Origin of the sequence: Shewanella psychropiezotolerans (assembly GCF_007197555.1) — a bacterium.
In the GTDB taxonomy this organism is placed as follows: Bacteria; Pseudomonadota; Gammaproteobacteria; order Enterobacterales; family Shewanellaceae; genus Shewanella; species Shewanella psychropiezotolerans.
The window spans coordinates 3,050,997-3,108,667 of sequence record NZ_CP041614.1 but is presented as its reverse complement, the minus strand read 5'-3'; the positions used below and the strand labels follow the sequence as shown (position 1 = coordinate 3,108,667).

42 protein-coding genes and 4 pseudogenes (2 of these 46 cut by a window edge) are annotated in these 57,671 nt (G+C 44.6%); 11 read left to right on the top strand and 35 right to left on the bottom strand.

The features are described 5' to 3' along the window. From FM037_RS13770 to aroA, 9 genes and pseudogenes are all read right to left on the bottom strand, one after another. Positions 1 to 84, bottom strand: the start of a protein-coding gene (locus FM037_RS13770; protein WP_144046471.1) for a DUF2058 domain-containing protein. 459 nt of this gene lie to the left of the window's left edge; 84 of the gene's 543 nt are visible here — the first part of the coding sequence; it begins with the start codon at positions 82 to 84; the stop codon falls past the left edge of the window. Positions 85 to 140: 56 nt separating this feature from the next. Then, positions 141 to 955, bottom strand: a pseudogene (locus FM037_RS13765) (SDR family oxidoreductase). A 59-nt stretch (positions 956 to 1,014) separates the two neighbouring features. Beyond that, positions 1,015 to 1,710, bottom strand: coding sequence for an orotidine-5'-phosphate decarboxylase (gene pyrF / locus FM037_RS13760; protein WP_144046470.1), 696 nt, complete (start codon positions 1,708 to 1,710; stop codon positions 1,015 to 1,017). Positions 1,711 to 1,864: 154 nt separating this feature from the next. Further along, positions 1,865 to 3,025, bottom strand: a complete 1,161-nt coding sequence (gene lapB, locus FM037_RS13755; RefSeq protein ID WP_144046469.1) for a lipopolysaccharide assembly protein LapB — start codon at positions 3,023 to 3,025, stop codon at positions 1,865 to 1,867. Between the two features lies 1 nt (position 3,026). Further along, positions 3,027 to 3,317: a LapA family protein gene (locus tag FM037_RS13750; protein WP_144046468.1), complete on the bottom strand. Its 291-nt coding sequence runs from the start codon at positions 3,315 to 3,317 to the stop codon at positions 3,027 to 3,029. Positions 3,318 to 3,439: 122 nt separating this feature from the next. After that, positions 3,440 to 3,727 (bottom strand): integration host factor subunit beta, encoded by a 288-nt coding sequence (gene ihfB, locus FM037_RS13745; protein ID WP_077751352.1) that lies wholly within the window; start codon positions 3,725 to 3,727, stop codon positions 3,440 to 3,442. Positions 3,728 to 3,799: 72 nt separating this feature from the next. Beyond that, complete coding sequence (gene rpsA, locus FM037_RS13740; RefSeq protein ID WP_144046467.1) at positions 3,800 to 5,467, bottom strand: 30S ribosomal protein S1; 1,668 nt, start codon at positions 5,465 to 5,467, stop codon at positions 3,800 to 3,802. 102 nt (positions 5,468 to 5,569) lie between these two features. Continuing rightward, positions 5,570 to 6,262, bottom strand: a complete 693-nt coding sequence (gene cmk / locus FM037_RS13735; protein WP_144046466.1) for a (d)CMP kinase — start codon at positions 6,260 to 6,262, stop codon at positions 5,570 to 5,572. Between the two features lie 272 nt (positions 6,263 to 6,534). Beyond that, complete coding sequence (gene aroA, locus FM037_RS13730; RefSeq protein ID WP_144046465.1) at positions 6,535 to 7,815, bottom strand: 3-phosphoshikimate 1-carboxyvinyltransferase; 1,281 nt, start codon at positions 7,813 to 7,815, stop codon at positions 6,535 to 6,537. A gap of 443 nt (positions 7,816 to 8,258) precedes the next feature. Between aroA and FM037_RS13725 the strand changes: the two genes are divergently transcribed. Next, positions 8,259 to 9,464: an amino acid aminotransferase gene (locus FM037_RS13725; RefSeq protein WP_144046464.1), complete on the top strand. Its 1,206-nt coding sequence runs from the start codon at positions 8,259 to 8,261 to the stop codon at positions 9,462 to 9,464. Between the two features lie 47 nt (positions 9,465 to 9,511). On the opposite strand, the gene serC is transcribed toward FM037_RS13725, so the two are convergent. Next, positions 9,512 to 10,606 carry a 3-phosphoserine/phosphohydroxythreonine transaminase gene (gene serC, locus FM037_RS13720; protein WP_144046463.1) on the bottom strand — a complete coding sequence of 365 codons (1,095 nt, stop codon included), beginning with the start codon at positions 10,604 to 10,606 and terminating at the stop codon, positions 9,512 to 9,514. A gap of 154 nt (positions 10,607 to 10,760) precedes the next feature. Next, on the bottom strand, positions 10,761 to 13,484 hold the full coding sequence (gene gyrA / locus FM037_RS13715; protein WP_144046462.1) for a DNA gyrase subunit A: 2,724 nt from the start codon (positions 13,482 to 13,484) through the stop codon (positions 10,761 to 10,763). A gap of 306 nt (positions 13,485 to 13,790) precedes the next feature. Between gyrA and ubiG the strand changes: the two genes are divergently transcribed. From ubiG to yfaE, 5 genes are all read left to right on the top strand, one after another. Further along, a complete protein-coding gene (gene ubiG, locus FM037_RS13710; RefSeq protein ID WP_144048950.1) occupies positions 13,791 to 14,504 on the top strand; it encodes a bifunctional 2-polyprenyl-6-hydroxyphenol methylase/3-demethylubiquinol 3-O-methyltransferase UbiG in 714 nt (237 codons plus the stop codon). Then, positions 14,504 to 15,184 (top strand): HAD family hydrolase, encoded by a 681-nt coding sequence (locus FM037_RS13705; RefSeq protein ID WP_144046461.1) that lies wholly within the window; start codon positions 14,504 to 14,506, stop codon positions 15,182 to 15,184. Before ubiG ends, FM037_RS13705 begins: the two co-directional genes overlap by 1 nt. Before the next feature lie 425 nt (positions 15,185 to 15,609). Then, a complete protein-coding gene (gene nrdA, locus FM037_RS13700; protein ID WP_144046460.1) occupies positions 15,610 to 17,898 on the top strand; it encodes a class 1a ribonucleoside-diphosphate reductase subunit alpha in 2,289 nt (762 codons plus the stop codon). Between the two features lie 112 nt (positions 17,899 to 18,010). Further along, on the top strand, positions 18,011 to 19,141 hold the full coding sequence (nrdB, locus tag FM037_RS13695; RefSeq protein WP_144046459.1) for a class Ia ribonucleoside-diphosphate reductase subunit beta: 1,131 nt from the start codon (positions 18,011 to 18,013) through the stop codon (positions 19,139 to 19,141). Next, complete coding sequence (gene yfaE, locus FM037_RS13690) at positions 19,110 to 19,484, top strand: class I ribonucleotide reductase maintenance protein YfaE (protein ID WP_144046458.1); 375 nt, start codon at positions 19,110 to 19,112, stop codon at positions 19,482 to 19,484. Before nrdB ends, yfaE begins: the two co-directional genes overlap by 32 nt. 387 nt (positions 19,485 to 19,871) lie before the next feature. Here the strand turns inward: yfaE and FM037_RS13685 are convergent, their stop codons facing one another. Both FM037_RS13685 and FM037_RS13680 read right to left on the bottom strand, forming a co-directional pair. After that, positions 19,872 to 20,114, bottom strand: coding sequence for a HEPN domain-containing protein (locus FM037_RS13685; RefSeq protein WP_144046457.1), 243 nt, complete (start codon positions 20,112 to 20,114; stop codon positions 19,872 to 19,874). Positions 20,115 to 20,334: 220 nt separating this feature from the next. Continuing rightward, positions 20,335 to 21,489 (bottom strand): esterase/lipase family protein, encoded by a 1,155-nt coding sequence (locus FM037_RS13680; RefSeq protein WP_144046456.1) that lies wholly within the window; start codon positions 21,487 to 21,489, stop codon positions 20,335 to 20,337. 350 nt (positions 21,490 to 21,839) lie between these two features. Between FM037_RS13680 and FM037_RS13675 the strand changes: the two genes are divergently transcribed. After that, the gene (locus FM037_RS13675) at positions 21,840 to 22,151 is read left to right on the top strand and encodes a hypothetical protein (RefSeq protein WP_144046455.1); all 312 of its coding nucleotides are present in this window, start codon (positions 21,840 to 21,842) and stop codon (positions 22,149 to 22,151) included. 142 nt (positions 22,152 to 22,293) lie between these two features. Continuing rightward, a pseudogene (locus tag FM037_RS13670) lies at positions 22,294 to 22,707 on the top strand (transposase); the annotation flags it as partial. A gap of 350 nt (positions 22,708 to 23,057) precedes the next feature. On the opposite strand, the gene FM037_RS13665 reads toward FM037_RS13670, so the two are convergent. From FM037_RS13665 to FM037_RS30440, 12 genes are all read right to left on the bottom strand, one after another. Next, entirely contained in the window at positions 23,058 to 23,759 is a 702-nt protein-coding gene (locus FM037_RS13665) for a 4'-phosphopantetheinyl transferase family protein (RefSeq protein ID WP_144046453.1), read from the bottom strand. Between the two features lie 66 nt (positions 23,760 to 23,825). Continuing rightward, on the bottom strand, positions 23,826 to 24,080 hold the full coding sequence (locus tag FM037_RS28825; protein WP_221937508.1) for a hypothetical protein: 255 nt from the start codon (positions 24,078 to 24,080) through the stop codon (positions 23,826 to 23,828). A 131-nt stretch (positions 24,081 to 24,211) separates the two neighbouring features. Beyond that, positions 24,212 to 25,057 (bottom strand): MFS transporter, encoded by an 846-nt coding sequence (locus FM037_RS13660; protein WP_221937507.1) that lies wholly within the window; start codon positions 25,055 to 25,057, stop codon positions 24,212 to 24,214. 158 nt (positions 25,058 to 25,215) lie between these two features. Further along, positions 25,216 to 27,180, bottom strand: coding sequence for a condensation domain-containing protein (locus tag FM037_RS13655; protein ID WP_144046452.1), 1,965 nt, complete (start codon positions 27,178 to 27,180; stop codon positions 25,216 to 25,218). Beyond that, positions 27,078 to 31,442: a non-ribosomal peptide synthetase gene (locus FM037_RS13650; RefSeq protein ID WP_144046451.1), complete on the bottom strand. Its 4,365-nt coding sequence runs from the start codon at positions 31,440 to 31,442 to the stop codon at positions 27,078 to 27,080. The genes FM037_RS13655 and FM037_RS13650 overlap by 103 nt, the downstream gene beginning before the upstream one ends. After that, positions 31,439 to 38,428, bottom strand: coding sequence for a non-ribosomal peptide synthetase/type I polyketide synthase (locus FM037_RS13645; protein WP_144046450.1), 6,990 nt, complete (start codon positions 38,426 to 38,428; stop codon positions 31,439 to 31,441). Before FM037_RS13645 ends, FM037_RS13650 begins: the two co-directional genes overlap by 4 nt. Beyond that, positions 38,428 to 38,832, bottom strand: a complete 405-nt coding sequence (locus tag FM037_RS13640; protein ID WP_144046449.1) for a phosphopantetheine-binding protein — start codon at positions 38,830 to 38,832, stop codon at positions 38,428 to 38,430. Before FM037_RS13640 ends, FM037_RS13645 begins: the two co-directional genes overlap by 1 nt. Continuing rightward, positions 38,814 to 41,624, bottom strand: a complete 2,811-nt coding sequence (locus tag FM037_RS13635; RefSeq protein ID WP_267874896.1) for a non-ribosomal peptide synthetase — start codon at positions 41,622 to 41,624, stop codon at positions 38,814 to 38,816. The genes FM037_RS13640 and FM037_RS13635 overlap by 19 nt, the downstream gene beginning before the upstream one ends. Before the next feature lie 158 nt (positions 41,625 to 41,782). Further along, positions 41,783 to 45,427 (bottom strand): non-ribosomal peptide synthetase, encoded by a 3,645-nt coding sequence (locus tag FM037_RS13630; protein WP_267874895.1) that lies wholly within the window; start codon positions 45,425 to 45,427, stop codon positions 41,783 to 41,785. 206 nt (positions 45,428 to 45,633) lie between these two features. Then, on the bottom strand, positions 45,634 to 46,812 hold the full coding sequence (locus tag FM037_RS13620; protein ID WP_144046446.1) for an AMP-binding protein: 1,179 nt from the start codon (positions 46,810 to 46,812) through the stop codon (positions 45,634 to 45,636). Positions 46,813 to 47,131: 319 nt separating this feature from the next. Beyond that, positions 47,132 to 47,257, bottom strand: a complete 126-nt coding sequence (locus FM037_RS30445) for a hypothetical protein (protein ID WP_407695645.1) — start codon at positions 47,255 to 47,257, stop codon at positions 47,132 to 47,134. Between the two features lie 411 nt (positions 47,258 to 47,668). Further along, positions 47,669 to 47,827 (bottom strand): hypothetical protein, encoded by a 159-nt coding sequence (locus tag FM037_RS30440; protein WP_407695644.1) that lies wholly within the window; start codon positions 47,825 to 47,827, stop codon positions 47,669 to 47,671. Positions 47,828 to 48,240: 413 nt separating this feature from the next. Here FM037_RS30440 and FM037_RS29460 point away from each other — a divergent pair. Further along, positions 48,241 to 48,347 (top strand): annotated as a pseudogene (locus FM037_RS29460) (GNAT family N-acetyltransferase); the annotation flags it as partial. 149 nt (positions 48,348 to 48,496) lie between these two features. Here FM037_RS29460 and FM037_RS30435 read toward each other — a convergent pair. The 3 genes from FM037_RS30435 to FM037_RS13595 form a co-directional block, all read right to left on the bottom strand. Beyond that, positions 48,497 to 48,595 carry a JAB domain-containing protein gene (locus FM037_RS30435; protein ID WP_144048949.1) on the bottom strand — a complete coding sequence of 33 codons (99 nt, stop codon included), beginning with the start codon at positions 48,593 to 48,595 and terminating at the stop codon, positions 48,497 to 48,499. Positions 48,596 to 48,945: 350 nt separating this feature from the next. Next, complete coding sequence (locus FM037_RS13600) at positions 48,946 to 49,233, bottom strand: HEPN domain-containing protein (protein ID WP_144046445.1); 288 nt, start codon at positions 49,231 to 49,233, stop codon at positions 48,946 to 48,948. Between the two features lie 85 nt (positions 49,234 to 49,318). Continuing rightward, positions 49,319 to 49,531 (bottom strand): hypothetical protein, encoded by a 213-nt coding sequence (locus tag FM037_RS13595; protein ID WP_144046444.1) that lies wholly within the window; start codon positions 49,529 to 49,531, stop codon positions 49,319 to 49,321. Between the two features lie 374 nt (positions 49,532 to 49,905). Between FM037_RS13595 and FM037_RS13590 the strand changes: the two genes are divergently transcribed. Beyond that, positions 49,906 to 50,505 carry a DUF2913 family protein gene (locus FM037_RS13590; protein WP_227992832.1) on the top strand — a complete coding sequence of 200 codons (600 nt, stop codon included), beginning with the start codon at positions 49,906 to 49,908 and terminating at the stop codon, positions 50,503 to 50,505. Positions 50,506 to 50,700: 195 nt separating this feature from the next. Here FM037_RS13590 and FM037_RS13585 read toward each other — a convergent pair whose 3' ends face one another. The 4 genes and pseudogenes from FM037_RS13585 to FM037_RS13570 form a co-directional block, all read right to left on the bottom strand. Then, positions 50,701 to 51,840, bottom strand: coding sequence for a hypothetical protein (locus tag FM037_RS13585; RefSeq protein ID WP_144046442.1), 1,140 nt, complete (start codon positions 51,838 to 51,840; stop codon positions 50,701 to 50,703). A gap of 343 nt (positions 51,841 to 52,183) precedes the next feature. Then, a complete protein-coding gene (locus FM037_RS13580; RefSeq protein ID WP_144046441.1) occupies positions 52,184 to 53,125 on the bottom strand; it encodes an NAD(P)/FAD-dependent oxidoreductase in 942 nt (313 codons plus the stop codon). Then, positions 53,116 to 53,241, bottom strand: a pseudogene (locus FM037_RS30430) (FAD-dependent oxidoreductase); the annotation flags it as partial. The gene FM037_RS13580 and the pseudogene FM037_RS30430, both read right to left, overlap by 10 nt. A 14-nt stretch (positions 53,242 to 53,255) precedes the next feature. Continuing rightward, positions 53,256 to 55,520 (bottom strand): LodA/GoxA family CTQ-dependent oxidase, encoded by a 2,265-nt coding sequence (locus tag FM037_RS13570; RefSeq protein ID WP_144046439.1) that lies wholly within the window; start codon positions 55,518 to 55,520, stop codon positions 53,256 to 53,258. 136 nt (positions 55,521 to 55,656) lie between these two features. On the opposite strand from FM037_RS13570, the gene FM037_RS28555 reads away from it, so the two are divergent. Continuing rightward, the gene (locus tag FM037_RS28555; protein ID WP_185977029.1) at positions 55,657 to 55,977 is read left to right on the top strand and encodes a hypothetical protein; all 321 of its coding nucleotides are present in this window, start codon (positions 55,657 to 55,659) and stop codon (positions 55,975 to 55,977) included. Between the two features lie 425 nt (positions 55,978 to 56,402). On the opposite strand, the gene FM037_RS13560 is transcribed toward FM037_RS28555, so the two are convergent. From FM037_RS13560 to FM037_RS28550, 3 genes are all read right to left on the bottom strand, one after another. After that, entirely contained in the window at positions 56,403 to 56,708 is a 306-nt protein-coding gene (locus FM037_RS13560; RefSeq protein WP_144046437.1) for a hypothetical protein, read from the bottom strand. 368 nt (positions 56,709 to 57,076) lie between these two features. Beyond that, a complete protein-coding gene (locus FM037_RS13550; RefSeq protein WP_144046436.1) occupies positions 57,077 to 57,262 on the bottom strand; it encodes a hypothetical protein in 186 nt (61 codons plus the stop codon). A 269-nt stretch (positions 57,263 to 57,531) separates the two neighbouring features. Next, on the bottom strand, positions 57,532 to 57,671 hold the 3' portion of the coding sequence (locus FM037_RS28550; RefSeq protein ID WP_185977028.1) for a hypothetical protein. The gene runs 4 nt beyond the window's last position; only the last 140 of its 144 coding nucleotides appear in the window; its start codon lies beyond the right edge, outside the window; it ends in the stop codon at positions 57,532 to 57,534.

Sequence of the window (57,671 nt, the reverse complement as noted above, 5' to 3'; positions counted from 1 at the left end):
TCGTTTCTGAGTCCTGGCTTTCTGTACTTTTTGTTTGCTGACTAGACCAGCTTTGAGCAGTTGCTCTTGAAAAGGATTTGCCATCTGTATCTCACTGTAATTAATATTTCTGTTGAGTTCATTACCTTGGATAATTCAACTCATTCTTTAGACCGTTTGGCCGCTAGCAGAGCCAACTCAGCCATCGCCATAGATGCGCCGCCAAGTGACCAACCGCCATCTATGGGCAGTACGACACCTGTGATATAAGAGGCCATTGGAGATGCCAAGAATAAGGCGCCATTAGCAATATCTTGCCCTATGCCGTTTCTCTTTAAAGGCACGCTCTTAGCCACACGCGCTTGTAACTCTTCACTGGGAGCTAATCGATTAAAGCCCTCAGTACCACTGATGGGGCCCGGGACGATTGAGTTTATTCGGATCCCTTCACAGCCCCACTCCAACGCCAGATTCTTAGTCAACATGTCTACGCCAGCCTTTGCCGCGCCCACATGTGCCTGCATGGGCATGGCGATAAATGCCTGGGGCGCCGAGATCTGAATGATACAGCCCCTGGTCTGGTCATCAAAGGGTAAGCTTGCTTAAGCACCTGAAAGCTGCCCAGCAGATCTATGTCCATCACCGACTTAAAGCCATTTTCACTCAGTAAGGCAGCGGGAGCCGGAAAGTTACCGGCGGCGCCACTGACTAAGACATCGATTTGAGTAAAATGGACTTTAAACTGAGAGAAACCAGCCTTGAGACCTTCAAGGTCTCGTACGTCGAAACTCGCCCCCATATGGGTGCCATTGGGATTGGTTTCACGCAATAATTTAACTGCGGCATTGACCTTTTCGGCGCTGCGACTGGCAACCGCCACATTGGCGCCTGCCAGAGCAAATGCGGTCGCTATGTCTAAGTTAATGCCACTGGTGCCACCCACAACAACGACATTTTTATCTTGATAATTAAACATAGCAACTACCTCATTGAAATGAAGCTAGAAGACACCCATGACTCTAGTTTCAAATATACTTAGCTTAATGACTCATGAATCGCCTTCAATGCGGCCAATGGATCCCCTGCTTTAGTGATAGGTCTTCCTATCACTAAATAGTCAGAACCGGCTTCAATCGCTTCTGGTGGCGTCATAACTCTGTGTTGATCGCCCTTATCGGCACCAACGGGACGAATACCCGGCGTACACAGCTTAAATTCTTTACCTAACTTAGATTTTAGCACTTGTGCTTCATGTGCAGAGCAAACAACACCATCGAGTCCCGCTTGTTTTGTCAAAGTGGCTAAACGCTGTACATGCTCGAACGCTGGGACATCTATGCCGATAAGCTTAAGATCTTCATCACTCATGGAGGTTAGTACAGTAACGGCGATCAGCATGGGTGCTTTATCGCCAAACGGTTCAAGCGCTTTCTTAGCCGCCTGCATCATGGCGAGACCGCCGCTGGCATGGACGTTGGTCATCCACACTCCTAGCTCGGCTGCGGCGGTGACGGCCTTGGCTACGGTATTAGGGATATCGTGGAATTTAAGATCCAGGAACACCTCGAAATCACGTTCATGGAGCGCCTTGATAAATTCGGGTCCAAAAAGAGTAAACATCTCCTTGCCCACTTTGAGACGGCACATACTAGGATCTAATTGATCGACCAGTTGCAAAGCAGCATGCTTATCATCAAAATCCAGGGCGACTAAAATCGACTTATTACTCATTTTTTCTCCATTTGCTTTGCGGTATACGCAATCAGTATCTTATTTACTGACTGATAGAAATATTTGGCGGTTCTGTTGATTCACTCTAAGCGTGTTAACTCATAGACCTAGTCTAGCGCCAGTAACATCAAAATGGGGGGCGAGAGTTCATGTTTTACTCGCCATCTAAACCGCGAATTCGTTTGATCTTGCCCCAACTTTTACAGGATGGACAATGCCAATAGAGCCGATGTGAAGGAAAGCCACATCCGCTGCATCGGTATCCGGGACGGAACCTGATCTGCTGCTCCACCAGTTTTTCCAACATGGTCAAACTTTCTTTAGCTTGTCCGTCTTCGGCTTGCTGTACATGCATCTTCATCAGATGCTGGAAGCTTTTCATCGTCGGGTGACGATATAATCCGTCCAGAACAAGCTGCTCCGCCTCTTGAGCCTCACCTTGTTCAATCATATTTTGCGCTAAGGTGATGGCGACGCTCGCACCAGCCCCGTTTTGTAATGCTTGGCGAAGCAGGTCGCTGTAGCCGGTAAGATCATGACTGTCATAGAATACCTGACGAGCAATCGACAGCGCATCGGGGAAAAGCTCAATATCGGCGTCGAGTAACTTAGCCAGCAGTGCTTTGCACTTGCCATACTCATTTGAATCAAGATACTTCTCCGCCAAAGTGAGTAAGGCCCGACCACAATCTGAGTCTTGTTTTAACGCGGCCTGAAGCAGTTTTAACTGCGGGGCGACGTCAGTCTGTTCATTGGCCAGTTCACAATAAAAATGGGCCGTATTGTGCTTGAGGCTTTGCTGTCTTTTTCGTTTTAAGCTCTTGATGATATTGATGGCTTTTTGCCAATCTTTGGTGACCTGGTAGATATCGATCAGATGGGTTTCGGCATCTTCACTGTGATCGTCTTGCTTCACCAAATTAATGAATATCTCTTCGGCTCGATCATAAAACCCTGCGGCGAGATAATCCTTACCCAGTTCCATCATGGCAATGTCGCGCTGCTCAGTGGTGAGACTGGGTCTAGCAATTAAATTTTGATGGATACGAATTGAGCGGTCGACTTCTCCACGCTTTCTAAATAGAGAGCCAAGAGAGAGATGTGTGTCTATGGTGTCATCATCGACATCCAACATGGTAATAAACAGATCGACGGCTTTGTCTGACTCATTGGACAGGAGAAAATTAAGACCCGTGAAATAATCACGACTCAACTGTTTTCTTTGGCTACTCTGATTATGCCTTACACTGCGCCGTCCCATATACCAGCCATAACCGGCGGCAATTGGAAGCAACAGAAACAGGATCTCTTGCATATTAGGCGTCGACGTCCCGAGCGGGAGTCATCCCTTCTAATCTAGATTCGAGTTGGGTGCATCTCTTTTTGGCATTTCTTAACGCCAATTTGAGTTTAGTCATATGATAAATGGCAAATACCCAGCTGATCATAAAACCGGCCAGAAATACAAAAGCCAGCACTAGGGGTAATCGGAATTCGCCCTGAGCAACAAAATAACTGATAGTTACCATCTGCTCGTTACGCGCACCGAAGATTAATGCAAAGAAGAAAAGTAGTGCTACTAACACTGTGACGATAAATGACCGCACGATACACTCCATATACCCATTTCAATCAACTGATTATCTAAGATATTAACTGAACTAGCTAGGATTTAGTTCATTTCAGGCATAAAAAAGCCTCCATTCGGAGGCTTTTAAAACAATGTCATTTATGCGTTGATCGCATCGACACGTTCGCGCAGTTCTTTGCCTGGCTTAAAATGCGGAACATACTTGCCATCCAATTCGACTGATGTTCCAGTCTTAGGATTGCGACCAGTACGTGGCGCACGGAAATGAAGAGAAAAGCTACCAAAGCCACGGATCTCGATACGATCTCCGCCTTCCAATGTATGAGCCATTTGCTCTAACATCTCTTTGATTGCACTTTCTACCTCTTTAGCCGACAGCTGCGACTGCCTAGTGGCAAGTTTTTCGATCAGTTCGGATTTTGTCATCCTATACCCTCTATTTTCAAGCCAAACACAGTCACCTAACAGGGATGCAAGCACCCCAGAACTTCAGGCGATTTACTTACGAGCCGCTTTGAACGCTTCAGCCATAGCACTGCTCATCACAGCGTCTTCTTGCTTGTTCAAGCTAGCCATTGCTTCTTTCTCTTCAGCTTCATCTTTCGCACGGATAGATAGGCTGATAGTACGGTTCTTACGGTCAACACCCATGAACTTAGATTCAATAGCGTCGCCTACAGAATAAACTGTAGATGCATCTTCGATACGCTCACGAGAGATATCAGATACACGTAGGTAACCTTCAACAGTTTCAGCTAGTTCAACTGTAACGCCTTTAGCGTCAACAGCGATAACTGTACCGTTAACAACCGAACCCTTCTTCTTATCAGCAAGATAAGCATTGAATGGATCGTCTTCAGTCTGCTTAACGCCTAGGCTGATACGCTCACGCTCAGGGTCAACAGAAAGAACTACTGCGTTGATTTCGTCGCCTTTCTTGTAATCAGCAACGGCTTCTTCGCCTGTACCGTTCCAAGAAATGTCAGAAAGATGAACTAGACCGTCTATGCCGCCGTCAAGACCGATGAAGATACCGAAGTCAGTGATTGACTTGATCTTACCAGTAACTTTATCACCCTTGTTAAAGCGCTCTGCGAAGTCATCCCATGGGTTAACTTTACACTGCTTAAGGCCAAGAGAAATACGACGACGCTCTTCATCGATGTCAAGAACCAGAACTTCAACTTCATCACCTAGGTTAACAACCTTAGATGGGTGGATGTTCTTGTTAGTCCAATCCATTTCAGAAACGTGAACAAGACCTTCAACGCCTTCTTCGATTTCAACGAAACAACCGTAGTCAGTTAGGTTAGTAACGCGACCAGTCAAACGTGTGTTTTCTGGGTAGCGCTTGCTGATTTCTAACCATGGATCTTCGCCAAGTTGCTTAAGACCTAGTGAAACACGTGTGCGCTCACGATCATACTTAAGTACTTTAACGTCGATTTCGTCACCAACGTTGACGATTTCAGATGGGTGCTTAACACGCTTCCAAGCCATATCTGTGATATGTAGAAGACCGTCAACACCGCCAAGGTCTACGAATGCACCGTAGTCAGTAAGGTTCTTAACGATACCCTTAATGGCTTGACCTTCTTGTAAGTTCTCAAGAAGAGCATCACGCTCTGCACTGCTTTCAGACTCGATAACAGCACGACGAGAAACAACAACGTTGTTGCGCTTCTGGTCTAACTTGATAACTTTGAATTCTAGATCTTTGTTTTCTAGGTGAGCAGTATCGCGAACAGGGCGAACGTCAACTAGAGAACCTGGTAGGAATGCACGGATACCGTTTAATTCAACAGTGAAACCGCCTTTAACCTTACCATTGATGACACCGATTACAGTTTCAGCATCTTCGTACGCTTTTTCTAGAACAATCCAAGCTTCGTGACGCTTAGCTTTCTCGCGAGACAGTTGAGTCTCACCGAAGCCATCTTCAACAGAGTCAAGCGCAACGTGCACAGTATCACCAACAGAGATTTCAAGTTCGCCTTGAGCGTTCTTGAACTCTTCCGCTGGGATTGGGCTTTCAGATTTTAGACCTGCGTCAACTAGTACAGTACCGTTTTCGATGCGTACAACAACACCTGTTACGATAGAACCAGGACGAAACTCCAAAGTTGCTAGGGATTCTTCAAATAGATCAGCAAAAGATTCAGTCATTTTTAAGTTACTTTCTTTAATAAACCACGGCCCATCCTGGACGTGGAGTCAGTATAATAATCCGCATCATCCATGTTGCGAATGGTTAAACGTCAGTCAAAATTAACTCACGTTCGGTAATTTCGATTCTATGTGTGCCAATGCAAGATTGAGCACATCTTCTATCCCGATACCCGAAGTATCTATGACCAATGCATCATCGGCCGGGACTAAGGGGGCGACACTGCGATTCATATCGCGGTCATCACGCTCTTTAATCTCGGATAAAAGACGGTCGATATTAACATCGAAGCCCTTGTCCTGCAACTGATTATAGCGTCTCTGGGCCCTTTCTTCCGCCGATGCAGTTAAATAAATTTTAGCGGGTGAACCAGGAAAAACCACCGTGCCCATATCACGACCATCGGCAATGAGACCTGGTGCAGTATTAAAGGCGCGTTGACGACGTAATAATGCCTCGCGAACGCGTGGAAATGCGGCGACTATAGAGGCCGCATTAGAGCACTCTTGGCTGCGTATGTCTGTTGAGACATCTTCGCCTTCGAGTACGACCTTGATACCTTGAGTTTCACTGCCGGTAATGAACTGCACATCCAAGTGCGCGGCAAGTAAAGTAAGAGACTCTTCGTTATCGAGTTGAACATTATGATGAATAGCGGCTAAGGCTAAAACCCGATAAATCGCACCACTGTCCAGTAGGTTCCAGCCCAAACGCCCGGCTAACAACTGGCTAATCGTACCTTTACCCGCACCGCTAGGGCCGTCAATAGTGACAACAGGAGCCCGTTCTGACATAAATTTCTCCACAGTAAAATCTATCTTCCCTAAGATTTTTAAATGAGTGTTTCCAGTGACCCACACGCTAATCCGTACGCTGCATATGTTAATACGCACACTGAAAATTAAGCGCGCGCATTATAAACCATATAAAAAAATAAAGCGGTAAATATTTCAATAAGCCGATTCAGTTTGAACACAGGAACTGGATTAAGGCGGCATCTTAGGCATGAGTTTAAAAAAATGGGCCTGATGGCCCATTCTTTTTCATAGTGATTATAACACCCGTTTTACTGAGCTAAGGCAGCAAACTGCTTAAAATAATCGGGGAATGTCTTCGATGTACAATCTGGATCATTAATGGTGATGCCACAATCGGCAAACGCTAGCATGGAAAAACACATGGCCATTCTGTGATCGTTATAAGTATCGATTTCCGCCGTATGTGGCTTGCTCGGTGGTGTGATAGAAATATAATCACGGCCTTCATCCACGATGGCGCCCACTTTTCTCAGTTCGGTGGCCATGGCGGCTAAGCGATCGGTTTCCTTGATGCGCCAGTTATAAATATTGCGAATGGTGGTGGTCCCGGTCGCAAACAAGGCGGCAGTGGCTATCGTCATGGCTGCATCCGGAATGTGGTTCATGTCGAGATCCACGCCATTTAGCTTTGCCACGCGGGAGATGATGTAATCATCTCCCCATTCGATATCGGCGCCCATCTTCTCCAACACATCGGCAAATTTCACATCGCCTTGAATACTCAGGCGCCCTACACCAGTGACTTTGACTTCGCCACCTTTTATGGCGCCAGCGGCTAGGAAGTAAGACGCCGAAGAGGCATCCCCTTCGACTAATACTTTACCCGGTGACACATAAGTCTGGCCCGCTTTTATCTCGAAGCGCTGATAAGCATGATTTATCACCTCGACACCAAATTGTGCCATCAAGGCTATGGTGATGTCGATATAAGGCTTAGAGACCAGCTCACCCTTGATCTTGATATTAACCTCACCTTTTGCCAGCGGCGCTACCATAAGGAGTGCGGTCAAAAACTGACTGGATAAATCCCCTGCTATCTCAACATCGCCGGCGTTTAGTCCGGTCGCCTTGATCGTTAACGGAGGGAAACCTTCATTCTTGAGATAAGTCACCGATGCGCCGAGTTGACGCAATGCATCAACCAAGTCTCCGATAGGACGCTCTTCCATGCGTGGCTCACCGGTTAAGGTAAACTCACCCTGGCCTAAGGTCAATGCCGCACAAAGGGGTCGCATTGCCGTGCCGGCATTGCCGAGAAACAGCGTCTGCACCTGATCTGCATTGAGTGGCGCCCCGATCCCTTCGAGTTCACAGACGGTATTATTGTCACAGAGTCGATAGTTCACACCCAATTGCTTGAGTGATGCCAACATATAGCGAATATCATCAGAATCTAACAAGTTAGTCAGTGTCGTGGTGCCCTTGGCTAGCGTGGCTAGTAATAGTGCACGGTTAGAGATACTTTTAGAGCCAGGGATATTGATAGTGCCCTGGACCTTGCTTATTGGCTCGAGACGTAGCTGCTTCATTAAAATACTTCTTTATCATCGCGGGACAAACAAACCGCTGGTTAACATTAGATGTTCATGGCAAACAGACTGTAAGGTTTACGACTGGCACCATCACGACAAAATGGTGTTCTGCTTAACCGGTGTTTGAACTTCGTAGTACTAAATTTACTGATTAAACGGCAGTATTCAACACTTATTTATGTTTTTAGCCTGTTTCAAGGTGATTTTCTTTCAAAGTGACAATTTTCTAACATCATTTGCATCAATACACTGCTAAAACTAGGCTTTATCTGTTTTCCATGGCGAGACAACTAAGCGAAGTGGCAATGAATCATGCCAGATAATTACTTTGGTGATTTAGTCCTATTCACTATTACTCGGTCTGTGTTTTACGTTACTCTAAACTTAATGAGTAAAAGGTAGATTACGCCAACAAATCTAATAAAAGGGTAAATAAGCTTATGTTCGACACTCTCACCGCTATGCCTGCTGATCCGATCCTCGGCTTGATGACTAAATACAAACAAGACACCCGCGCCAACAAGATAGATCTTGGCGTCGGTGTGTACAAAGATGAGGTGGGTCATACCCCTATCTTAAACTGTGTTAAAAAAGCCGAACAACACCGTATCGATACCGAGGAAACTAAAGTTTACATCGGCCCCACTGGCTCGGCTCAATTTAATAGCCTGCTGGGCGAGCTCGCCTTCGGCAGGGACAATCCAGCCTTGTTAGCCGATCGTATCCGCACCGTGTCTACGCCGGGTGGAACGGGCGCATTAAGAGTCGCTGCAGAGTTTATTAAACGTGCCAGTTCAGCGACAAAATCACAAATAGCGGTGATCTGGGTCAGCGATCCAACCTGGGCCAACCATACAGGTCTGTTCGAAGCCGCCGGCATCCAAGTCAAAACCTACCCTTATTACGATTACGACAACAAGAGCCTTAAATTCGATGAGATGAAGGCGGCCCTGTCTCAGGTTGGTCCTGACGATGTGGTCTTACTCCATGCATGCTGTCATAACCCCAGCGGCATGGATCTCAATGAAGCCCAATGGGATCAAATCATTGAGATAACCCAGCAACAAGGCTTCACTCCGCTTATCGATATGGCCTATCAAGGTTTTGGTGTGGGCGTGGATGAAGATGCCTATGGCGTACGTAAGATGGCTGCATCGGTAGATAACATGATTCTGTGTAGCTCATGTTCTAAAAACTTCGGCCTGTACCGCGAGCGTATCGGTGCCTGTTCAATCGTAGGAAGAGATACTGCCAGCGTGAATGTAGCCTTCTCTGTGCTGCTTTATGTTGTGCGTTGCATCTACTCTATGCCACCAGCCCATGGCGCTGCCATAGTCGAAACTATCCTAGGTTCGGATGAATTAAAGCAGCAATGGTTACATGAGCTAAAAATGATGCGAGACCGTATCAATGGCAATCGCATCATGCTGGTAGACAAGTTAATCGAGAAGGGAGTTAAGCGTGACTTTGGCTTTATCGCTCAGCAAAAAGGCATGTTCTCATTCTTAGGGGTGAACCCACAGCAAGTAGAACGCCTGCAGCAGGAACACAGCATCTACATGGTAGATTCTAGCCGTATCAGCATCGCAGGGATCGGACTGGCGAACGTTGATTACTTAGCGGAATCGATAGCAAAAGTGCTATAGAAGTAAGAAAGAACAAGTTCCTAGGTTCTAGGAACTTGTTTCGAATCTTAGGCCTTATGCTTGTCTGCAAAATCCTTCATAAACTCAACTAACGCCTCTACCCCTTCGATTGGCATGGCATTATAGATACTCGCGCGCATGCCGCCCACGCTCCTGTGACCTTTCAGCGCCACAAGTTTTGCTGCGGTGGCTTGATTAAGAAACTCAGCGTTGAGCGCTTCATTGGCCAGGTAAAATGTCACATTCATCACCGAGCGATTTTTGACGCTAACCTTACTGGTATAGAAGTCACAGCTGTCGATAAAATCATAAAGCAGCGACGCTTTGTCCAGATTAATTTTGGCCATGGCCGATACGCCACCACTGACTTTAAGCCAGGCGAAGACTTCGGCAGCCAGATACCAGGCAAAGGTCGGCGGCGTGTTGTACATGGAGCCGTGTTTCACCGCTAAACGATAATCCATGATTGAAGACTGAGGCAGGCTTGGCAGCTCTAGCATGTCATCACGGACGATAACGATACTCAGACCCGAAGGTCCAATATTCTTCTGAGCACCCGCATAGATCAAGGCATACTTGCTGATATCTATCTCTCTGGACATGATATTCGATGACATATCGGCAATAATTGGCCAAGGAGACTTAAGTTCATCAAATATTTCGATACCATCGACAGTCTCGTTAGGGCAGTAATGCAGATAACGATAATCTTGATTTATCTTGGTGAGCTCTGGTAAGGCTATTTGATTAATTCCGTTAGTATTTTGCACGATATTTATGCTATCTATCTGAGCATCACTGGTGAGTTTCTTGGCTTCTGCAACTGCAGATTGAGACCAACTACCTGAGACCAGATAGAGGGCTTTACCCTGCTGCCCAAGAAAATTATTCACCACAGCAGAAAACTGACCTCGGCCGCCACCATGCATAAACAGCACATGGTAATTAGAAGGGATCGACATCAGTTCACGCAAATCGATTTCCGCTTGCTCGGTCAAAGCAATAAACTCTTTACTGCGATGACTTATCTCCATCACCGAAGTCCCTAGGCCATTCCAATCCAATAACTCAGATTGCGCCTTTTGCATTACGGCTTGGGGTAACATTGCAGGACCTGCACAGAAATTGTATGTCACGCTCACGTCTCTATCCTCTCATCGTTAGTTATAAATTAGTCTGCCATAGGGCTAAAGACTTTACCCATAATATTTTTATATTTGGAATTATCTTTTCTGTTTTATCGCTGCCTAAAACAAAACGAGCGTCCAATTGGACGCTCGTTTTAGAGATTAATGCTTATTCGGCAGGTTCTGCCTCAGCCTCGGGCTCATCATCACCTTTCGGCTCTTCGCCTTCGACGACTTGACCAGCTTCGACGTTATCACCCTCTTGGATGATAGGATTGCCCTCTTCATCGAGCTCGACTTCATCCTCCTGGATTTCATCGATACGCTGAAGACCAACAACCTTCTCCCCTTCGGCGGTACGAATTATCGTCACACCTTGAGTATTACGGCCAATAGTGGAAACACCAGTTGCAGGGGTACGTACTAAGGTACCTCTATCACTGATAAGCATGATCTCATCATTTTCGCCAACTTGAACGGCGCCTACTACGGGACCATTTCGCTCGCTGACCTTGATAGAAACAACACCCTTAGTCGCACGGCTCTTAGCCGGATACTCATCGAGTGCAGTACGCTTACCGTATCCATTTTCGGTAACGGTCAAGATAGCCCCCTCTTCTTTGGGCACAATCAGTGAAACCACTTTCTGACCGTCTTCTAAACGAATACCACGAACACCGGTAGCGGTACGCCCCATAGGACGCAGTGCAACAAGCTCTTCGTTGGTTTCCGGGTCAAGTTTGACCAGGCCAGTTTCAGAGTCTCTCATCATCTCGTTGAAACGAACCACTTTACCCGCATCGGAGAACAACATGATGTCATTCTTGCCATCGGTAATATCGACGCCAATGAGCTGATCGCCATCTTTAAGATTTACCGCGATGATGCCATTAGCACGTGGATTGCTGTATGCCGTGAGTGCAGTCTTCTTCACTGTGCCGTGTGATGTCGCCATGATGATGTATTTATCATCGGCATATTCACGCACAGGAAGGATAGCCGTAATGTGCTCACCTTCAGAAAGAGGCAATAAGTTAACGATTGGACGACCACGAGCCTGACGGCTAGCGAGCGGCAACTGATACACTTTAAGCCAATAGAGCTTACCAAAATCAGAGAAACACAGAATCGTATCGTGGGTGTTGGCGACAAGTAGCTTCTCGACGAAGTCTTCATCTTTCACTTTTGCCGCTGACTTACCTTTACCGCCACGGCGCTGGGCCTGGTAATCGGTCAATGGCTGATACTTGGCATAGCCTAAGTGAGATAAGGTCACTACTACATCTTCTTCGTTGATAAGATCTTCCAGACTCATATCAACTTCGTTAGCATTGATGACGGTGCGGCGCTCATCACCGAAGTTTTCAAGTATTTCGTTTAACTCTTCCTTGATCACTTCCAACAAACGTTCAGGGCTGCGCAAGATATAAAGTAAAGCCGCAATGACCTCAATCAGCTCTTCATACTCGGCTAATATCTTCTCATGCTCTAGACCGGTTAGCTTATGTAAGCGTAAGTCTAAGATAGCCTGTGCTTGTTGCTCAGTAAGATAGTAGCGATCATCACGAATACCATACTCAGGCTCTAACCATTCAGGTCGCGCCGCATCATCGCCGGCTTTCTCAAGCATGGCTTTAACATGACCTAACTCCCAACCTTGAGCAACCAGCTTAACTTTGGCCTCAGCAGGCGTCGGTGACGCCTTGATCATCGCAATGATAGGATCTATGTTGGCCAGCGCAATTGCGAGAGATTCTAAGATGTGGGCACGGTCGCGCGCTTTACGCAGTTCAAATACGGTACGGCGAGTCACCACTTCACGGCGGTGTAAGATAAAGCACTCTAGCATCTCTTTTAGATTAAACAGTTTTGGCTGACCATTGGTCAAGGCCACCATGTTTATCCCAAATGAGCATTGCATCTGAGTCTGAGCATAAAGATTGTTAAGTACAACCTCACCCACCTCTCCACGCTTAATCTCGACAACGATGCGCATGCCATCCTTATCAGATTCATCACGCAGACCTGTGATGCCTTCAATTTTCTTATCTTTAACCAATTCGGCTATCTTCTCGATAAGACGCGCTTTGTTAACCTGATAAGGAATTTCGTGGACGATAATACGCTCACGGCCATTATCTTCTACTTGTACTTCAGCCTTGGCTCGCATGATTGCGCGTCCGCGGCCCGTCTTGTAGGCATCGATGATCCCTTTGCGACCATTGATAATGGCGGCAGTGGGAAAATCTGGGCCTGGAATGTATTCCATTAACTGTTCGATGGACAGTGCAGGCTCTTCGATTAGCGCCAAACAGCCTTTAATCACTTCAGTGATGTTGTGTGGCGGGATATTGGTCGCCATACCAACGGCAATACCTGAAGAGCCGTTAATCAAGAGTGTCGGTATGCGGGTAGGCATGACTGCCGGAATAAACTCAGTACCATCATAGTTAGGCACAAAGTCGACGGTTTCTTTCTCAAGATCCGCCAATAGCTGATGGGCTAACTTATCCATACGGATTTCGGTATAACGCATCGCCGCTGCCGCATCACCATCGACAGAACCGAAGTTACCTTGGCCATCGATTAAGGTATAGCGCATGGAGAAAGGCTGTGCCATACGAACGATAGTGTCATAAACCGCAGTATCACCGTGGGGGTGGTACTTACCGATAACGTCACCGACAACACGTGCCGATTTCTTATAAGGTTTGTTCCAATCGTTTTTAAGTTCACTCATCGCGAAGAGTACGCGGCGATGAACAGGCTTAAGACCGTCACGAACATCCGGTAGTGCACGGCCCACGATCACGCTCATGGCGTAATCTAGATATGAATTTTTTAATTCGTCTTCAATATTAATTGGTGTTATAGATGAAGCCAGATCAGTCATAAACTGCTCGATCCCTTGAAATTGTGCTTACCTGTTACCAGCCAAAATAGCGCAGTAAAAGTCTCAGCCTGAAAACGTGATTTGGCATTCTAACACAGTTATTTTCTGTCACCAGACTCTATTCAACTTTAGCGATAAATATCTGTTCAGCTATAGATACTTGACCAAAATCAAACAATGTTCGCTAATCAATCAATTGGTTAAATATTCGTTGATTTCTTATTTATAGCGGCTTTGAATCTGACATTCTATCGGTATAATGGCGGCATTAATAATCCCTATTGAGGTGATATAGTGGAGCAAGCAATTAAACCTGAGATAAATGTCGATCCGGCCGAGATCGCAAAATTCGAAAAAATGGCAGCTACCTGGTGGGATCCAGAAGGCGAATTTAAACCATTACACAAGCTAAACCCGCTTCGACTCAACTATATCGATCAAACCTGTGGTGGTCTGTTTGGTAAGCGAGTCCTGGATGTCGGTTGTGGCGGTGGTATCTTATCTGAGAGCATGGCCCGCATTGGCGCCAAGGTGAATGGCTTAGACATGGGCACCGAGCCTCTGGATGTTGCCAGACTGCACGCCATAGAAACTGGCGTTGAGCTTGACTATATACAAGACACAGCCGAATCTCACCGGGAAACAAATCTTGCTACCTATGATGTGATCACCTGTATGGAGATGCTCGAACACGTACCAGACCCTCGTTCAGTGGTTCAAGCCTGTGCCGATATGGTCAAACCCGGCGGTTATGTGTTCTTCTCCACCATCAATCGAAACCTACGTGCTTATATAGAAACCATCTTAGGCGCCGAATACCTGCTGAAGATGTTGCCTGTGGGAACCCATGACCATAAGAAGTTTATCAAGCCATCGGAGTTAATTTCACTCGCCGAGCATGCCGAGCTGTTCTGTGAAGATGCAACAGGGATCACCTATAACCCGCTAACGGAAACCTTCACTTATACCAAAAGTGTCGATGTGAACTACATGATCGCCACACGTAAGAGTGAAGATTAATGACAACACATCTCGATGAGGCTAGCAACGTCAGAGTAAAAGCTGTGTTATTCGATCTTGACGGTACGCTTGCCGATACCGCACCAGACTTGGTGGCGGCGCTGAATATGAGCCTAGCCGAGTTAGGTTACCCTCAAGTTAGCCTCGAAGAGATGCGCCACATTGCCTCCGATGGCAGTATGGCGCTAGCTAAAGCGGCCTTGCCAGACGTCTCTGAGGAGGTTCACCTTAAGGCGCAGCAGTTACTGCTGAGCTTTTATGCAGAGGTAAACGGTCAATTTTGTCGTTTATTTGCCGGCATAGCTGAGCTGCTCGAGCATTTGGACCATCGAGGGATCCCTTTTGGCATAGTAACTAACAAACCCGCCAGATACACCAGGCCCCTGATTGCAGCCTTAGGTTTGACCCAATCCATGAAAACCGTGATCAGCGGTGACAGCACACTTTACCCTAAACCTCATACCGCTCCCATGCTGCTCGCCTCACAGCAGATAGATCGCAAGAGCCAAGAGATTCTCTACCTTGGGGATGCGAAACGAGATCTGGTCGCGGCGCGGGCATCGGGAATGCTCGGTGGTGTCGCGCTATGGGGCTATATAGGTGAGACAGACACGCCTGAGAATTGGCCAAGCGATTATCATTTCGACTCCCCCCAGGATGTACTTAAATTTCTCAGTTAGCACACAGGCGTTCTTTGCTCATATAAGGTTCACAAGATCTAAAAGATCGCCAATCGATCATGGGATCTTTTCATCTTGTGTCGTCCGCTCAATATTCCATCTCGATGGGATAAAGCCAATGAATTCCGACCTCAAAGGTTAGCCAATACTAACCCTAAATCTTACCCTCAAGTTATCCACAAGATGACCACAGCTTGTTGAAATAATTGGGACTTGCAAAATCACCCAAACGACACTATCTTGTACCTAAGAAATTTAAAAACACTATATCTTGTGTGTGAGTGACAAATAGAGACACAAGTAGTGACTTGTTTATCGTCATGAAAATGACCAATTCAGGGTGTTAAAATTGGTTGTTATACAGGGAATAGTAGGATGAGCTTAACCCCTCATACTCAAAAAATTATTATCAAGGCCTATCTTTAATGAATAGCAATATGAAAGTCACCAAACGTAGTGGCGAGCGCGAGACCATCGACCTAGAGAAAATCCACCGCGTGATCACTTGGGCAGCCAAAGATCTTAAAAATGTTTCGGTATCAGAAGTGGAACTCAGATCACATCTGCAATTTTTCGATGGTATTCCTACCGAAGCTATTCATGAAACGATTATTAAGGCCGCTGCCGATCTCATCTCACCAGAAGCACCAGATTACCAGTTCCTCTCAGCCCGCTTAGCCGTCTTTCATTTAAGAAAGAAAGCATTTGGCCAGTTTGAGCCGCCTAAACTGTATGACCATGTTGTGAAATTGGTTGAGTCAGGTAAATATGACCAACATATACTTGAAGATTACAGCCGCGAAGAACTCTATATCTTAGATGGTTATGTGGATCACTGGCGCGATATGAGTTTTTCCTATGCGGCAGTCAAACAACTGGAAGGTAAGTATCTGGTGCAAAACCGGGTCACTCACGAGATATATGAGAGTGCGCAGTTCCTCTATATCTTAGTCGCCGCCTGTTTGTTCGCTAAATATCCAAGAGATACACGCCTAAGCTACATTAAACGTTTCTATGATGCGGTCTCCACCTTTAAAATCTCACTGCCAACACCGATCATGGCAGGGGTGCGTACCCCTACACGCCAATTTAGCTCATGTGTGTTGATCGAATGTGGCGATAGCCTAGATTCAATCAATGCAACGGCCTCTTCTATCGTTAAATATGTCAGCCAGCGCGCCGGCATAGGTGTGAATGCGGGCCGAATTAGAGCCTTAGGTAGTCCTATCCGCGGCGGTGAGGCATTCCATACCGGTTGTCTGCCTTTCTTTAAATATTTTCAGACCGCTGTTAAATCTTGTTCTCAGGGCGGCGTTCGTGGTGGTGCAGCCACCTTGTTCTACCCTCTCTGGCATCTTGAAGTCGAATCTCTGCTGGTATTGAAGAATAACCGTGGTGTCGAAGATAACCGTGTCCGTCATCTGGATTATGGTGTTCAGCTCAATAAACTCATGTATCAACGCTTGATCAAAGGCGGAATGATCAGTTTATTTAGCCCATCGGATGTACCTGGGCTTTATGATGCATTTTTTGCAGATCAGGACGAATTCGAACGTCTGTATCTTCAATATGAAGCCGATGCCTCTGTGCGCAAAACACAGATTAAGGCGACAGAGCTGTTCTCATTGATGATGCAGGAACGTGCCTCTACCGGCCGTATTTATATTCAAAATGTGGATCATTGTAATACCCACAGTCCTTTTGACAGTAAGGTTGCACCGATCAGACAGTCAAACCTGTGTCTTGAGATTGCACTGCCGACTAAGCCGCTCAACAACATAGATGATCCTGAAGGTGAAATAGCCCTCTGTACCTTGTCTGCTTTAAACTTAGGTGCGATCAAGGATCTATCCGAACTCGAGCCTTTGGCAGACCTGGCAGTGAGAGCCCTGGATAATTTACTTGATTACCAGGATTACCCTATCATCGCAGCACGTAAGTCTTCGATGAATCGTCGTACCTTGGGCATAGGCGTGATTAACTTTGCTAATTACTTGGCGAAGGAAGGTGTACGCTACTCAGATGGCTCGGCTAATAACATCACCCATAAAACATTCGAAGCCATACAGTACTACCTACTCAAGGCTTCGATGAATTTGGCCAAAGAGCAAGGCCCCTGCCCATTATTCCATGAAACGACGTATTCAAAGGGTGTGCTGCCCATCGATACCTATAAGCGTGCTCTGGATAAGATATGTGATGAGCCATTGCATATGGATTGGGAAACACTACGTCAAGACATCGTTAAACATGGACTGCGTAACTCCACCTTATCTGCTCTGATGCCATCAGAAACATCATCGCAGATCTCCAACGCGACTAACGGCATCGAGCCACCGCGTGGACTCATCAGTGTTAAGTCGAGTAAAGATGGCCAGCTAAAGCAAGTGGTGCCGGATTTCGAGAAGTATCAGCATAGCTATGAGCTGCTTTGGCAGATGCCCAATAATGATGGCTACATACAGCTTGTGGGCTTGATGCAGAAATTTGTCGACCAAGCCATCTCGGCAAACACGAACTATGACCCAAGCCGATTCGAAGGTAACAAGGTCCCGATGCAGGTATTATTGAAAGACCTGTTGAATGCCTACAAACTCGGAGTCAAGACGCTCTACTATCACAACACTCGTGATGGCGCTTCGGATCAGCTAGATAGCATTATCAGCATAGAGAAAGAAGACGAAGACTGCGAAGGCGGTGCGTGTAAGATATAGTACCGATTGGTATAACACGTTGCAGTGATTGAGATCTGGATTCATCATATAATGATTGAATCCATAATTAAATTTATTAGGGGCATCATGCCCCTGTATTCTGGAAGAAAACATGGCCTATTCTACATTTTGTCAAACACCTAATAATGCACGTCTTGAACCTATGTTCATGGGGCAGTCGGTTAACGTCGCCCGTTACGACGTACAAAAATATGAAGTGTTTGAAAAGCTGATTGAAAAACAGCTGTCTTTTTTCTGGCGTCCAGAAGAAGTCGATGTCAGTAAAGATAAAATTGATTACGCCGCACTTCCAGATCATGAAAAACATATTTTCATCTCTAATCTGAAATATCAAACCTTACTCGACTCGATTCAGGGCCGCTCGCCTAATGTGGCATTCTTGCCTCTGGTATCGCTACCAGAACTGGAAACCTGGATTGAAACCTGGTCTTTCTCTGAGACCATACATTCTCGTTCTTACACCCATATCATACGTAATATTGTCAACGATCCTTCTATCGTTTTTGATGACATAGTTGAAAATGAAGAGATCTTGAAGCGTGCGACAGATATTGCCCAGTACTATGATGACTTGATTCTACTTACCCAAGCCTTTCACCTTCACGGTGAAGGCACGCACACCATCAACGGTAAAGAGCTGTTAGTCACACAACGTACGATCAAGAAGTCACTCTATCTGTGTATGGTGTCAGTCAACGTGTTAGAAGCGATTCGTTTCTACGTGAGCTTCGCCTGCTCTTTCGCATTCGCCGAGCGTAATGTCATGGAAGGCAACGCTAAGATTATCCGTCTTATCGCCCGTGATGAGGCGCTGCATCTTAACAGCACGCAACATATCCTCAAGATAATGCGCGCCGGTGCTGACGACCCTGAAATGGGTGAGATAGCCAAAGAGTGTGAACAGCAAGCCTATGACATTTTCGTCAAAGCCGCCGAGCAAGAAAAAGAATGGGCCCAATACCTGTTTAAAGACGGCTCTATGATAGGTCTTAACGAAACCATCTTGTGTCAATATGTCGAATACATTACCAATGAGCGTATGAAGTCGGTCAACCTGCCATGTCACTATAAAGAAATCACCAACCCACTACCTTGGATGAAGAACTGGTTAGAGAGTGATGCGGTTCAGGTCGCGCCACAAGAAGTAGAGGTTTCCTCTTACCTTGTGGGCCAAATCGATGCTTCTATCGATGAAAGTGAATTTGAAGACTTTGACCTTTAATAAGATCTTTAAAAAAGCGCCCATCGTCAGTCTCGATGGCCAGCCGGTGCTGCTGTTTAATCAGCAGCACCCTAGCCTCTTGATCGCACTGGAGCAAAAGAAAGTTCAGGTATTCTCAGAGTGCCGCAATGGTTATTGCGGTGCCTGTAAGACCAAAATTATCAGCGGCAGCGTGATCTACCATACCGAGCCCTTAGTCAAACTCAAAGCCGATGAATGTCTGCCCTGTTGTTGTACTCCCGTTAGCGACTTAGATCTTAATCTGTCACCAGAAGGCGCAGATGTCGTGACTCGCTCCGGCATATCAGCCGCTGTGATCATCCGAGAACAAACCAAGACCTAATCTACCAGTCAGTTCTCTTAAGCCAGTAATGTAGGCTTTTTGGACGCGGGTTCGAGCCCCGCCGCCTCCACCAAATACTAAGAAAGGCCAACCACTTCTTATAACAAGAATAGTTGGCCTTTTTTATTGCTTAAATTCAATCTGTTACGCACTGCCCCTCCCCTTATTCAGCGTAAAACTCTTCCAAAATAACCATTTACTCATCGTTTTCATTGGCGAAAAATGACCAAATGGCGGCAAAGTGGCGACAGCGCACAGCCATGGCTTCAAAAGACACGATTCAATGTTACTCCAAATAACTGGCGATCTTGGCTTTACACAGACGTTCTGTGAGCTCTTGCAGATATTCCACCCGCGCACCAAGCCATTCAAGTTCCTCTTTGGTGATCACATAACTGGGTTTATAGCGGGCATTAACATAGCCCTGGCGAAGGAGTTTGAACCGTCGGCGGTCCCCATCGGGAACACGGTGAGAAACTCAGGCTCAATACCAGCCACTCGGCTGCCGAGCTTTTTTAAATCATGGACGTTTGGTTTATAGCGGGTAAACACTAATAAGATAGCACTGTAGAAATGTTCGGTGGCTTGATGTAACAGGAAGGCGGCTTTGTTATATTTTTCTGTACTCACACCGAAACGAAAAAACCAAGAAACTCATTCTTACTCTAAGGAAGATGCCTTCGTTATTGTGTCCTGACAATCTTGGGTGTCTTTGTTATTAGTGATAATTTCATTTTAGTTCAGCTCGAAAAAACATCAATAATTATGGGTGTCTTCGTTATTTTTATTCTTACAACACTTGGGATAAGGACGCGGCTACGCGCGGCCTATCCTATTAGTTAGGCTTGTATTATGTTTTAACTATCAGCTGACTTTCTTGTTTACAAATCCAGCTACATAAATATTTAATGATTTCATTGTTTTCATATAACGAAGAATGTTTCAAGCCTTTATCCACCTCGACGTGGTAGGTAATTTCAGTAAGAGATATAACTTGCTCAGGACTTTTATTTATAAATATCCGTAATAATGCATTTTTTAAAATCCCTTCATACCCAAAGCCAGCAATATGCCCTCGAATAATACTAGGAAAGATACTCCCAACTAAATAATAGATACCAGAAATGACTAACCAACCAAATATAGTCATAAATATGAGTATTTTTGCTTGCACAGATCCAGAACCTATTATAGGCCCTTCAACCCCATATGTTATTAGATACCAAGGAACAACTCCTAGCACAGCTAAAACACCTCCTCCAACCAAAACGTATGGACTATAGCGTAAAAACACATTACCAAATCTTTCAATTATTCTTAGGTGCCTTTCAGCTTCATCTCCATGGACATTTATCGATAAAACAGGTGTAGTTCGTATGTTAGGCAAAGAAATACGTACAACGCTGTCAAGCTGTACTATTTTCATCCAATCAAATAGCCTGCTAACCGGAGTGAATACTTTTTTTGCCAACGATATTGAGTATTCATACTTAGTTATCCAAAAGTATTGAAAGACCAAACTTATAGCATATAGTATCCAAGCCTCATTGAATGCGGCCACAATCATAAATACAATTGGTATGACTATGATAAAAAGCCAAAGCGGTGCAAATAAAACACGCTTTACAATGTCTAGATCTCTTTCGTGGCATCGTATATACGGTGTTGCTAAACAAATAACTCCTGAAATTTTACTTTGCAACACTGAATCTTTGAGTGCGTAAAAAGCTACGTTCCCACCATGACTATGAGCTATAACATATATATTTCCAGAAGTTGGTTCTTGTATAATTTTTTCTAAATGAACATGAAGTTTACGTGCAGCTTTTATCCTTTCGCTATGAGAATTTTTGCCACTCCAATTGAAAGCCTGAAAAGAAACACTTATACCAATATGATCAGTAATTATATTGCGTAGAGTTGAACCTATGTTATTTGACCATGATGCTTCTTGCGCGAAAGTTCCGTGGACCATAACAATAGTGATATTTTCATCCCTATTCATAACCCCCCTAAAAATACAAATTATAATTTATTATATTAGAACATTTAGATTGAAGATGGAGGAAAAAGCCTAACGTCTTAGTATTTGTGCGTTGCGCTGCTTGTTGGACTTGACCGATGCCTAGTCGAAGTTAATTGGTATGCTTTATGCTATAGGAATTTGCTTTTTTTGATGCTGGCTTTGGGCTCTTGTATAACCAAGACACCCATTCTTACTCTAAGGAAGATGGCCTTCGTTATTGTGTCCTGACAATCTTGGGTGTCTTCGTTATTAGTGATAATTTCATCTTAGTTCAGCTTGAAAAGCCATCAATAATTATGAGCAAGAATTATGGGTGTCTTAGTTATTTAATGTACAAGCGCACAAAAAAGTATCAACAGAAAGTTGACCAATCCACCCTGTTTCGAATGCAAAAAGAACACGTTAAGCTTCAAGGCGACGATCTTGAAGCCCCTCAGGCTCTACCACATTTGCGTCGAACGATTGTGATTACTGATTATGATTTTGGCGAACCTATAGTTCATAAAATTGAGCTGATACGATGTGATCGCATAGATTGTTATGACGCCTATGTCGATGGTAAGTTGTGGCGAAAGCGTATCGGTTGGAGTCGCATTCTAAACGGTATAAGAAAAGCCCTGCCACGGCTAAGACAGCTTTAATTTAAGCCTTCAGCATCATTTCACCATACTCAATAATGGCGGCAGAATGGCGGCAAACATTACCACTCACTCCTAGCATGTTACACCACCAAACCTTAACCATCTGAAATTACAGCAGAACAAAGCGATACCAATGGCCTTGATAGGATGGGATTATGTTGGACGTGTTAGAAACCGGACTCACTGCAAAAAAGTAGCAGAAAGCGAGTGGGCTCCAATTAAAAAGCTATACGGTCTAGCTAGTTCACGTGCCAAGACCCTGGGTACTTTTCACATGGGTGACGGTGCTAGAAAAAGCAAAAGCTCTCGTGCTAGCGCAGAGCGGGAAAAAGAGCCATGGTTACTGGCAACATCATTATGTGAGTCCACCGACACAGCTAAGAGAGCCATTAAAATTTATGCGACGAGAATACAGATAGAAGAGAGCTTTAGGGATGTTAAAACGGGTCTAAAGATGAATGATAGCGGCACTAGAATTGCGATGCTGAAGTCGCATTGGCGAGCAGCAATTAGCTCACTGCTAGATTTAGTCAGAGATCCACAAGCATGCTATTAAATTCGTGGGGATCCCTCAGGGTCAGCCCCCCAAAGGTGCAGTGCCTTCGTTTTATAAGAACGACAAAGAGTATTATGATAAGTGTATCTAGAGAGGGGCTTCGTTCAATTGACACATCTAACCATAGGGGAAGGTTCTAGTAACAGCTCCGACAATAACCTTCGGTTCTGTCGCGATGTTGAGCTTTGGTCCATGATTAAGCAAGGACAAATGGACACCACTTAAATGATGACACCATGGGAACCATTTTATTCTTTGGCGGCCTAATTGTATCTGAGAGATCTGGCGCCCTCAAATTATCGCGGCGAGACCTCAGTTTGCGACAGAATCCTTTTTTATGCTCTCCTTCATTAGCCATTAATAAGAGTGAGAATCGTGTCTTTTTCTTGCAGGAAGCGCCCTTTAATTCCCCATCCTTTGGGGTAATCGTTGTTCAGATCGCAAGTCAATGAAATAAAAAATTGTCCCGTATCAATATCAACAGTGTTGACCTGAGCACATTCAAAACCAAAAAAGTATTTCACTTTCGGGTATAACGCTTTGTATAAACTTTCTTTTGCCGAAAAAAGAAGAGTGAGTCCTTGGTTGAATTCAAGCTTACTGTGGGTAATGAGCTCACTTTCACGGGAGTCTATAATTTCAGAAGAGATTTCTCGAGCGACTTCAGTTTCAATCCAGTTTTCTAGATCAACTCCAATAATTTGATGGTGTCGCCTATATGCTGTCACCGCTATTGCTTGTGTACTCGTATGAGTGATGGAGCCAATGATACCAGATGGCCAAATGGGCGCTCTATCGTACGCACTTAGTACTTGATGTGGTTCGTTAGTTAGTTGCTGTAACGCCTGACGAGCAACTAACCTTCCCGCCAAAAATTCTGCACAACGCTTTGGCACCGCGCCCTTTAACTCTGATGGAAACTTGAAGTTATATTGCAGGAAGAGTCGTTCATCATAATTTGAAGCGGCATATGAGGTTTTGCTCCAGGTTGCAAGCTTTAGTTCAAGTAGGGATTTGTTCTCGATTTTCTGGACGAATTCATTGTTTGCCATCACAAACGGTTACCTATATTAACAATATGAATGAAGTTATTTTATAAGCTGGATCGAAACGCTATGCTATTGCAACTTGCGAATAAATAATAAGCTCAGAAACAGAAAAGTGATACAGATAAGTAGTAAGAAATCATTCGCTCTTGGGACGCCAATAAACAGGCTTGCGAGAAACCAAGTAAGCGAATAGGCCTGACCTGATAACGAAATGATTCTTCCCTGTTCTGAACTTGAGGTGTGCTCAGACAATAAAGCCGTATAGACACTGACACTCACATTGAGCAAAATATAGACTACAAATGAAACGATAAATGTAATCATAATATTATCTTCTAAGAGCAGTCTTGATATTTCGAGAATACCAAACACTACAATCCCCACCAGTGAAATGTTAGTGGTTATTTCTAGCGGACTCGATCTGTCCTGGATCCTTTTTTGTATAACGAGAGTATTCAACAGAATCGCCCCCCCATCACGACGTAGAAGAAACCTATCTGATTGGTTGTAAAGTGGCAATACTCTGACAAATAGAGGCTAATGGATTGGATATACAAGCCGATTGCAAACTGAAACACTAAATAGCTGCCGAGGAGATACTTAATCAGCTTTTTGTTTTTTATAGAGAGTAGATAATGATACGACTCTTTAAAAAAAAATAATGGGCTGAAATGGTGGCTCCCCTGAACGACCACATTTTCTTCGAGCGAGGCCTTTGCTTTAAATATGTTCAATAACGTTAATATAAAACCAATGGCAAAAGGAATCACTAGCGATAGTTGCCCATGGGCGATACCAGATGCCCCACCAAGAATAGGACCCACAATAAAGCCTAAAACGGTGGCGAGAGCAGGCCATTTAAAATTGGTCATTTTTCTTTCAATCGTTTTACTCATATCCGCGATCATGGCATAGACAGCGGTATAGGTACCGGCACCAAACCCTGTAATGAAGCGGGCCAGGATAAAAAGTGGGATACTGTCTATCATTATCGCGATGATACTGAGTAAGTAAGAAAGCAGAATAATGCTAAGGCCCGCGATGATCGTCTTCTTTCTCCCCACATGATCAGACAGTGCTCCAAATAAATACTTTCCAAATAAGCTGGCCAATGGAAAAACCGCGAGGGTGATCCCATAGATCACATTCGTATTATGGAAAGCATAACCTTGTAATAAGCCATATTCAGGGTTGAAAAACAGCTCAGGAAGAATGGGTAAAATCAAACCTGAGCCAATCGCATCGATAAAAAGCACCATGCATAGGGAAAACAATTTCGCCTTGTTATTAATGGCTGTCATGACCTACCCGATGGGGTGGGTTGGGGTATTTAAAACGTCCACTATTTCTTGTATGACTTGGCGATTGTTAACCCAGCTATTGTGTGATGCCTCCATCGGGATGATATTGATATCCGCATGGCTGATATATTGATTGACATGGTTGTCCTCAATATTATTCACATAATAGGCATGGATGCTCCTATAATTTTCAGCATAGTCCCCTCTACGCTGTCATTGACGACACCGTGAGGGACATTGCCTTCATCAACGTGTTTTGCTTTGAACAAGGTCACTTTTATTGGATCGGGGCAACGAAATGGCTTAGGTTGGTACTGATAATTCACGTTTCTCTCAAATTGCGCGCGCGCAGTGAACGTAGAGTGATTCCATGCTTCCTTATAATTGAAATAAGAATCAAGTAACACTAAATGGCTGACCTTATCTCCCAAAGCGGTCAGCTGTTTGGTTATCTCAAAGGCCAGTACCCCACCAAAGCTCCAGCCCATAAAGAGATAGGGCCCTTTGATTTGTAGTTGCTTGATATAGTCAATATAGAATATCGCGAGCGTTTCAAAGGTGAGGCTATCTGTCGATTGCTCGCCTTTTTTCTCATTGATAAAATCGTAGTAGTTGTTAAATAACACCAGTTTATGATCCGCCATATGAGGTACCAGGTTACTGTAGAATGATTCAGCACCGCCGCCTCCTGGGGGAAAAATAAAGATCGGTTGTTGGTTGATTGTCTCATTAACCATTTCATAGGGAACAAAGTCGTTAAAGTCTTCTGGGTGAGCGATATACCCCTGCCGTTTATCTTGTTCACAACAATGCGTAATGACCGTTTCCAGTGTTTTCTGAAAAGCTTCTGAGAACTCTATGGCTTGTATTGCTGAGAGTTTTGAATGAATGCCAAAATATAATTTCCCGTCATTGATCATGCCATTGATGTTGAGGACATTTAGCATGGGGTTGTCTTGTGAAACGCTCTGGCCGCTGTTTTCATTGACGACTTGCCAATAGCCTTCAATAGCGTCGAAGCGACCTAGATAGTTAAAACTGATTTCAGGCATATCATTAAAGTCATAGCTTGGTGCTGGTGACTGTGACTGATTAGCCACAAAAGCACCAAACCCAATCCCTTTATTTGGAATACTGCGTAACAGGTGTTTTATGCCTCTTATTGTCACAGCAAGGTCGTGCTGCACTTGAAGCTTAACGGGAAACTTACTGGTAAACCATCCAACGGTATGACTGTGATCTATCGAGTCGCTGAGGTGTTCTCTTCCATGGCCTTCTAAAGTGATCCCATGGATATCTTTCCCAGATATGTGTTTTAAAGCGTAGACCAAGGCGGTAAGCAACAGCTCATTAATCGCCGTATGATAGGGCCTATTTGCGGTTTGCAAGAGTGCAGATGTCAGCTCCTGGTTTAACGTTATTTCATGAAAACAAACAGGTTGGCCTTTGTCTTCTCGGTCTAATAGCGAGTGACAATCTGCAAGAACATCGACCTGTCTTTGCCAAAACATGTCTTCATCAGGGTTAATGTCAGGATAGCGTCGTACTTCATTGACCCATTGTCGGTAGCTCGTGCCTTTCTTTTCTAGAGTGCCTCCTTCATACAAGGTTTTGAAATTCTCTATCAATATGCGCCAGCTTACTGAATCCACAATCATGTGATGCAATGAAAAGAACAGTCTCGCGCTTGAGTCTCGATATCCGTAAAGGTAGGCGCACTGAAAGAGTGGACCTTGCTGTAAGTCAAAATGACTTTGCCAGTCTGTGAGTACTGCGTTCAGTTCATCATCACTATACTGCCTAACATCTAGCACTTTAAGCTCTGGTTGTTCCATCGAAGCCTGATAACTTTGCAACCAAGTGTCTTGTTGTTTCGTATAGCGGACTCGTAGAATATCGTGGTAACTAATAAGTTGGCGAATAACTTCTGGCATAATGTCACAATCTAACTGTGGTACTTTGACAAGAAAGCTCTGATTCCAGTGATTTTCATTCCGTATCTTGCCAGAACAGACTTGATTTATAAACCACGCTTGGATGGGTAAAAAACCGAGTTCCCCCTTAATGTTCCCTCTTCTGATTGCATTTTTACGGACGAGTCTGAGCTCAATAGATATTGACACAGGCGTTTCACCGTCCTGTATTCGAAGACATTCTTAACTTGGCAGTTTAAACCCATTCGTCGAATTCGGCTCGCGACTTGGATAGAGGTGATGGAGTCACCACCAATACGGAAGAAGTCATCAGTCATGCCCACACGCTCTAACCCTAGAATTTCCTGCCAGATAACCCCGATTTTTCTTTCGTATTCATTGCTGGGAGTCTCATAATGCTCTGATTGAGTGAACTCAGGTTTAGGCAAGGCTTTTTTGTCCAATTTACCATTGGCCGTCAGTGAGAACGCATCGACCTCAATGACATGACTGGGTAACATATATTCCGGAAGATGAATGGCCAATTGTTGTAAAATAACATCACCGGTTATGTGTACGTTATCCTCTAATCGATAATAGCCGACCACGTATTTTTTGTGATGACTCGCATTGGCTTGCTGTTGTAATAAAACACACGCTGCTTTTATTCCAGGAAGAGCCAGAATTTTATGTTCAATTTCTCCCAGCTCAATACGGTAACCACGAAGTTTAATTTGATCATCGTTTCTACCAATATATTCAATATCCCCATTGTCCAGCCAACGTCCAAGATCCCCCGTTTTATATAACCGTGTATAGCCTTTCTGTTTGTCTTCTTTCGTCATATAGGGGTTGGCGACAAATCGTTCTTGGGTTAACTCTGAACGATTTAAATACCCCGTGGCTAAGCCTTCGCCTCCAATATAGAGCTCACCAATTAGCCCAATTGGAGAGAGTTGCTTCGACTGATCAAGTATATATAGCCGTTTGCCAGCATAGGGTTTCCCTATGTTTTGTACAGAGACATCTTCACTAATGGGCTTGACGGTGCTGCCGACGGTGCACTCCGTTGGACCGTATTGATTAAAGAGTTTTATATGACTATTTGAGCGTAATGCATTTACCGCTGCATAATTTATGGGCTCTCCCCCCAAGACGAGGCTAAGTCGCGTGTTATATTTTACCAACTCATCTTGACATGACATCAGCATTGAAGGGGTAAGCCTTAACGTATTGATCTTCTCGGCTTGTAGATATGCCACCAAATCCTGAGAGGTAAAATCATTGATGTTATCGAGTATCGTTGTTGTGCCTGACGTTAATAAACCAGAAAATATGGTTGGTAGTGACGCATCAAAGCAGTAGTTTAATACAAAGGCAGAATTAATTTTGTCTACACTAACGGTTTCAATGAACATATAGGTGTAATAAGCTAAAGCACGATGAGTCACCATCACCCCTTTAGGCTGGCCCGTTGTTCCTGACGTATAAATGACATACGCAAGATCCGTGGCAGCAGAAAATGGAGGGCGGTTAGGCTCAGCATGATGATAGAAGGCCTCATCAAGATCGGCAACCACGGCAAAATCGTCAAAGAAGAGTGGTCGATTTATGTGCTGATTATCGGGTTTATTCGAACTCGATTCCGTTTTATTGTGTTGCACAAAACAGCGCTTACTCAGAATAAACGCCGCACAAATATCACTCAGTATGTAATCTATTCGCTCGCTTGGATAATTTGGATCGATGGGAACGTAGGCGCCACCGGCCTTAAATACTGCCAGTATACTGATCACCATCTCCAGGCATCTGTCGAAACACAAGGGAATGAGTGTGCCCGGCTTCATATCAGCCCCCGTTCGTTGCTTGTATGTCTGGCGAATCACGTTGGCTAAAGCATTTGATTTGCTGTTTAACTCTTGATAGGTAAGCTGTGTCTCACGACAGACGAGGGCAATGTTATCCGGGCAAAGCTCAACTTGGCGTTGGAATAATTCAGCAATGGTTGACTGATTTGGATAATCACATTGGCTGTGATTCCAGTCATGGAGAATGATGTGCTCCTCCTCCCTTGTCAGGATAGAGAGTGTCCGTATTGCGTCGTCTGGAGAGTGCAGAATACATGCTAGCAACTGTGTAAAACGGTTAATATAACTGGATATCGTTGCAGCGTTGAACAGACTGGTTTTATAAGATACATGCCCTTGTATTTCATCCCGACTGTCATCAATAAATACAGCCAAATCAAAGCGAGCTATTTCATCAGTGGGCTCTTTTATTTCATAGGGGAGTAGCGGTGTGCGGCCATCCTCTTCCTTATTATCCAATTGACCAAAGCTCTGCACGCCGAACATAACCTGAAAAATAGGGTGTCTGCTTAAATCTCGATCGATACTCAGTGCTTCAACCAGCTTTTCGAATGGCACATCTTGATATTGTTGCCCAGCGATCTGATCTTGATGTACTTGCTCAATGAGCTGGTGATAAGTCAATTCTGGATTAACTTCCACTCGATTCACTTGTGTGTTGATAAATAAACCAATGAGATCTTTTATTTGCGCGTAATTCCTATTGGCAATCGGGGAGCCTGTCACAATGTCTGACTGATTTGATAGTTTGCTGAGCAACACTGAGAAAGCGGTCAACAGGATCGTATGGACTGTTGTTTGTTTTTCATTCGCCAACGATTGTATTGCCTGACTGATGTTTGCATTGAGGGTAAATTTCTGATGCCCGCCCTGATAGTCGACCTGAGTGGGTCTTTGATGATCGATAGGCAATTCAAGTGTCGCAAACCCTGTCAGTTTTTCTTTCCAGTAATCAAGTTGCTGCTGTAAAACCTCCCCTTGCAAATACGTACGCTGCCAGTGGGCGAAATCCTTATATTGAATTGGCAACGTAATCAGTTCAGTTGATTGATTCGTATTGTAAGCCGTATACAGCGCAGAGAGCTCTCGATGAAAGATATCCAGACTCCACCCGTCTGTAGCAATATGATGCATGTTGATGAGCAGTATATGCTGATGGTCGGTATGTTGGCCGGTCAGTTCGGGGGCGCTTGTTTCCGTGGGAGCGGAAAAAGTGTAGAGCTTGATTCTTATTGGGTACTCATTAGATAAATCGAATGGACAAGTAATATCTCGAGTGATCATTACATCCAAGGAAGCGCGATCTGACAGAGTAACCTCTTCGACTTGTAAGGGCTTATCACATACGATTTGTACGCCTAACTCTGAATTTTCGTCTTGCTCAATGACACTTCTCAACACTTCATGGCGATCCATGATCTTGGCTATTACCCGCTTCAATACTGCTATATCAGTTCCCAATTTTAACTGATATAAGGTCGGGATATGATAAGCATGGGTTCCCTGCTCATACTGCTCAATAAACCACAGACGTTGTTGTGCAAATGACAAGGTGACTCTTCGATCCGCTATTTTGGGGATATCAAGCTTGCGCTTCGTGACAACAGAAGAGAGAATATTTTTAATCGTTCTATATTTAAAGATATCTGCCACTTTGATATCCCTGTCCAGGGTTTGGCTAATTTTGTGGGATAGCTGAATGGCGAGAATGGAGTTTCCACCAATGTTGAAGAAATCATCATCCAGAGACAATTGCTCCACGCCTAATATATCGGCAAAGAGCTGTGCCACCTGGGCCTCTTGTTCTGAATGCGAGTCTTCCAGTAATACAACCTCATTGCTGGATGTGACTTCTGCTGGATCTGATGGCTGGAACAGTGCCTTTTCTAGTCGTTTGATATCCAGTTTAGAGAAGATAATTTGCGAGTAGGGTTGCTGGATAAGGTCGTAGAAAACCGATGCGCCTTCTTGCTGTTTTACTGAGTTTAACAACATCAATGAACCCAGCGAATTATCGTCCCTTAACTCATTGGTAGCGGATTTTGTATTATTTTTCTCCTGATTTCTGACAATACCAATATCAGACCAGCCCGGCCAGTTAATTGAGACAACAGCAGTATCGCCTAGACTGAGCTTATCGACAGCAAGGTAATCGAGATAGCTGTTCGCCGCACAATATTCAATCCGATTGACATCACCCATAATGCTCGCAAGCGAAGAGGTCGTAGCTAGGTACTTTAACCTCTGAGTGTTGATGCAACTTAATATATTGTTAAGTCCATACACTTTACCCGCAAGCGCATTTTTCATATTTTGGATATTGTATTGCTCAGGAGGAAGCGGTGAGACCCCTGCGGTGTGAATAATGCCTGTGATGTCTCTCTCTGCAATAAGTGCCTGAAGGAACGACTGATTGAATTGATCCGGATTGGCAATATCGACGGCTCGCGTTAAGACCGTGGACCCCTTTGTTTTGATACTCTCGATGATGTCCAGCTTCTGCTTCACGTAGTCTGAAGGTGCCTGATTTTGGCAGATATCATTTCGACTCAGCAGCATAAATGTGACTCGGTGTTTTTCAGCAATGGCATGTGCAATGCTCAACGCAACCCCCCCATGCCGCCTGTGACGAGGATAATATCACCATCAGAAATAACCGGCTGACTAGTAAGGTTTTTTTGATCAACCACGTGGTAACTTTCTTGCCAAAGCTTGCCATACTTTATGGCAAATAGCGTGTTTGTTCGGTAATTGGAGTTAACCTGAAACGCCTGCTGTATATAGGCCGTTGTGTGTGGACCAACGACCCCTACATCCAGTAATCCGGTATTGATATGCGCATATTCATGTTTAATATTTCGCCCAGCTCCTACCAAAGTGCCATTGCTAGGATTCACGGGATCAACTTCGCTAATTTGAGCAATATGGTTAGTCAACACTAACAGTGTTTTGAGGTGAGGGCTGGTTAGTAAATAGGTTCTAGTCAAGAATAGTGAATAAAAACTGTAACTGAGTGCGAGCTCGAGGCGCTCATGATTATCAATCGATGCAGCATGAATGATGGCGTCATATTGCCCATTCACAAAGTGTGCTTGCAGCTGTAAAAAATGATCTTCATTTTCTGGGTTAACTAAGATGTTATTGTCTATTACGGAGTACTCAGACACATTAATATTGAGCCTGACGATAGCACTTGATGTTGCTAATGAGGCGTAGGTATCACAGTATTCTTGGCCGTGTCTCAGTAAAATCAGAGCCTTACTAAAGAGAATACGATTACTGCTCTTATGAAATGGTTTACAGGTTGACCATTGTGGCGTGCTATACCAGTGCTGTTTTTCTAAAAGCTGAAGCTGATTCTGGTGAACGTTGTTTAGTGGTTTTTCAATCCAACATTTTTGTCGATCAAATTGATAAGTGGGGCAATCAGAAAGATTTCTTCCTGAAGCGATGTTTCGATAAACATCTAAATTCTCAGCAAGGCATTGATTATTCTTCCATAGAATGGCTAATACATCTGATCTAGATTTAACATCATAGATCTGACTCCCTTTATAAGAGGGGAGTATATTAAATACATGAATGTTCTTCCTCTTATCTGATTCAATATATTTGCAGACAAAGGACGTCAGGCCTTTGCCCAAACCGACTTCGATAAAGGTCACTTTGTGGTCAAAGTGCTGACTGATCGTGTCGATACATTCTGCGAATTGAACCGTATTCCTCAACTGATCACACCAATACTCTGCAGACTGTACATTTGATGTGGCCATTTTCCCCGTCAGGTTGGTCACGAAAGGTTTACTGGCAGCATTGATGGTGACAGTCGATAGCACTTGCTTGAATTTATGGGCCGCCATATCCATCATCCGAGAATGGTAAGCGTGTGATGTCGTCAGGAGTACTGATGGTATGTCTGAGTGGGTAAAGTCAGCCTGCAAGGTCTGTATGTCTTCTTCTAATCCTGATATGACGATATCTTCATGAGAGTTGATCACTGATATTTCACAATGATGAGACTCTACCGTTTGTCGTATTTGTGCTAGCTGCGCTTGCACTGCCAGCATCTTGCCTGGTTGCATTGATTGCATCAGCTGACCACGTGCGATCACGACCTTGATGGCATCTTCTAAGCTAAAGATGCCCGATAGCGTCGCGGCGACATATTCACCGATACTGTGTCCCATATAGGCATCAGCGTTAACCCGCATCAGGGTGAGGAATTTCGCCAATGAGTATTCAATGACAAAAAGACAGATTTGCGTCCATTCTGTATTGTTGATGTTATTGGTGGGGTGTTCACCTTGTGTAAACAGGACATCATGCAAATCATTAGGCAAATATTGGCTGGCGATTTGGATGCAGTGGTCAACAATATCAGCAAACTGTGGTTCGTTATCGTATAACCCTTTGCCCATGTTGACATATTGTGTGCCTTGCCCTGGAAACATAAAAATGACGTTAGTGTCTGATTCTATATCGACTTGACAGTAAGATTGATCTGCTTTGATGGCTTGGATCAGTTCCTCACAATTACCAGCAACATAGGCGCTTCTGTGATCATAGTGCTCGCGATTGTTCAATAAAGTGAAAGCCAGATCGTTGAGTAATCTTGGTTTATCACCATGTTGTTCAATGTAGCTCAGCAAAACAGTTCTATAGTTTTCCAGTGCAGATCTAGATTTACCCGATATAGGAACGATAACGGACTGGCCTTCACCCTCTGTACATTCTGCTGCCAAAGCAGCCTCTGGTATCGGTTGATTAGACAAATCTTCTACAATGACATGGGCATTTGTCCCGCCGATCCCAAAGGCACTCACTCCCGCAATGCGGGGTTTGATGTTGTTTGCTTCCCACGGCCTGTTTTGCTGAATAATTTCAAAAGGTGTGTCGTCTAGGTTAAGCTCGACATTTGCAGACGCGTAATTTGCCTGACCAGGTATCATTTTGTGCCGCAGCATTTGGAGAACTTTGATCAAACCCACGACTCCCGATGCGGCATCGGTATGCCCTATATTGGCTTTAACAGCGCCCAGCACCGCTTTACTCTGTAAGCCATTTTCTGGAGTTTGATGATGAAACGCTTCCTTAAGCGCCTGAACTTCAATAGGATCACCTAGATGAGTTGCAGTGCCATGACACTCAATGTAATCGATATCTGCTGGGCTGATACCCGCCATTACCTGAGCGTTGATGATACATTCACTTTGCCCAATCAGTGACGGAGCGGTATAGCTTGTCTTACGATCACCATCGTTATTTGTTGCATACCCGGATATTACTCCAAGAATCTCATCGTTGTCTTGCATTGCTGCTGACAGTGGCTTGAGTACAACCACGGCGACACCTGAGCCGGGAATGGTCCCTGATGCGTCTAGGTCGAATGGCCGACAATGACCATCACGTGCCATGATCATGCCTTCTGTATAGGTATATCCTATTTCTTCAGGCATGCTGAGTGATACCCCTCCAGCGAGGGCCATGTCACATGTCCCTAGCTGGAGATTACGACAAGCTTCGACAATTGAGACGAGCCCTGTAGAGCAGGCTGTATTAATCGAATTCGCTGAGCCAGTCAGCCCAAGAAAATACGCGGTTTTGGTTGCCAGCGCATCTTTTCGGTTTGAGATAGAAGCTTCCCATAGGTTAATTTCTCCTGTTTGCGTCCGGTTTACGATGTTGTTTTGGAAATAATGGTCTGTTCCACTTCCGGCGAAGATGCCGATCAGCTGTGATTTTCGTTGGGTAATATAGCCAGATGATTCAAGTGCAGACCAGCAGTGCTCCATGAACTTTCGTATTTGCGGGTCAAGCAGCTTGGCTTCGTTCGGTGACATATTCCAGAATAAGGGATCAAATTTGTCAGTATGTCGAATATGAGTGGAGATCGGTACGTAATTATCGTTGGCAAGAACGGCTTCAGACACCCCGAGCTCTCTACACTCTTCCTGGCTATGAAACGTTACTCCCTCTTGTTGATTGGCTAACAGAGACCATAATTCACTGATATTATCCGCACCATTAACACTACCAGAGAGTCCAACAACTGCGATTTTGTTGTCATTGCTATCGGCACTTTTTTGTAGTTTGTAAGCATTGTTGTCTTTATTTTGTACACTTTGAATCAGCTTTTTGACGGTATTAAATTTGAATGTATCTGCAATTGAGAGGTGGGTAAATTCTTTAACCTGATTGAGCTGATGCTTTAATTGAATACTCAGTATCGAGTTGCCTCCTATGGCAAAAAAGTTTGCATTTATGCTTATGTCCTCGACCAGGAGGCTTAATACATTGGCGTAGATTTGGCACAGCGTTTTTTCTAAAGTGCTATTCGGTGCAACGCCATCGCTGTTAGCTGCAATCTCAACTTTAGCCAGTGCGTGGGTATCAAGTTTTCCATTGATCGTTAGCGGAAATTCATCGAGTTCAACCCACGCGCTCGGGATCATATAATCAGGCAGTTGTTCTATTAAGTGCTCGGTGAGCGTTTGTGGCGTAATAGGCTGTGGTTTATTGGTCGTATAGTAAGCCACCAACATTTTATTCACTCTGCTCCCGACTTCGCGCGTGTTGACCAACACTGCGACTTGATTTATCCCTGATAGTGTTTTTAGTTTATTTTCAATTTCGGTGAGCTCTATACGATAGCCGCGGATTTTAACTTGAGCATCATTGCGTCCTATATATTCAATGGACCCATCGGGTAACCACCGCACGAGATCCCCTGTTTTATACAGTTTTCGGGGTGAACTCACCGCTCCACGATGGTGAATGAAATGATCATGGATGAACCTTTCTTCGGTGAGTGTAGGGTTGTTGAGATACCCTTGAGCGATCCCGGCCCCACCAATATACAACTCGCCAACGATGCCTACAGGAACAGGGTTTTCATCCTTATCGAGGATATAACATGTTCTGCCTTTTATCGGTTTTCCGATGGGCACATTAGCGGTGCCAATTTTATTATCCATTGAGTGAATACAGGTAAATGTTGTACTTTCAGTGGGGCCATAACCGTTCAGTAGGTGTCTAGGGCGGTATTTTGATTCGATCAGACGATTAATAATCTCTTTATTGAGTGCTTCACCACCGACCAATAAGTAATGTAGATGCTGAAATAAATCTGCCTTGATTGAATATAGGTTTTCAAACAATGTGTTAGTGAGCCAAAGAGTGGTGATATTGTGTTTGTCGAGGAGAATAGCCAAATCATCAGGTGAGGCCATGAGAGACTTAACATCGTTAGGGATAACGAGTTTGCAGCCATGTAATAATGGCATCCAAATTTCGAATGTTGCCGCATCAAATATTGGCGAGGACAAGAACATAAAAGTATCATCACGATTGATGCTTAAGAAGTCGCTAAATATTAGGCTTGAGATGTTGGCATGACTAATCAAGACACCTTTTGGATTGCCCGTTGTGCCAGAAGTATAGATTACGTAGGCTAAATCATCGGGGTGACAGTCTATCTGTATCTCGTTAGCTTTGGTCTCATAAAAAGTTTCATCTAAGTCGATAATCAACAGTTTGTCGGCGAACGATCGGTAATGTTCCTTAAACCGTTTTTGCGTGTTTAGAACGGACTCATTCGGCTCATCCGAGTATGCGGTGCGGCGCAATGATAAGATAAGCGGCAGCTTAGTGTCTGAGACCATATGATCCAGTCGTTGTTTAGGATAACCTGGATCCATCGGCACATAAGCCGCACCACATTTTAAGATTGCTAGCATAGCAATCACCATTTCCGGGCTTCTATCAAGCAATAAACCAATTTTCAACTTGTGGGTTGTGGCCGATACTTCACTTTGGTTAATCGTTTTTTGTATCTGTGCTGCTAACTGATTCGCTTTGTTATTGAGTGCTTGATAGCTTAGGTTCAGGTCATTATAGGTTAAGGCAATATCATGAGGTGACCGTTCGACTTGTGCTAAAAAGCACTGGGAAATACTGTTGGTCGTACCGTCATGCTGTTCAGTGTAACGGTATTGATTGACCAGCTTTTCATAGTCGTCCGGTGACAGGAGAGTCAAATTTTTTATCGGCTGCTTTGGTGCCTCCAACACTTGTTCTAGGATATAACCATAGTGGCGAATAAACTGATCTATTGTATCTTTACAAAACAAGCTTGTTTTGTATGAAATCATGCCGTGGAAATGATCTTCACTACAATCAACGAATAATGATAAATCAAATGCAGCAATTTCATTTTCCTGGTTTATATCATCCCGAGGGAGCAGTGGACTGTTGTGAAGTGCATCAGAATCGTCCACCAACTTGCCAAAACTTTGTACACCAAACATGACTTGAAAAATAGGGTGCCTACTTGAATCTCGCTCGACTTGAAGTAGCTCTACAAGCTTCTCAAATGGAAGATCCTGGTGTTTCTGAGTTTCTGCTTGTTCATCATGAACTTGTGAAAACAGCTCTTCGCAGCTGACGTGTGGATCAATCTGGGTGCGATTCACCTGAGTGTTAACAAAGCAGCCAATACTGTCTTTAAGCTGTGAAAAATGCCGGTTAGCAATTGGGCTGCCTGTGACGATGTCAGTTTGCCCACTGTATTTGCTTAATACGATAGAAAAGACGCTCAACAGGATAACATGTAGCGTGGTGCCTTGTGCTTTGCTGAAGGCTTGCAGCTTCGAGCTGACTGTTTCATCTATCGTAAAAAATTGACGTTTACCAAGGTATTCCAGATACTTTGGTCGAGCATAGTCACAGTGTAAGTTGAGGCTCTCGAAACCTGTTAGTTTGTTTAACCAAAAGTCTGCTTGTTCTTGCAATACATCGTCTTGAAAATATTCCCGTTGCCAAGCAGCGAAATCTTTATACTGAATGGGCAAAATCGGCAGTTTTATATCGTTCGTGTGGTGGTGAGTAAAGGCGGTGTAGCACAATTGAAACTCACGCTGAAAGCAGTCCATGCTCCAGCCATCGGTGGCAATGTGATGAATGTTAATTAATAGCAAGGTGTCCGCTTGGCTTGTCGTGCTATCGTCGAACTCATGCTTCTCGATATGATAAAGCGTGACTCGAATAGGGTATTGACAAGTTAAATCAAATGGCCGGTTGATCGCTTTCCTTATTACCGCGGTGAGTTCATCTGTGGAAGTCACGGTGTGCTCGTCAATGTTGAGCTCGTCTTCGTGCACACACTGTATGGCCACCTCGTTTTGTGTGTTCAGCGTGCTGCGCAAGACTTCGTGTCTGGACACGATCGTTCTGATGGCAAACTTAATCCCTTCTATATTCGCGTCAGGACGTAATTGATAAACTCTCGGTACGTGATAGGCGTTTGTGCCACCTTCGTATTGTTCAATAAACCAAAGTCGCTCTTGTGCGAAGGAAAGCTTTGGCTGTACCTGCTCGCACCGATAAATAATTGGAAGTTGATAGACCTCGTTATGGATCCCATTGCGTTTTAACACATCAATAATTTCAGGTTTCAGCGCCACAATGTCTTTTAGCGTGTCTGCAGTCTTAGGGTGATTGGTGGCTTTATAATTAAGCTTGTCACCTTCTGCAACCCAAAGAGAAATACCAATTTTATTTGCAAAAATGAGAGTTTCGTAGGCTGTGTGCATTAGAGTTCACCATAAGTAGTTGATTGCTTGTTAAAATCTATATTTTCAAGGAGAGATAGGATCGTCGGATAGCTGAAAATATTGGCAACGCTGACTTGATAACCTAATTCAGCGGTAACACGGTGGGATAGTCTAATGGCTGATATCGATTCCCCCCCTATTTTAAAAAAGTCATCATTTATCCCGACTCGCTGCAGCCCTAATACGTCTTGCCAGATGACACAAATGTCTTTCTCGTGCTCATCACGTGGTGCGACATAATTATCTACTGCAACAAATTTAGGCTCCGGTAGTGCATGTCGATCCAACTTACCGTTGATGCTCAGCGGAAGCTCAGTCATCTGGGTAAAAGTCGCAGGCACCATATATTCGGGCAGTGTTTCTTTCAGTGCGTTGCGAAACACTTCAGCTTGAAACGAAGCCCCCCCTGCTGCATCAGGTAGGCAGCCAGATACTTCTGTCCCTGATGCTCACGTTCAATGACCGCGGCCTGTTTTACATCAGGCAGTGCTGTCAGAGCAGATTCAATTTCACCAAGCTCAATACGATAGCCGTTGATTTTTACCTGAAAATCATTACGGGCCAGATACTCCACATTGCCATCGGGCAACCAACGCACTAAATCGCCCGTTTTATACAGACGGGTATCACCTTTTTCGATATCAGATTGGGTGGCGAAGGGGTTGTCGATAAAGCGCTCAGATGTCAAAGCTGGATTATTATAATAGCCCCGTGCCAGCCCAGCACCACCGATATATAACTCTCCGGGTACGCCGATGGGGACCGGTTTATTTAAGCTAGAAAGAATATACAGCGACTTTCCTGGTAAAGCCTTACCTATGGGTAATACTGCAGCTGACATTGATGATAATCTGCACGCAGTAGCAAATACAACACACTCAGTTGGGCCATACACATGAGTGAATGATAATTCTGGATACTTGCGAATAATATCAGCAACCTGTTTTATGTTTGATGCTTCACCACCAAATAAAATATTCCGCAAGCTTGTGGTTTTCAGATCGCCGTTTACCATCAAAGAATTAAACAAGGCTGTGGTCACAAAGAGAGAGTCAACATGATGGTAAGATAATTTTCTCACCAATGCTGGCAACTCCAGTACATCCTCTTTTTTCAAAAGAACAACGGATTTTCCATTCAGCAAGGAGAAGAATAAATCAAAGATAAACCCGTCGAATACGTGAGAAGAAAGGCTGGCAACTACATTCACATCCTTAGCATCAAGGTAGTTGTTGTTTATGACAAAGGACGTCACAGCGGCCTGCTCTACCATGACCCCTTTGGGTTTTCCTGTTGTTCCAGAGGTATAAATAACATAAGCCAAATCAGTGGCCGAACTGACTGGCTCAGGATTATCTGAGGTCTGTAACGAAGAAAAATCGCGGTGATCTATTGAAATAAACACGAGTGAGTTGTCGAGTTCTGATGCCCAGCCGTCAAGTCGCTCAAGATGATGTTGCTGAGTGAGTAGCAGCGTCGCGTTAATATCAGCAAGAATATAAGTCGTACGATTTTTAGGATACTCAGGAGATATAGGCACATAAGCACCACCCGACTTTAGCACTGCAAGGATACTAATCACCATCTCCAGACCACGGTCCAGATATAAAGCAATCAGAGTATCAGGCTGAAGATCAGTACCATATTCATCTCGATACTGTGCACGAATTGTATGAGCAAGCTTATTAGCGCGCACATTGAGTTCATGGTAAGTCAGTTTCTCGTTTTCAAACACCAGCGCGATACTCTGTGGTGTTTTTTTAACCTGATCCTCAAACAAGAGTTGGAGATTTTTATCCTTAGGATAGGTTGCTTCGGTTTGATTCCAGGTCGAGACAATTTTTTTATGATCCTCAAGCATCAGGTTTTTTATTGGCTTTTCACTGAGAATGCTGGCTAAATAAAACAGATAATATTCAGTGAGGTATTTCTGATAATAAGCATCAACGCTACCTTCTTTAAAATTAAGCTGTATATAAAACTCACCGTTTATATCGCGCACTTCCACATACGCGGGGACATCCTCTAGACCCGTGTTGATATAGGTGTCGATATCCTTACCGGAAAATGCATCTATCCCCTTAAAACTGATGTAGTTAAAGGCCATATTAAAGAGAGTACCATTTGCCCCTAATTCTTTTTGTATCAGCGGATAGGGATATAATTTATGATTGAGAACCTGCGATCTTATTTGATTGATTTTCTCCAACAGTTCAATTGGATCGTTATGTTGACCGTTAATTCGAAGTGGGATTGGATTTAAAAAATAGCCAAAGGTGTTTTCTGAACCGATTGTTTCTGGACGGTTATTTTGTATGTAGCCCAGAGTAATATCATCACTGGTATAAAACCTAGACATCAGTACATAGGTGGCTGCCATGAAAATAATATCGATATTAATGTGCAGTTTTTCACAAAGCTTGTGGGCATTTTCAATGAATGTCGGATCAACTTGTACCAATAGTGCGTCAACCTCAATCGAGTTGGCTTCGATGGTATTACGTAATTCTAGGTGTGGCTTTGGCTCATAGTCTTTAAGGTGATCTAGCCAAAACTCCCTGCTGTTATCTCTTGCCACACATTCTTGTTCATTGGCAATAAACTCAGCATATTTCATGCTGTCGACAAACGAAGGTTCCTTGTCATACAGGTACATATTCATCAATTGGCTAGAAAAGAGATTCAAACTCCATCCATCAGCGATGACATGATTAAACAGGCCAACAAGAGTAAAGTTTGACGTATCCTCTTCATTAATAATGACATGCAGTTGAAAAAGCGTCTGTCCCATATCATTGATAACATCGTCAATGGAGAACTTCTCGTGACCAAACGCTTCACCATCAAAAGCCTCGTAGTCCTCCGAAATCAACGTGTGCACAACCACATAGTCCTCGACTTGGTAGTCTTTTTTCTCACCAATCAAAAAGTCATAAGTGGGATGATCATGAATGATAGAATGCAATAGCTCATGGCGTTTTAAGAGCACATTAAGAGAGGCAAGCAGCTTGGTATGCGAATAAGGGTGAAAAACCTTAAAATGAAAGTTATCAGTGTGGACTAAGTGTTCATGTTTAAGATTTTCAGAAATAATGCCAAGTTGTGTATAGCTAACAGGATAGACATCCTCGAAATGACTGAGGTCTTCGTCGCTTAGCTGAGTGCGATCAACCAGGTCGAATGGTTGATAGGTTTTTTGGTGACGGCAAGGTGGGTGGGCGTTCTGGTTTTTACGCAGAAACTCGGCAAGTTTTTCTATCGTTGGATAGAGGAATATATTTGCAACGCTAAACTGATATCCTGTTTGAGCACTAAGATAAACGGCTCTTATTGCTAGGATTGAATCCCCCCGATCCTAAAGAAATTATCAGTAATGCCGACCTGTTGAAGGCCCACCACTTCTTGCCAGATGTGGCACAAGGCGGTTTCGAGTTGACCTCTCGGGGCTTTAAAGTTCTTATCATGGTTTAATGTCGGTTCAGGTAGTGACCGACGGTCAAGTTTTCCATTGATTGTTAACGGAAAAGCATCCATCTTAACGAACACACTCGGCAGCATATAGTCCGGCAGATCGTTAGCAAGCTTATCCAATATTAATTCATCATTAACACTGTTTTTTCTTGTTTCGGTGTAATAAGCCACGAGGTATTGGGTGACACTGTTACTGATCACTCTTTGCTTGACCATCACACAGGCTTGCTTAATCCCGTCTACAGACCTGAGCTTGCTAGCAATTTCATCGAGCTCAACCCGATGTCCTCTGATCTTAACTTGGTCATCATTACGACCGATATAATCGATATTGCCATCGGGTAACCAACGCACTAAATCACCCGTTTTATATAGGGTTAAATAGCCTTTTTGACGATCACTTTCTGTTGCAAATGTATTGTCCACAAAACGCGCAGCTGTTAGCGCCTGTCTGTTGAGATATCCATAAGCTAACCCCGCGCCACCAAGGTATAGCTCGCCGACGACACCAACGGGTACCGGCTGTTGGTTTTCATCGAGAACGTAGACACGAGTATTATTGATCGGTTTACCTATTGAGACTGCTTTGCCAGCTGTAGTCTCAAAATATGTCACGTCAATGGAGGCTTCTGTTGGCCCGTACAAGTTATGCAGTTTGAACTCAGGGCTTTGTGCAAGATGATAAGTTGTATTGACAGTGGTTTCATGTAAAGCTTCTCCACTGCAAAACATCTGCTTAATGGTATTAGGGAGCTTATCATTACTCGACGTTAAAAATCCGTTGTATGCTTCCAACATACTTGGCACAAAATGTAATGTCGTTACGCTCTCTTTTACGATTAGTTTATTCAGATAGTCGCTATCTTTATGGCCATCAGGTTTGGCCTGTACCAACGTAGCACCATACCAATGAGCCCAAAAAAGCTCCCATACAGAGACATCAAAAACATAGGGTGTTTTCTGCAGCACAACATCCGATCCTGACAATGGATACGTTGCCTGCATCCAGGTGATCCGATTCACGATGCCACGATGCGGCAGCATTGTTCCTTTAGGTTTGCCCGTTGTTCCTGAGGTGTAAATAACGTAGGCAAGGTGCTCAGAGTTGGAATAGGGCTCAAGATTACTGCTGTCGATTTGTCGGTAGAATGGTTCATCAAGGTCGATGGTCACCCATTTATCTCGTGCGCAAATAGGTTGCGATAAACGCTCTTCTGACGCTGCATACTCATTAAGTAAAGTGTTTTTCAGTGTTAACACAAGCTCTGCTTGCGTATCCTCAATCATGAATCGACATCTTTCAGTTGGATATGAGGGATCGATTGGCACGTATGCGGCTCCTGCCTTTAACACCGCTAGCACCGCCACAATCATTTCTATGCTTCTATCCAGGTAAAGGGCAATCAATGTATTAGGCGCTAGCTCATCACCTGTTCGTTGCTGATATAGATGTCTTATCTGCCTCGCTAACTGGTTTGCGCGGATATTTAATGCTCGGTAGGAGAGACGCGTTTCAGCAGAGAGTATTGCGGTTGAATGAGGCGTTTTGACGACCTGTTCTTCAAATAATTGATGAATCGTTTTGTGTGTCGGAAATGCTCTGTCTGTTTGGTTCCAATCATGGGTTAACTTTTTTAATTCCTCGTCTCGAAGAATGCTCAAGGTGTGGACTTTGACATCAGCAATGCTAACAACTTGTTCAATCAAATATTTATAACGCGAAATGATGGCGAGGATTGTCTCAGCTTTGAAGAGCTTGTGCGCGTAGCGAATAATACCTTGTAGCGCTTCTTGTCTATCATCGATGAAAAACTCCATATCGAATCGAGCGTACTCATAAATGTCGGTTAAACCAGAGTAAGGGATCAAGGGGTTACCCTTGTTGTTTTTGCCCTGCTCTTCTACATGGCCAAACCCTTGCACACCAAACATTATTTGGAATATTGGATGTCTAGAGATATCTCTTTCTACCTTTAATTCTTTCATTAATTGTTCGAATGGAATGTCTTGGTGTCGTTGTGCATCGACTTGATCCTGCTGCACCCTCTGAATGAGTTCTTTGAATGTTTCAGAAGCGTTAATGTGCACTCGATTTACTTGCGTATTAATAAATAGCCCAATTAAATCCTGTGTTTGTACCAAGTGTCGATTTGCGATTGGTGTCCCGGTCACGATATCTGTTTGATGACAATATTTGCTTAATAGGAGTGAAAAAAGACTGAGCGTGACAGTATGCAAAGTACAATTTGCCTGTTTTGCTAGTGCTCTTAACGCTTGGCTAGTTTCAAGGTCTATTGAGAAACATTCATGCTTGCCTGCATAGCTAACGTTGTTGGGTCTGGGGAAGTCTGTTGGGCACTCTAGGGTGGGGGATCCCGCGAGTTTATGTTTCCAATAGTTGACTTGTTCTTGGTATGCGTCTCCCTGCAAATGCTTTCTTTGCCATTCTGCGTAATCCACATATTGAATGGGAAGTTCTGCTAAGTTCCGACCACGTTGGCTCGCATACACATCGTAATAGGACATAAAATCCCGTTCGAAGATGTCAACGCTCCAGCCATCAGCTGCTATATGATGAAAGTTGATGAGCAATAAATAACTGAAGCTATCATCCTGTAGCTGATAAAGAGTGACTTTTATTGGATAGTGGCTGCGCAAATCAAAAGGGGCATTGATGTCTTCACTGAGTATATCTCGATAATTTGAGCCGTCATTCACCTGTTTTTCTGCAATTGATACTGGCTCACGATGAATAACTTGAATATCATCCAGGTCCGTTTGTTCAATCGTGGTTCTTAAAATGTCATGACGCGCAACAACGGCTTGTATTGCTTGTTTGACCCAGCTGATGTTTGCATCGGGACTGAGCTGATATAGGCAAGGAATGTGATATGCTGATGTCCCTTCTTCATATTTTTCAATAAACCAGAGTCTGTCCTGTGCAAATGAAAGCGCGGATGTATTTTGTTCAAGCTTCGGAATGCTGATTTTTTTCTTTTTCGGGCAATCCGCTAAGATCGTTTCGATACTTGTAAACTTGAAGATATCGGCAACTTTTATTTCATAGTCTAGGAGCTGGCTCATTTTGGCAGATAAGACTATCGCTAGAATGGAATCACCGCCCAATCTAAAGAAATTATCAGTGATGCCGACTCTTTCAATGCAGAGCACGCTTTGCCAAAGCGTGCAGAGTCTGTTGTCGAGGTCGTTGCGAGGCGCAACATAGTTTTCAGTGGCGGTGAAGTGTGCTTCGGGTAACGATTTTTTGTCTAGCTTGCCATTCACCGTTAGCGGAAATTCCGCCATCTCCACAAGGGCGTTAGGGACCATATATTCCGGTAATGCTTTGGACAACTCACTCACTATATGCGCTTGTGTCGTACTGTGGCCGGGCATCACTTTATAATAGCCAACCAAATATTTACTGGTGCCAATATCCGTTTCTCTGGTTTTTGCCAGTACGCAGGCCAGTTCAATAGCTTCAATATCCCGTAGCGTACATTCTATTTCGCCTAGTTCTATACGATAGCCTCGAATTTTGACTTGGTCATCCTTGCGCCCAAGGTAGCTGATGTTGCCATCGGCAGTCCATCGGGTTAAATCGCCAGTTTTGTATAATTTTGTGTAACCATTTCTAATATCATCCTCCGTAGCAAAATCATTTGGGATGAACCGTTCTTCAGTGAGTTGTGCACGATTGAGGTATCCGAGTGCTAATCCTGCTCCCCGATATAAAGTTCTCCAATCGTGTTGATAGGAACAGGACGTCGACTTTCATCTAAGATGTACGCTTTGGTATTGGCGATTGGCTTTCCGATACAGATATCATGACCCGCAAAGGTTTCAAAGTAGGTGACATCGATTGAGGCTTCGGTCGGCCCGTATAAGTTATGCAGCTTAAACTGTTTGTTGACAGCATTGTGGTAGGTTTGCTCCATCGTGATCGGCTGCAGTGCTTCGCCACTGCAAAATAGGGTATTAATGCAGGGGTTTAATGTTAAGTGGTTCGCCATTAAGTAGCTGTTGTATGCATCTAACATGCTTGGCACGAAATGCAGCTTGGTGACATTCTGGTCATTGATCAACCGATAAAGATAACTGCTGTCCTTATGTCCTTCGGGTTCACACATGACTAACTTGGCGCCATACCAATGTGCCCAGAACAGCTCCCATACAGAAACATCAAACACATAGGCCGTTTTCTGGAGAACAACGTCTTGTGCCGACAATGGGTATTCGCTTTGCATCCAAGTTAGGCGATTGACGATACCTTTATGTGGAATCATCACCCCTTTAGGTTTCCCCGTTGTTCCTGATGTGTAGATCACGTAGGCCAGATCTTGAGCCGTTGCGTACTCTTTCAGGTTATCGCCATCAACAGTGTTATAAATGTCTGAATCTAAATCAGTAACAATATATTGTACTTGAGTTGTAGCAGGGAGCGCTTTAGCGAAATGTTGTTGTGTTAATACAATTTGGGCTTTTGTATCATCTAATATATAAGCTAAGCGGTCTGGTGGGTAACTAGGATCAATGGGGACATACGCCCCGCCTGCTTTTAGTACCGCGAGAACGGCAACAACCATCTCTAGGCTTTTATCTAGCCTTAAGGCAATGAGTGTATTGGCTGTTAAGGGGGTCGATGTCTTGTTTCTATATTCTTTACGAAGATATCTTGCTAATTGATTCGCCCTTTGATTCAGTTCCTTATAAGTCAAAACTTGCGACATATAGACTAAAGCAATACTGTTAGGTGTTTTTTTTACCTGTTCTTCGAATAGTTGATTGATTGTTTTATCTGAGGGGTATGACGTATTGGGTTTATTCCATTGACAAAATATTTTGTCAAATTCGGCTTCATTCAGACCATATCTATCATTCGATAATCTCATTATTCATCTCCAGATGTGTACTACACAAAAACGAGTTTTTGTATCAGTCGGGATACGTGTAAAAACAGGTCGTAAGCGAAGCAAAATATCCCTAGACCCTCCTAGTTTTGGACTATTCAAGTCCAACCGGACACCTTACTTTGTAATTTCTCATCGCCAATCGGTGTTAAATCCCCGAGCGAAGTCTGCCTCTGTCACGATGAAACTTGACACCTCTGGCTTGCGTAGCCTTAATGCCATTGGTAATGCCCGCTCAACTAAGTAAGCTTACGGTCAAGCGTGTTGATACTGCTCAACCCACTATGCGCCCTTAAGTAGGTCACATCATCAGCCCAACCTGAATCGCCGGCGTAGGATTAAGTTGCAGATTCAGCAGGTTATCTGCAACGCTATCACTGTGTTTACGCTTCGTCGTTACCTTGTCAGCTTGACGCTCGGTGGCCACTAAGCCGAGCTTTCGCAGATGCTACGAGTGCGGTAACGATCGATACTGAAGCCGTCTAGGCGGAGTTGCTTGGCTAGTGACAAGAACCTAAACTTCCTTAGCTACGGTTAAAAAGACGTTTGCCGTTCGGTATAAATTACGCTCTCGTTCGCTAATAATGTTAACGAACCTGACTAACCACCAAAATTACTGCGACTCACTTGCAGAACATCACAAAGCATTTTTATCGCGGAGCGAGGAAAATACGCTCGAATACACCGAAAATTCACTTCATTTATCTCGTGAAAGAAGCCACTGGACTCGGCGTGCCCCTTGGGTATTTTTATATTTCTTTCTCCACCCGCAGCTGTTCGACCTCTTTTCGAAGCGCTAACAACGCTGCTTTTTCATCTGAACTCACGGTTAAGATCTCTAAATCTTCAGCCTTCTCTTTCCAGTCACAAGCAGTCTTGACGGTACTTCTAGCGCATCTATAGCTTGTGGGACAGTGTCGCCCTGCTCAGTGATGAAGCCGATGACGTCTTCTTTGAATTCTTTGGCATAAGCTCGATACTGACGTGTTGTGTTCATGTTCACCTCGATTGATTATCGTATGACCCACAATCAAGGTATCCGAAGCGATCAGACCAGATTAATTCGTTGCTACCCGATATTTAGAAGCAAACCTAACTCAACCTGATAAGCAATTATAAGATCCCACCATTTATTTGAGCTTTTTCGCCTGTTGCTTATATTTAACGCATCTAGCTAGCTAAGTAACGTGAAGATATGTGATTTATTTTTAACTTGCATAATCCCAAAATTATCCGATGAATATTTTCAGGGCATCGCTCTCCTAAGAATTTATGTGGACGTCCCAGCTATCAGCAACAAAATGTGTTATCGATGAACTAATGTGGGCTTATTTACGAGCTCTAATTAGGCGTACGTTCGCAATACATGAAATTCACCTCTTCAAATAGTGAAGAAGTGTAGTGGCACAACAGGCGGAGTCATTTTGCGCAAAATATGGTTTTGAGGTTCTCTGTGAAATTAATGACAGAATTAGGATGTTTATTCCAAGAAAACAGTCGGTCAATTATTCACTTAGACGTGAGAGTCGCTAACGGTGTTTTCCAAGCAGTTAGCCCCCCTTTAAATCTACGAGGTGATGGGCTATCGAAAACTTATTCAACGCTCTCCCCATGTTTGCCTGCTCCTGCCAACATATTAAGGCCACATCGCGTGGCCTGCTGCGGGTTATAACCAGCCTCTTTCATCATTCAATCCCACCACAATATGGTCTAACACCTGCACATCCAACACCTCTAATACCCTAACTACGCGTTCAGTGACGATACACTGCCAAGCTTAACGGTCATTGAAGGGTGTCTTAAACCTGATGGTGAGCTCCTGTCATGACAGTGAATTTTTCCAATCAGTCGTTTGCTTGTGCCACTATATTTTAAGGCTGTTCGATGTTCGTTGCGGTTAACAAAGAAAAGGGGAAAAGGGATAAGAGCAACCACGCTAAGAGGTAACTGTCGGATAGGCGGCACCTGTTGCCAAGTGCCACCCTCGCCTGCACTGGGCTCAAGCCTCCCACTAAGGCGTACTTTCATCATCCTGACATTCAGGCAATCAACAAAAGGGGGCATAGAGGCTAGAGCCACGGAGCTGGCTATTCAATTTGCATTGAGATAAGTGAGCTATTTATCCAGATAACAGGCGATTTTGGCTTTACACAAACGTTCGGTCAGGGCTTGCAGATATTCCACTCTCTCACCTAACCATTCCAGCTCTTCTTTGGTTATCACATAGCTGGGTTTATAGCGCGCATCAACATAGCCTTTTCGCAACAATTTAAAGAGCCAGCGCTCCTCTTCGGTCCCTTGCAGGAACACGGTGAGAAACTCCGACTCAATACTGGCTACTCGACCGCCAAGCTTTTTTAAATCGTGGCTATTGGGTTTATAGCGGGTAAAAACCAACAACATGGCACAGTAAAAGCGTTCAGTGGCTTAATGCAGTTGAAAGGCTTCATTACTGAGACAGTTTTCGCTTACACCGAAACGAAAAAACCTAACCAGCACCTTTCATCCAATAGTCAAAAACTTCCTGCGCCAGAAGATGACGTTCCAGTGCCGTCAGCTCTTTGGCTTCACCAAGGGTAAAGTTACCCGTGTCATATAACATAATGCCTTCACGCTTGATATCCATGTAGAAGTACTGACTGTTGCGAATTCGTCTATTGATGAAGGTAATGTCTTCGGCTAACAGGTGTTCGTTGAGCATGTGCTAATAACCCCTGACTGAGGCGGTCATTCTGTTCAACATGACTGGCTTGAGTTCATGGATTTTCTGTTTGGGCAGGTGATAGAGGAACGTTTTCATGGTTCCATGATAATGGAAACGGTCGCTGGGAGCAGGACACGCCAGAGGCAGTGACTTATGCCTAGTTGCCTTAGTGGCAGACAGCACTCTTTAAACGGCTAAAAGCACATCGTTTTTATATTCAGGTTACTCATTGGGGCTAAGCGATATTATAAGTGGATTTTATTTTTTAATTTATAGCAAGATGTCCCAGTGGATAGTTTTGCATCCGGCTCAAACTGATAAACTTCAGCCTGATTTGTAATCTGACTGCTTTAGGTATTTCTTTGAACAATATGGCCTTCAACACTTTAGTGAGTGATCTCGTCGATAACGCACTCTTGCATCTTTACTTTTCCGTCGAAGAAACATCCCGGTTTATCCCAATGTCTAAGCGTAATGAGATCTTGGTACGTTATTTAAAGCCGAAGCTTAAAGACAACCATTATCGACAGATCAAAAGAGAACTGAGAGGTCTGCTTGCTATTGGCCGAAGTGCCAAGGGGGATCTAGAAACTAGGCTTGTAGAAGTTCGAAAGGTGTATCAAGACCCAGAAAAACGATCCACTGATGTGCATAAGTTGTTTGATCTACTTAAAATCTTGCGCTGTGAGCAGGGCTTAGGCAATCAGTTGGTGAATGAAAATGATGAAGGCGTGGCAGAATTCATTTACATGCTAGAAGAAGATGTTGCGCATGCATTTAATCAGGTCGGTGAGCAAGTAGCCCCGGTGTCGTTATTTTTGGGATCGAATCGGATCCATGATGTTATAGAGGTTGTTGAGCGAACAGGGGTATTTAGTGCTGAGCTACAACCGCTGACTGAAGATACACAGCAAGGGCATATCTTGTTACACCCAAAGCATTCGTGGAAAACTAACGTGCGATCTCACTGATAAATAAGCAGGGTTTCGTGTACTAATCGTTCAATTGAAAGCACCTGATTCTCAAACTGCAAAAGTAAGCGTAAACACGCTATTTTGTCGCATCCACAGGCGCCTTAACTTTGCTGCATTCAGCACGTACTTTCGCGGTCAATTGTTTCGGCATACTGGCCACTATGGCATGATCGCGCTCAGCGCTTCTTTGACTTAATTGGTCAAAACCGGACCGTCGTTATTATTGGGGATCTGGTAGGGGCAGAGCACACGTTGCATAACAGGTCCTAAGAGATCGGTTTGTCCAGAGAGGTGTTCGCGGTCTTGAGTATGTTCGGTTAAGATCATCGCCGCCGCGGCACGGTCTTCTAATATCCTGGCCAAGAATTTCAATGCCGCAGAGACACCTTCCAGATTGGTGACAATCATCAAGTGCTGGTTTAATGCCGCTTGCTTCTCTGCCATTTCAGGCAACATACATTGGGCAATGGAGTTACTTTCTCTAGTCACCCACTCGCCTTCGACCACAGCATACAGTTTCTGCCATTGTTCAGCCGTCAATGCCTTGCGCCAGGTTTTCATCATCGACGTGATCCCATAAGCCTGTGCCGTCGCTGCAATCACCTGGCATTGCGTGATCAGTTTATACACGGTGTCATCTGGCGCATTGTCGTCATCGCTGGTTTGAGCACACCACTGTTGAAACACTCTGGCTGGGGATTGGTTACGTTCGAGCGTCAGTGCCTGCGTATCGATAAAATCAATGGAGGCACTCAACAGTGTGTGGAACACTTGTTGAATGTGCGACAGTACATTGTCATGATTGAGCACAGGGGCTGCACCATCAAATTGTCCCGTGACCTGATTGAGTCGACTGACCAACAATGCGGCGAGGGACTCATCAATCTGATAGCCATCTTTAACCTCAATATCGGGCAAACTCATTAAGCCATTTTCAATGACGTTGCGGTAATCTGTTAAGGGGGAACGCCACCCCTGATTGAGTGGATTGGTACTGTAAGCCCCAAAACAGCCGTAAATGCCCAATGGGGTATGCGCGATTGATTTAGCAATAGCAAAGAGGTTAGCAACCGGCTCAACGGTGATACGAGAGGGCTTACCATACTCACAGTGTACTAAGGTAAATTTACCGCCCCCTGGGGTAAACTGGGCCACAATAACGGGACCAAACTGGGTTAAATCCCGCTGAGTCAGAACCTGCAACTCATTCATGTTCACCAGCATTTCACTGTCTATTTTCACAATGTTGGCAATGGCTTGCGCATTGAGGCTGGCGTCAACCACACTGATCTGCTGATACCAGTTATCCTGTTGTTCGGTGCTATCTGTCATTATCACGTTCCTTGTTATTGAGGCGATAACCTCCCTGAAAAAGCGAATGTCACCACAAGCGATTATTTCATTCCCTCTCACGCTTACTATTACTACTATTACTACTATTACTACTATTACGTTCAAACATTCACGATAGAGTGATGTGATCATTTGCGTCCACTGCGTCGGAAAGATCACGATACTGAAGGCGACATCACTCACTAAGAGCACAATGTTGGGTACCGTCATCATCTCCATGATGGGGTTATTCTACAGTCAATGGTTTATCGGACTGCAACGGGGTAAACCAAGCCTATACTGGCCTGGTAACACGGATGATGACGCGTTCAACATCCGTGTATTACGAGTGCCGGCGTTGCCAAAACAGGCTCAGCTCGGGGTTAATTTTGGTGTACTCTTGCTCTCGACGCGCTAAATAACTCACATAATTCCGTTGAATCAAACTTTGATACACCTGCAGATACTCTGGCTGCCCATTGAAAAAGCGCATAACGGCTTGGCTGGCATAGAACGCGCCTGACAGCGCAGACGTCATGCCATAGGAGGAGAGAGGATCGAAACTGACCGCCGCATCACCGACGGCAAGCCAATGATGACCTGTACAGTCTTGTAAGGCTGACGAATAGGCGGCGCACCGTTTAAAGGTATGCTTGATCGGCCGGGTTCCAGCAAGGATATTAACTAGCGGAGTCTGTTTTGCTGCCTGGGATAACAAGGCTTCTGGGCTGGTTGGTAGACCCAGATCTGAGTCAGAAAAATAACACAGGCTCCCGCGTAAAGGGGAGTATTTGGCATAGTACCACCACCCCTGAACATCACTCGCGATATGGGCCGTGCCAGTAAAATGCTGATTATCGTTCTCGATATGACAGCAGCTAGCGACCATTTTATCCAGTTGTAGGCTGTTGATCCCCAGTTGCTTTGTCAGCGCTCTTGCCCGGCCACTGGCGTCAATCACAAACCGGGCACGGATATCCGGCGGATCGGTGTGCTTAAAGGTCAGCAACCAGTGGTCATCTGCTTGCCGGTGCACATGATCCAGTGTGGCTTGCCAATGCACCCTGACTTGATAGTGATGACATTGTGCCAATAGCATGCTATCAAATTGATGACGGTCGACGATCCACCCCGGTCCGGTAGGACTGGACACAAGGTGACGTTCATAGGATTGCTGTTGCCCCAAGACACCCGATAGGACTGCAAAGCGATATGATTGGCGGCGATGAAATCGGTATCGAGCCCTAACCGCGCCATGATGGGCAGCGCGTCGGCCATTAAACATTCCCCCGTGGAGATCCCTTCAGCCTGCCCTCGGTCAACCAGCACGACGCTGAGTCCTTGGCGGGCCAGAACAGCCGAGATGGCCATCCCCGCCACCCCGGCGCCTACGATGACCACATCATAGTGCTGCACTAGCGATGCTTGCCAAACAGTTGTTGACGGGTAAAGGTCTCCCTCGGTGATTCATTGCGGTTGGCGAACTCCACATCCTCTTGCTCAAGTTGTCGTAGCATTCGGGTGTACTGGTCATGGCTGGCACTCGCGCGGGATGCTTCATCCGTGCCAGCGACCAGCCCTTCCATATGGAGTAGCTGGCGATAGCTTGGATCATTGACCGTGAACTTGGGGTTCACTTCAGACTCGACCCACAGCGAGGTTAATTGGTAATTTTCAACGCGTAATGGCGGATCGATTATCTGCTGCTTCACAATGCCCACTTTATCCCAGTCCTGTACCATGCCATTGATCTGCGTTTGGTAGTCTGTAGAGTTGAAAAACCTGAGCCAGTCTTGACGATAATCGAGATGTTTCAAACGCTGAAGCGGCGTTAGAGATTGATCTTTCAGTCGTTCAAGACTGCGTTGACTTAATACTTGATTGGGTACTCTGGCAGACCAGAAACTGGCCAATGGCAGATAATATGCGGGATCGTAATCTTGTCCTGAGCGACAGCTGGCTTCATCAGTTTGCCAGGGCACGCCCATGAAACGCGTTAAGGTGCCAGGGCCACTGGCGTTGAACATCTCAGCCAGTGCGATTTCCGGTGTGAGTGTAGGCCCGAAGTAGTCCTTGGGTTCTTCATCTTCGGCTAAGATATTCAGCCGCATGTTATCAATTGGGTTGTCCTTATTCCACATACTCATCAGTCGTAAGAACCAGGTCAGTTCGATCCCAGGATGAAAAGGTCCGCCTAAACACTGTGCTAAATGGCCACGAGTGAGCGCTTGAGGTTGAGCTTGTAGATCTAAGGCTTCGACGCAACTGACAGGGTCGAGCTCACCATTATCCACAAAATCGCCAGCGGCCCAGCGCGTTAATGCGCCATATTGCCTGTCGGTCAGACTCAAGTTGGCTAAGGGGTTATCTGAATAATCGCCATAGGCATCCCCATAGAATGGCGGTAACAGATCTGCTTGAATGGCCTCTTGGCTGGCAGAAATGGCCTGTTTGGTTATGTTTCCGACCTGCAAGGTGAGGCCGGGTTGGTGCGATGGATTATCCAATATTGCCGTTATCTGCTCCATTACTTGCAGCAGTTCCGCTTCGGGGATGCTGGACAGCGAACGTTCGATCAATGCCGAGACAAACTGCAGATCGGCGGGTGACACACTGGGATTCGGCAGCGCGAGGGAGGCCTTGATGCGTTGAAACTGTGCCACGGTCTCACTTGGCCTAAACTGCTTGAACAACTTTTGACGTAGCGCTAGGTGTTGTTGGCTGTTATTGGATAACTTCGCGAGCAGATCGGCAGAGGTAAAATTGGCGGGCGCATTTTCACCGAACAAAAAGTAGAACCCCGCATTGACGGCTTGGTTATCCACTAAGCTTTTCAAGACTGGGTAAATATCACGGTAAAAATCGACCTCGGTGATCGGCGCGATCAACCGGTGTTGTTCAAACAGATCTTCGACGACATCGAGTAAGGTCACAGCGCCCTGAATCCCAGGCGCAAAATTAGGGGGAGTCACGGCCACCGTGGCGGGCTCAGCCTCAAAAGATTGACCATTTATGATAATGGTGGCCCTGACCGTCCCATCGGACACATCGTCGTGCCAGCCATCATTGTTGGCGAATGTGACGGCAGGTTTACCATCAAAGCTAGCGGATTTCCCTCGCCCGCCAAGGACAAGCAGTCGTCCCAAAGGATCCGTTTGCAACTGGCCTAAATAGACATCTTGCTGATGCGCAGTACCGGCATAGAATTGGGCGCTATCGAAACAAAAATGCTCTCCCTCTTTGGCGTTACTTTGCTGCCGGCACGATCCTGAGATGGTTCTTGAGCCGGGATCGAGTAGCAATTTTGTGCGTCTCTCTGCCAATGGGCTGATCTGCGCATTTCGCAGAGGGCAATCCAGTGAGAGAGAGGGACCGAGATCCATGGCATTTTGAAACTCATAGTTAATCGCCTTACGATTGGCTAAGTGGACACGCCACTCAATCGACTCTGCGTTATCAGCGGTGATCTCCTCTATCACCTTGCCGTTTGCAGCGATGGCATAAATGCGAAATTTGGCCGCCTGGGGTTTTACTTTTCCCGCATCATCTTTGTAATTTACGCTGCTATCCAGGGGCGAGTTGATCAAATCGGGAGAAATAAGATGTTCAGTCTCACTATTGCCTACTCGTGCAATACCGATAGCGGGATAGATCAAATACTTTACTGTTGAAGTGTCCATGTGTTGTCCTTAGTCGCCTTGAGAGCGGTGTGGTCGATCATCTGGGTAATTGGCTGAGGCACTGTATTTCTGACAGTCCCACGAGGGCGTATTGGTGTTTGAGTAAATTGAGAATGGGATACAGGGTATTATTTTGATGTTCTGGCAAACATTGAGCCACGCAGTATCGGCGGGCGGGCAGTCTTTCGAGGAGCTCAAGTATCAAGCGCGATTTTCCGATCCCCGCTTCACCATACACATGGGCGATATGGCGGCGATTTTTATCTTGATTGGCATCACCGCACAGGATCAGAAATTTAATCGCAACGTACTTTTGGGTGTTGTGTTGTATGGCTTTGTAGACTTGACTGAATCCGCCTTCGCCGATTTTTTCAATGAAGGTATAATCTCGGGAGTTGAAACTCCCCTTTTCAGGCGTTTGGCTAGCGTGCGTGACTTCCATTCACTGTTCTCATGATTAACGAAACGACTAAAAAATCTGGGCCATGCGCCGACATTGATCGTCACTCCCCCAGTTAAAGCAGGGTCATTATTGCGGCCATCGGAGTCAAAGAAAGGAGGAAAACAACATAAAAACAACATAAAAACAACATTTGAGAAGCATACGTGTCACTTAAAGGGTATGAAAAGCGGCAAAACCCGCTAATTGCTCAATTGATCATGTAATAGGAAATTGGTCGGTACTGAAAGAGTGCCATGAGGAAATCGGTTTAAAACATAAAGAGGGGCGTAGTTGAAACGACGATCTGTGCGACAGAGCCATTTTGAATGACTTCACCATTGTGATCTTGCTGGGCTTGGATGTGCTCTTATTTAACCGAACGAGTCGTAACAGCACAATACGGGAAAGTATTAATCGTGATCTGTTCCTCATTTAGCGGTCTAAACCTTCAAGTAACGGTAAGAACGAAGCTGTTTTAATACTGCAAAGTCTTTTGCTTCTTTCTTTGTTTTAAATGGATGAATATCTTGCTTTCTGAGTTGTTCCAGTGCGGATCTTGGACATTCAACCATCCAATCGCCATCGCTACTTAAGTGACTATTTGAACTCAATTCAAAAGTATGAACTTTACCGTTTTCTATGCACGTTTTTGTTAGAGAGTGAACATAGTTCAAAACAGGACTTACCTGCTGACAATGGGTAGTGAAAAAACTTGGCGGGTTATGCATAGTGATTAGGAAATACATGTCTCATTTACCTAAGTTAGATTTTTGTCAAACACTGAAAGCGTTAATTAGATACTGGACAGGCTCAGACATTGGATGTGTTTTATCTGGTTTAGTTTTCCTTTCATACTTTGCATATTCACGCCCTACTTTACCCCAATCTTTAGGGAATATTTCTTTAAATTACACCACAAAATTTTCTGCTGTATAAGAAGCACCTAACTCAATAACTACACTAGATATTTTCTCATTTTTCTTTGTTATCACTGCCATGTGTTCAGTTTCCTTCATTCATCTTTTTGAAAAGACGTACTCAATCTGTCCAGTTTATTTAACCGAACTTTGAGCTGATTGTTCATATCTAAATCATTAAACCCTGCAAGTTTGGTTTAGGTATGTGACGGCAGGCCACAACCATCAGGCTCAAGCAATTCTGGGTGTGCAATTAGTAACTTTTCAGCCAACTTTAATACTTGCTGTTCACGCTCTACATGCTGCTGAATTGTCGCACCATCGGGTAAGGACCCTAAACGTCTTTTCTGATCGATAAAGTCATTAACTAAGTCTTTTTTCATACCTCTCACTGCTCATGTTTCCTCTATTCTCCTTTAGCAGAACTTAGCTTTTTGACAGTAAAAAACCTGGTACACTTAATAGTGGTGCCCTTTATTTTCCGGTGCAGCTGAATTGAGGCTCGTTAAATTCAACCCACACCGGTGGCTGTGAGCAATTCGGTTCTGTACATTGGATAACATTTACACTGTCTGAGCTTGAGAATATCTTGTTATCTAATACTTCATTGTACTTATTCTCGGTTACTTTCACATTCATGACTCAGTTTCCTCTATTTGGTTTCAGTCTCTGGCAGCATGCTAAGAGCTGCCAGAGCATCGTTACAACTATCAAAATTATATTCGATAAAATCAGGCTTAAATTGAATAGTTGCCGACCCGTCATCATGCTCTGTTATTGCTATTTCCCGAG

Coding starts and splice junctions, on each gene's coding strand:
- pyrF (WP_144046470.1), bottom strand. CDS start 1,710: ATGAGTAATAAGTCGATTTTAGTCGCCCTGGATTTTGATGATAAGCAT.
- lapB (WP_144046469.1), bottom strand. CDS start 3,025: ATGCAAGAGATCCTGTTTCTGTTGCTTCCAATTGCCGCCGGTTATGGC.
- ihfB (WP_077751352.1), bottom strand. CDS start 3,727: ATGACAAAATCCGAACTGATCGAAAAACTTGCCACTAGGCAGTCGCAG.
- rpsA (WP_144046467.1), bottom strand. CDS start 5,467: ATGACTGAATCTTTTGCTGATCTATTTGAAGAATCCCTAGCAACTTTG.
- cmk (WP_144046466.1), bottom strand. CDS start 6,262: ATGTCAGAACGGGCTCCTGTTGTCACTATTGACGGCCCTAGCGGTGCG.
- aroA (WP_144046465.1), bottom strand. CDS start 7,815: ATGAAGCAGCTACGTCTCGAGCCAATAAGCAAGGTCCAGGGCACTATC.
- FM037_RS13725 (WP_144046464.1), top strand. CDS start 8,259: ATGTTCGACACTCTCACCGCTATGCCTGCTGATCCGATCCTCGGCTTG.
- gyrA (WP_144046462.1), bottom strand. CDS start 13,484: ATGACTGATCTGGCTTCATCTATAACACCAATTAATATTGAAGACGAA.
- FM037_RS13705 (WP_144046461.1), top strand. CDS start 14,504: ATGACAACACATCTCGATGAGGCTAGCAACGTCAGAGTAAAAGCTGTG.
- nrdA (WP_144046460.1), top strand. CDS start 15,610: ATGAATAGCAATATGAAAGTCACCAAACGTAGTGGCGAGCGCGAGACC.
- nrdB (WP_144046459.1), top strand. CDS start 18,011: ATGGCCTATTCTACATTTTGTCAAACACCTAATAATGCACGTCTTGAA.
- yfaE (WP_144046458.1), top strand. CDS start 19,110: ATGAAAGTGAATTTGAAGACTTTGACCTTTAATAAGATCTTTAAAAAA.
- FM037_RS13680 (WP_144046456.1), bottom strand. CDS start 21,489: ATGAATAGGGATGAAAATATCACTATTGTTATGGTCCACGGAACTTTC.
- FM037_RS13675 (WP_144046455.1), top strand. CDS start 21,840: ATGTACAAGCGCACAAAAAAGTATCAACAGAAAGTTGACCAATCCACC.
- FM037_RS13665 (WP_144046453.1), bottom strand. CDS start 23,759: ATGGCAAACAATGAATTCGTCCAGAAAATCGAGAACAAATCCCTACTT.
- FM037_RS28825 (WP_221937508.1), bottom strand. CDS start 24,080: ATGATTACATTTATCGTTTCATTTGTAGTCTATATTTTGCTCAATGTG.
- FM037_RS13660 (WP_221937507.1), bottom strand. CDS start 25,057: ATGACAGCCATTAATAACAAGGCGAAATTGTTTTCCCTATGCATGGTG.
- FM037_RS13645 (WP_144046450.1), bottom strand. CDS start 38,428: ATGCACACAGCCTACGAAACTCTCATTTTTGCAAATAAAATTGGTATT.
- FM037_RS13620 (WP_144046446.1), bottom strand. CDS start 46,812: ATGAGATTATCGAATGATAGATATGGTCTGAATGAAGCCGAATTTGAC.
- FM037_RS30440 (WP_407695644.1), bottom strand. CDS start 47,827: ATGAACACAACACGTCAGTATCGAGCTTATGCCAAAGAATTCAAAGAA.
- FM037_RS13600 (WP_144046445.1), bottom strand. CDS start 49,233: ATGTTGTTGGTTTTTACCCGCTATAAACCCAATAGCCACGATTTAAAA.
- FM037_RS13595 (WP_144046444.1), bottom strand. CDS start 49,531: ATGCTCAACGAACACCTGTTAGCCGAAGACATTACCTTCATCAATAGA.
- FM037_RS13590 (WP_227992832.1), top strand. CDS start 49,906: ATGGCCTTCAACACTTTAGTGAGTGATCTCGTCGATAACGCACTCTTG.
- FM037_RS13585 (WP_144046442.1), bottom strand. CDS start 51,840: ATGACAGATAGCACCGAACAACAGGATAACTGGTATCAGCAGATCAGT.
- FM037_RS13580 (WP_144046441.1), bottom strand. CDS start 53,125: ATGTTTAATGGCCGACGCGCTGCCCATCATGGCGCGGTTAGGGCTCGA.
- FM037_RS13570 (WP_144046439.1), bottom strand. CDS start 55,520: ATGGACACTTCAACAGTAAAGTATTTGATCTATCCCGCTATCGGTATT.
- FM037_RS28555 (WP_185977029.1), top strand. CDS start 55,657: ATGTTCTGGCAAACATTGAGCCACGCAGTATCGGCGGGCGGGCAGTCT.
- FM037_RS13560 (WP_144046437.1), bottom strand. CDS start 56,708: ATGTATTTCCTAATCACTATGCATAACCCGCCAAGTTTTTTCACTACC.
- FM037_RS13550 (WP_144046436.1), bottom strand. CDS start 57,262: ATGAAAAAAGACTTAGTTAATGACTTTATCGATCAGAAAAGACGTTTA.